The organism is Robertmurraya dakarensis (assembly GCF_900156875.1).
GTDB classification, from domain to species: Bacteria; Bacillota; Bacilli; order Bacillales; family Cytobacillaceae; genus Robertmurraya; species Robertmurraya dakarensis.
The window spans coordinates 376,437-434,107 of the sequence record NZ_LT707409.1; the positions used below are offsets into that span (position 1 = coordinate 376,437).

The 57,671-nt window shown below is 38.4% G+C and carries 50 protein-coding genes and 2 pseudogenes; 43 read left to right on the top strand and 9 right to left on the bottom strand.

Features of this window, described 5'->3' with window-relative positions; translation table 11 throughout:
* Positions 1-721: 721 nt before the first annotated feature.
* Positions 722-1,510 carry a GntR family transcriptional regulator gene (locus CZ487_RS11055; protein ID WP_077212227.1) on the bottom strand — a complete coding sequence of 263 codons (789 nt, stop codon included), beginning with the start codon at positions 1,508-1,510 and terminating at the stop codon, positions 722-724.
* Positions 1,511-1,841: 331 nt separating this feature from the next.
* On the opposite strand from CZ487_RS11055, the gene CZ487_RS11060 reads away from it, so the two are divergent.
* The 10 genes from CZ487_RS11060 to CZ487_RS11105 all read left to right on the top strand — a co-directional run bounded on the left by CZ487_RS11060 (position 1,842) and on the right by CZ487_RS11105 (position 15,026).
* A complete protein-coding gene (locus tag CZ487_RS11060) occupies positions 1,842-3,386 on the top strand; it encodes a class I adenylate-forming enzyme family protein (RefSeq protein WP_077212228.1) in 1,545 nt (514 codons plus the stop codon).
* A gap of 86 nt (positions 3,387-3,472) precedes the next feature.
* Positions 3,473-4,558: a TRAP transporter substrate-binding protein gene (locus CZ487_RS11065; protein ID WP_077212229.1), complete on the top strand. Its 1,086-nt coding sequence runs from the start codon at positions 3,473-3,475 to the stop codon at positions 4,556-4,558.
* 96 nt (positions 4,559-4,654) lie between these two features.
* On the top strand, positions 4,655-5,227 hold the full coding sequence (locus CZ487_RS11070; RefSeq protein WP_077212230.1) for a TRAP transporter small permease subunit: 573 nt from the start codon (positions 4,655-4,657) through the stop codon (positions 5,225-5,227).
* Positions 5,228-6,541 carry a TRAP transporter large permease gene (locus CZ487_RS11075; protein WP_077212231.1) on the top strand — a complete coding sequence of 438 codons (1,314 nt, stop codon included), beginning with the start codon at positions 5,228-5,230 and terminating at the stop codon, positions 6,539-6,541.
* A gap of 57 nt (positions 6,542-6,598) precedes the next feature.
* Positions 6,599-7,096, top strand: coding sequence for a PaaI family thioesterase (locus CZ487_RS11080; RefSeq protein ID WP_077212232.1), 498 nt, complete (start codon positions 6,599-6,601; stop codon positions 7,094-7,096).
* A 144-nt stretch (positions 7,097-7,240) separates the two neighbouring features.
* A complete protein-coding gene (locus tag CZ487_RS11085; RefSeq protein WP_077212233.1) occupies positions 7,241-8,998 on the top strand; it encodes a PucR family transcriptional regulator in 1,758 nt (585 codons plus the stop codon).
* A gap of 340 nt (positions 8,999-9,338) precedes the next feature.
* A complete protein-coding gene (locus tag CZ487_RS11090; RefSeq protein ID WP_077212234.1) occupies positions 9,339-10,898 on the top strand; it encodes an acyl-CoA synthetase in 1,560 nt (519 codons plus the stop codon).
* Positions 10,899-11,021: 123 nt separating this feature from the next.
* On the top strand, positions 11,022-12,110 hold the full coding sequence (locus tag CZ487_RS11095) for a TRAP transporter substrate-binding protein (RefSeq protein ID WP_077212235.1): 1,089 nt from the start codon (positions 11,022-11,024) through the stop codon (positions 12,108-12,110).
* A 289-nt stretch (positions 12,111-12,399) separates the two neighbouring features.
* Positions 12,400-13,392 carry an NAD(P)H-dependent flavin oxidoreductase gene (locus CZ487_RS11100; protein WP_077215278.1) on the top strand — a complete coding sequence of 331 codons (993 nt, stop codon included), beginning with the start codon at positions 12,400-12,402 and terminating at the stop codon, positions 13,390-13,392.
* A 74-nt stretch (positions 13,393-13,466) separates the two neighbouring features.
* A complete protein-coding gene (locus CZ487_RS11105) occupies positions 13,467-15,026 on the top strand; it encodes a class I adenylate-forming enzyme family protein (protein WP_077212236.1) in 1,560 nt (519 codons plus the stop codon).
* Between the two features lie 208 nt (positions 15,027-15,234).
* Here CZ487_RS11105 and CZ487_RS11110 read toward each other — a convergent pair whose 3' ends face one another.
* Positions 15,235-17,049, bottom strand: a complete 1,815-nt coding sequence (locus tag CZ487_RS11110; protein ID WP_237562863.1) for a SulP family inorganic anion transporter — start codon at positions 17,047-17,049, stop codon at positions 15,235-15,237.
* Between the two features lie 407 nt (positions 17,050-17,456).
* Between CZ487_RS11110 and CZ487_RS11115 the strand changes: the two genes are divergently transcribed.
* The 11 genes from CZ487_RS11115 to CZ487_RS11165 all read left to right on the top strand — a co-directional run bounded on the left by CZ487_RS11115 (position 17,457) and on the right by CZ487_RS11165 (position 27,238).
* Complete coding sequence (locus tag CZ487_RS11115) at positions 17,457-18,149, top strand: GntR family transcriptional regulator (protein WP_077212237.1); 693 nt, start codon at positions 17,457-17,459, stop codon at positions 18,147-18,149.
* Positions 18,150-18,156: 7 nt separating this feature from the next.
* Complete coding sequence (locus tag CZ487_RS11120) at positions 18,157-19,029, top strand: acetaldehyde dehydrogenase (acetylating) (RefSeq protein WP_237562955.1); 873 nt, start codon at positions 18,157-18,159, stop codon at positions 19,027-19,029.
* Complete coding sequence (gene dmpG / locus CZ487_RS11125; protein WP_077212239.1) at positions 19,029-20,033, top strand: 4-hydroxy-2-oxovalerate aldolase; 1,005 nt, start codon at positions 19,029-19,031, stop codon at positions 20,031-20,033. Before CZ487_RS11120 ends, dmpG begins: the two co-directional genes overlap by 1 nt.
* 27 nt (positions 20,034-20,060) lie before the next feature.
* Positions 20,061-21,110, top strand: coding sequence for a TRAP transporter substrate-binding protein (locus tag CZ487_RS11130; protein ID WP_077212240.1), 1,050 nt, complete (start codon positions 20,061-20,063; stop codon positions 21,108-21,110).
* Positions 21,111-21,183: 73 nt separating this feature from the next.
* Positions 21,184-21,669, top strand: a complete 486-nt coding sequence (locus CZ487_RS11135) for a TRAP transporter small permease (RefSeq protein ID WP_084783221.1) — start codon at positions 21,184-21,186, stop codon at positions 21,667-21,669.
* The gene (locus tag CZ487_RS11140; RefSeq protein WP_077212241.1) at positions 21,669-22,940 is read left to right on the top strand and encodes a TRAP transporter large permease; all 1,272 of its coding nucleotides are present in this window, start codon (positions 21,669-21,671) and stop codon (positions 22,938-22,940) included. Before CZ487_RS11135 ends, CZ487_RS11140 begins: the two co-directional genes overlap by 1 nt.
* Before the next feature lie 74 nt (positions 22,941-23,014).
* Positions 23,015-24,013, top strand: a complete 999-nt coding sequence (locus CZ487_RS11145; RefSeq protein WP_077212242.1) for a C-terminal binding protein — start codon at positions 23,015-23,017, stop codon at positions 24,011-24,013.
* 25 nt (positions 24,014-24,038) lie between these two features.
* Complete coding sequence (locus CZ487_RS11150; RefSeq protein WP_077212243.1) at positions 24,039-24,950, top strand: dihydrodipicolinate synthase family protein; 912 nt, start codon at positions 24,039-24,041, stop codon at positions 24,948-24,950.
* A 440-nt stretch (positions 24,951-25,390) separates the two neighbouring features.
* Positions 25,391-25,897: an NUDIX hydrolase gene (locus CZ487_RS11155; protein WP_077212244.1), complete on the top strand. Its 507-nt coding sequence runs from the start codon at positions 25,391-25,393 to the stop codon at positions 25,895-25,897.
* Between the two features lie 157 nt (positions 25,898-26,054).
* Positions 26,055-26,801: an SDR family NAD(P)-dependent oxidoreductase gene (locus tag CZ487_RS11160; RefSeq protein ID WP_237562864.1), complete on the top strand. Its 747-nt coding sequence runs from the start codon at positions 26,055-26,057 to the stop codon at positions 26,799-26,801.
* Positions 26,802-26,830: 29 nt separating this feature from the next.
* Positions 26,831-27,238 (top strand): FAS1-like dehydratase domain-containing protein, encoded by a 408-nt coding sequence (locus CZ487_RS11165; RefSeq protein WP_077212245.1) that lies wholly within the window; start codon positions 26,831-26,833, stop codon positions 27,236-27,238.
* Positions 27,239-27,368: 130 nt separating this feature from the next.
* Here CZ487_RS11165 and CZ487_RS11170 read toward each other — a convergent pair whose 3' ends face one another.
* Complete coding sequence (locus tag CZ487_RS11170) at positions 27,369-28,169, bottom strand: AAA family ATPase (protein WP_077212246.1); 801 nt, start codon at positions 28,167-28,169, stop codon at positions 27,369-27,371.
* Positions 28,170-28,329: 160 nt separating this feature from the next.
* On the opposite strand from CZ487_RS11170, the gene CZ487_RS27145 reads away from it, so the two are divergent.
* The 16 genes and pseudogenes from CZ487_RS27145 to CZ487_RS11245 form a co-directional block, all read left to right on the top strand.
* On the top strand, positions 28,330-28,500 hold the full coding sequence (locus CZ487_RS27145; protein ID WP_202617827.1) for a hypothetical protein: 171 nt from the start codon (positions 28,330-28,332) through the stop codon (positions 28,498-28,500).
* Positions 28,501-28,906: 406 nt separating this feature from the next.
* Positions 28,907-29,443, top strand: coding sequence for an MEDS domain-containing protein (locus CZ487_RS11175; protein ID WP_077212247.1), 537 nt, complete (start codon positions 28,907-28,909; stop codon positions 29,441-29,443).
* Between the two features lie 210 nt (positions 29,444-29,653).
* Positions 29,654-30,196: a sigma-70 family RNA polymerase sigma factor gene (locus CZ487_RS11180; protein WP_077212248.1), complete on the top strand. Its 543-nt coding sequence runs from the start codon at positions 29,654-29,656 to the stop codon at positions 30,194-30,196.
* The gene (locus CZ487_RS11185; protein WP_077212249.1) at positions 30,180-31,253 is read left to right on the top strand and encodes a DUF4179 domain-containing protein; all 1,074 of its coding nucleotides are present in this window, start codon (positions 30,180-30,182) and stop codon (positions 31,251-31,253) included. Before CZ487_RS11180 ends, CZ487_RS11185 begins: the two co-directional genes overlap by 17 nt.
* A gap of 372 nt (positions 31,254-31,625) precedes the next feature.
* A complete protein-coding gene (locus tag CZ487_RS11190; RefSeq protein ID WP_077212250.1) occupies positions 31,626-32,210 on the top strand; it encodes a CPBP family intramembrane glutamic endopeptidase in 585 nt (194 codons plus the stop codon).
* A 524-nt stretch (positions 32,211-32,734) separates the two neighbouring features.
* Positions 32,735-33,067: an ArsR/SmtB family transcription factor gene (locus CZ487_RS11195; protein ID WP_077212251.1), complete on the top strand. Its 333-nt coding sequence runs from the start codon at positions 32,735-32,737 to the stop codon at positions 33,065-33,067.
* A gap of 17 nt (positions 33,068-33,084) precedes the next feature.
* Complete coding sequence (locus CZ487_RS11200) at positions 33,085-34,041, top strand: cation diffusion facilitator family transporter (protein ID WP_077212252.1); 957 nt, start codon at positions 33,085-33,087, stop codon at positions 34,039-34,041.
* Between the two features lie 132 nt (positions 34,042-34,173).
* Positions 34,174-34,728, top strand: coding sequence for a GNAT family N-acetyltransferase (locus tag CZ487_RS11205; protein WP_077212253.1), 555 nt, complete (start codon positions 34,174-34,176; stop codon positions 34,726-34,728).
* Positions 34,729-34,842: 114 nt separating this feature from the next.
* A complete protein-coding gene (locus CZ487_RS11210; protein WP_419865716.1) occupies positions 34,843-35,454 on the top strand; it encodes an MOSC domain-containing protein in 612 nt (203 codons plus the stop codon).
* A 216-nt stretch (positions 35,455-35,670) separates the two neighbouring features.
* Positions 35,671-37,116 carry a serine hydrolase domain-containing protein gene (locus CZ487_RS11215; RefSeq protein WP_077212254.1) on the top strand — a complete coding sequence of 482 codons (1,446 nt, stop codon included), beginning with the start codon at positions 35,671-35,673 and terminating at the stop codon, positions 37,114-37,116.
* A gap of 214 nt (positions 37,117-37,330) precedes the next feature.
* Positions 37,331-37,879 (top strand): RNA polymerase sigma factor SigX, encoded by a 549-nt coding sequence (locus tag CZ487_RS11220; RefSeq protein ID WP_237562865.1) that lies wholly within the window; start codon positions 37,331-37,333, stop codon positions 37,877-37,879.
* On the top strand, positions 37,876-39,009 hold the full coding sequence (locus tag CZ487_RS11225) for an anti-sigma factor family protein (protein WP_077212256.1): 1,134 nt from the start codon (positions 37,876-37,878) through the stop codon (positions 39,007-39,009). The genes CZ487_RS11220 and CZ487_RS11225 overlap by 4 nt, the downstream gene beginning before the upstream one ends.
* 61 nt (positions 39,010-39,070) lie before the next feature.
* A complete protein-coding gene (locus CZ487_RS11230; RefSeq protein WP_077212257.1) occupies positions 39,071-40,006 on the top strand; it encodes an ABC transporter ATP-binding protein in 936 nt (311 codons plus the stop codon).
* Complete coding sequence (locus CZ487_RS11235; RefSeq protein WP_077212258.1) at positions 39,993-40,865, top strand: ABC transporter permease subunit; 873 nt, start codon at positions 39,993-39,995, stop codon at positions 40,863-40,865. Before CZ487_RS11230 ends, CZ487_RS11235 begins: the two co-directional genes overlap by 14 nt.
* Positions 40,866-41,102: 237 nt before the next feature.
* Positions 41,103-41,945 (top strand): annotated as a pseudogene (locus tag CZ487_RS11240) (MFS transporter); the annotation flags it as partial.
* A pseudogene (locus CZ487_RS11245) lies at positions 41,941-42,951 on the top strand (amidohydrolase); the annotation flags it as partial. The pseudogenes CZ487_RS11240 and CZ487_RS11245, both read left to right, overlap by 5 nt.
* Positions 42,952-43,019: 68 nt before the next feature.
* On the opposite strand, the gene CZ487_RS11250 reads toward CZ487_RS11245, so the two are convergent.
* The 3 genes from CZ487_RS11250 to norA all read right to left on the bottom strand — a co-directional run bounded on the left by CZ487_RS11250 (position 43,020) and on the right by norA (position 46,604).
* The gene (locus tag CZ487_RS11250; protein WP_077212260.1) at positions 43,020-44,549 is read right to left on the bottom strand and encodes a glycine betaine uptake BCCT transporter; all 1,530 of its coding nucleotides are present in this window, start codon (positions 44,547-44,549) and stop codon (positions 43,020-43,022) included.
* A 289-nt stretch (positions 44,550-44,838) separates the two neighbouring features.
* On the bottom strand, positions 44,839-45,195 hold the full coding sequence (locus CZ487_RS11255; RefSeq protein WP_084783225.1) for a hypothetical protein: 357 nt from the start codon (positions 45,193-45,195) through the stop codon (positions 44,839-44,841).
* 209 nt (positions 45,196-45,404) lie between these two features.
* The gene (gene norA / locus CZ487_RS11260) at positions 45,405-46,604 is read right to left on the bottom strand and encodes a multidrug efflux MFS transporter NorA (RefSeq protein WP_077212262.1); all 1,200 of its coding nucleotides are present in this window, start codon (positions 46,602-46,604) and stop codon (positions 45,405-45,407) included.
* 119 nt (positions 46,605-46,723) lie between these two features.
* Here norA and CZ487_RS11265 point away from each other — a divergent pair, with 119 nt between their 5' ends.
* Positions 46,724-47,551: a MerR family transcriptional regulator gene (locus tag CZ487_RS11265; protein ID WP_077212263.1), complete on the top strand. Its 828-nt coding sequence runs from the start codon at positions 46,724-46,726 to the stop codon at positions 47,549-47,551.
* Between the two features lie 373 nt (positions 47,552-47,924).
* Here CZ487_RS11265 and CZ487_RS11270 read toward each other — a convergent pair whose 3' ends face one another.
* Positions 47,925-48,350, bottom strand: coding sequence for a VOC family protein (locus CZ487_RS11270; RefSeq protein ID WP_077212264.1), 426 nt, complete (start codon positions 48,348-48,350; stop codon positions 47,925-47,927).
* Positions 48,351-48,584: 234 nt separating this feature from the next.
* Here CZ487_RS11270 and CZ487_RS11275 point away from each other — a divergent pair, with 234 nt between their 5' ends.
* A complete protein-coding gene (locus tag CZ487_RS11275) occupies positions 48,585-49,691 on the top strand; it encodes a TDT family transporter (RefSeq protein WP_077212265.1) in 1,107 nt (368 codons plus the stop codon).
* A 148-nt stretch (positions 49,692-49,839) separates the two neighbouring features.
* A complete protein-coding gene (locus CZ487_RS27975) occupies positions 49,840-50,127 on the top strand; it encodes a TIGR04104 family putative zinc finger protein (protein WP_077212266.1) in 288 nt (95 codons plus the stop codon).
* 310 nt (positions 50,128-50,437) lie between these two features.
* On the opposite strand, the gene CZ487_RS11285 is transcribed toward CZ487_RS27975, so the two are convergent.
* Positions 50,438-51,169: an IclR family transcriptional regulator gene (locus tag CZ487_RS11285; RefSeq protein WP_077212267.1), complete on the bottom strand. Its 732-nt coding sequence runs from the start codon at positions 51,167-51,169 to the stop codon at positions 50,438-50,440.
* Between the two features lie 203 nt (positions 51,170-51,372).
* On the opposite strand from CZ487_RS11285, the gene CZ487_RS11290 reads away from it, so the two are divergent.
* The 3 genes from CZ487_RS11290 (at position 51,373) to CZ487_RS11300 (ending at position 55,548) form a co-directional block, all read left to right on the top strand.
* On the top strand, positions 51,373-53,157 hold the full coding sequence (locus CZ487_RS11290) for an acyl-CoA dehydrogenase family protein (RefSeq protein ID WP_077212268.1): 1,785 nt from the start codon (positions 51,373-51,375) through the stop codon (positions 53,155-53,157).
* Positions 53,158-53,197: 40 nt separating this feature from the next.
* Complete coding sequence (locus CZ487_RS11295) at positions 53,198-54,385, top strand: CaiB/BaiF CoA transferase family protein (protein ID WP_077212269.1); 1,188 nt, start codon at positions 53,198-53,200, stop codon at positions 54,383-54,385.
* Between the two features lie 137 nt (positions 54,386-54,522).
* Positions 54,523-55,548 carry a DUF3231 family protein gene (locus CZ487_RS11300; protein WP_077212270.1) on the top strand — a complete coding sequence of 342 codons (1,026 nt, stop codon included), beginning with the start codon at positions 54,523-54,525 and terminating at the stop codon, positions 55,546-55,548.
* A 1,002-nt stretch (positions 55,549-56,550) separates the two neighbouring features.
* On the opposite strand, the gene CZ487_RS11305 is transcribed toward CZ487_RS11300, so the two are convergent.
* The gene (locus CZ487_RS11305; protein WP_077212271.1) at positions 56,551-57,459 is read right to left on the bottom strand and encodes a nuclease-related domain-containing protein; all 909 of its coding nucleotides are present in this window, start codon (positions 57,457-57,459) and stop codon (positions 56,551-56,553) included.
* Between the last annotated feature and the right edge of the window lie 212 nt (positions 57,460-57,671).

Genomic DNA, 57,671 nt, shown 5'->3' on the forward strand with positions numbered 1-57,671 from the left:
TTTTCATAGCTTGAATGAAGACCAAAAGTAACGGTGATTAATCGAGTTTAGGTTTTCATAGCTTGAATGAAGACCAAAAGTAACGGTTGTTAATCGAGTTTAGGTTTTCATAGTTTGAATGAAGACCGAAAGTAACGGTTGTTAATCGAGTTTAGGTTTTCATAGCTTGAATGAAGACCAAAAGTAACGGTGATAGATCGAGTTTAGGCTTTCATAGCCGGAATGAAGAAAATTAAAATGGGTGATTGAGAAGGGGCGGCATTAATCAGGCAGCTGTAGATTCTAACAGCAACCTATCTTATTTGTTGATGAAAACTATCGTAGACTTGAACCAAGTCATAATCAATACTGAAGGCCTAAAAATGAGAATAAAAGTGAGTAGTGCAGGGCTAGCCACCTATTTGTACTGGTTGACCTCTTTATTTACTAGAGCAAAGTCTGCGAATAGGAAATGGTGACACGGTTATAAGATCTGGGACGGTCTAATAAAGAAGCAAATGAACCCTCCCGGCTCTCTGAAAAAACAGTTAAGAATTGGAGAGTACAAAACTAAAAAGACTAGACTCTCATTTTGCTAGGAGAGCCTGGTCTTTTTTTAATCTCGCCGAATGAATTTCAAAAGCTTTTAGCTTCTCGAGATAAAACGTGAAAAATACAAGCGAACAATATTGGGTGTTCACCAAATTATATTCCGGCAAGTTTTGAAACAATTCCAAATAGATTAAGATACAAAAGGTTCGTCTCCATGTTGTCTGCTAGTTTGCTTAAATTGGAAATCTAAATTGTTTTGTTCAAGTTTAAAATAATATTTAAATCTTTCTCCACGCAAAATTCTTTTATGAATAATGGCAGGACTTTCCTCAACATAAAAAACTCGATTGACGGATAATGCTGGTTTACCAATAGAGGTTTCTAAATGCTCCGCTTCGAAGTCATTGATTAAAGTTGGTTCTATCTCTACGATAGAATGAGACAAGTTAAGTTTACATTCATTTTGCAGGACATCGTAAATATTCGTTTTATCTAGTTCTTTTTCAAGAATACCCGGAGCTACTTTTAACGGCAGATATACAGTTTCGATAGCAATAGGCTCTTTATTTACATAAACAACAACACTGTAGATTAATATTTCTGCTGAGGCATTTAATTGTAAAGTATTGAGAATACTTTGTGATACGTGTTTTTCAACTGCTTTATGGATAATCTTAGAACTCGGACGCAGACCCTGTCTTATGGCTTGGCGTACAAAACTCATTTCCCCGATTAGATCCTGAGATAGTTTCGGTTTAGCAACAAAAGTCCCAACCCCTTGTTTTCGAAAAATTAATCCCTCATTCATTAAATCACCTAGCGCTTTTCTTGCAGTTGCTCGGCTGATATTATAGATTTCCATTAAACCTCTTTCAGTAGGTAACTGGTCACCTTCTTTTAACGTTCCATCCCTAATTTGCTCCTTTAGCCGTTCTTTTAATTGATAATATAGTGGAATTATGCTGTTTTCATCTAACATATTTTTCACTCATTTCTTTAGTTATTACATACAAAATAGCCCATTCATATAATCTTATTTTACTGATATTATACTGAAAGTAAATGCTCTTCGGAATATTATGTATTTTCTGAAACATGTTGATATCTATTAAAAATTGAAAAAAGTCTTTTAGATATAGGTAGTTCAAGGAAGATCCTAAGTATACTATATTTAAAAATTTTCAATATTATAAGAATTGTTTGACTCTTCATAAAATTAATATTACACTATTTTTATTGGTACGTACAACAAGATGACCCGACAACAATATGTCCTTAAATACAATAAAAAAAAGGGAGGTTAAAAAAGGATGAGTTACTTTGATGCGGTACCATTGGTGATCACAGACCTGATGTCCCAGCATGCCAAAAATTTTCCTAATAGAGAAGCAGTTATTTTCGAAAGTCAGCGTTATTCGTGGAAGGAACTAAATGAAAGAATAAATGTTGTTGCGAATGCGCTGATAAAAAAAGGGGTGAAAAAAGGGGACAAGGTTTCGGTATTTATGTCGAATATGCCACAAAGCATTGAAATTATGTTTGGGGTAATAAAAGCTGGGGGAGTTCTTGTTCCACTAGCAACAATGATAGAGCCCGATACTTTGTTACATATGATAAAGAATTCAGATTCAAAGATCGTTTTCTTTAGCTCAGACAATATTGAATCTATTAATTATGTAAAAGAGAATCATCAGGTTGAGACCGTAGAAGTTGGCAAGAAAGGTTCGGGAAGCTACGAACAGTTTATCGCAAACGTGTCAGCCGAAGAGCCTAATATAGAATTAAAATTTGAAGATGATTGCATAATTCTATACAGTTCAGGAACAACAGGTGTTCCAAAAGGGATCCTACACACGCACTATTCCCGATACATGTTTGCTACGAGATTGGCAATCAGCAACGGATTTACTCAAGAGGCCATTACACTGCTTACAACTCCTTTATACACGAATAGCACTTGGGCACCGATGCTTCCTACATTAGCTGTTGGGGGAACAATTATTGTTATGAAAAAATTTAGCCCGGGTCGTTTTTTAGAAATCAGTCAAAAAGAAAGACCTACGCATTCGGTTATGGTTCCAACTCAATATTACATGGTTCTTAATCATCCAGATTTCGATCAATTTGATGTCTCGTCATTTAAACAGCTGATTTCGGTAGCTTCTCCTCTGCATAAACAAACAAAATTAGAAATCCTGACGAAATTCAACTGTAAATTTGCGGAGCTATATGGTTTGACAGAAGGGCCTGGGACAATGCTTTTCCCTGATAATGTCCTGGAAAAACCAGATTCTGTAGGAAAGCCGTACTTTGGAACAGATATTCGGATTATTGATGAAGAGGGAAAAGAGCTTCCTAAAGGAGAAGCAGGAGAAATTGTGGGCCGAGGCAGCGTTCTGATGAAAGGCTACTATAAGCTTCCGGAAAAAACACAGGAGGTCATATGGTATGACGAAAATGGCAGGAAATATTTAAGAACAGGGGATATGGGCAAGTTGGATGAAGATGGTTTTTTATATATTTTAGGCAGGAAGAAAGACATGATCATCTCAGGCGGGTTAAACATTTATGCAGCTGACATTGAAAACGTTCTGTCAACTCATTCAGACGTTGCTGACTGTGCTGTCATTGCGGTTCCTCATGAAAAATGGGGCGAGACACCGCTTGCACTTGTGGAACTTAAGGAAAATGCTGCTGTGACAGGACCTGAGTTAAAAAGCTGGGTTAATGAACGAGTAAATAAATTTCAACGGGTAGCTGACGTGGAAATAGTTCAGGCATTCCCTCGCAATCATCTTGGAAAAATCCTCAAAAGAGAGCTGCGGGAGAATAGAAGTCAGATGATCAAGCAATAATTTTTTTCGACTGGTATTTGGTTGTAAGTATTGATAACGTTTGCAAAAGATTTTTAATAATTAACTCAATGATGAGGGGGAGAAAAATGAGAAGTAGTAAAAAACCAATCTTAAAGTCTATGACACTATTATTTTTCATGGTAATGACGCTGCTGGTGCTTGCTGCATGCGGTGGAGGTGGAAGTGCTACAACAGGCGGCAATTCAGAAGGTGAGGAAGTTCAAGAAGAAAAAGTCTACAAATTAAGAATGAATTCGCAAAATGCTCCACCAACCGATAAAGAATCATCTTCATATATTGCTCAAGAAGGATTTAAAAAAATGGTGGAAGAAAGAACGAATGGACGAGTAGAGGTTGAGCTCTACTATGCTAACCAATTGGCTGGCCAATCAGAATCATTAGATGCACTTTCTCGCGGTACCATTGATATGCAAGTAATTACTCCAGTTGCATGGGCTGATAAAATTCCTGAGAGCAATTGGTCATCTATACCATTTGGCTGGAAGACTGAGGAGGATTTGCACTATCTTCTCCGTGAATCTGGGCTTGGAGATTTATACGAGGAAGCACTTAATGAATATGGCATAAAACCATTGTTCTATTATCACAGTTCTTTAGCTGGTTATTTTTCCAATGTGCGCATTGCTGAACCTGCCGATATGAAAGGTGTGGTTATGAATACTCAGGGTACCTTAAAAGGAGATTTCTATAAGAAAATGGGAGCAGGTATCGCTAATATCCCATTCTCAGACTACTATGAAGGTTTATTACGCGGCACGGTCGATGCTGTTAGTTTCCCAACCTATGCAGTAGAAACGTATAAACTTGGAGAAGTAGCAAAATATTTAATCGTTCCAGGTGAAGTTTCTCCTGCTATGGGGTTAATTACGATCAATCAAGAGAAATGGAATCAACTTCCAAGTGATCTTCAAGATATTATCATGGAGGTATCAATGGAGATTGAACAACAATCAATGGTTGCTTCTAAAAAGCTAACGGATAAAGGGATTAACTATGCGAAGGAAAATGGCGTGGAAGTGGTTGAATTATCTGATGAAGCACGTAAGGAATTTGTAGATATCGCCAAGGAAACATATTGGAAAGCGTTTGGAGAAACAAATGATAGAACAAAGAAAATGGTAGAGATTTTAGAGGCTAATTCAGAAAAATAATATTTAGAGGGTAAATACATCCATTAATAAAGGCCCTGCAAAGCAGCGGGGCCAAGCTTTTTTAACGAGTCCTGATAGGTAAGGAGGATTAGTAACATGAAGAGTATTTTCATAGGATTTAATAACATTGTCACCAAAATTAATAAAGCAATGGTATATATTACGGGGATATTTGTTTTATTTATGAGTATTATGCTGACGATTGATGTGCTGCTTAGATATTTTTTAAACTCACCAACAGGCTGGGCTTTTGATTTGGCGACTTGGGGTACGGGGCTAGTAGGACTGGTACTGGGAGGATATGTAATGTCAATAGGCAAGCATGTACGGGTCGATTTCTTTTTTGAGAAGTTTTCCTTGAGAGTACAAAGTATTATTGACATGATTAGTGCATTATTTCTGTTCCTCATCGTTTTCTCCTTTGTGTGGCTAGGATTCGATTATGTCACACATTATTACAACATTGGTGCAGTATCAACTGGAGGTACTCAAATGCCTTTATGGGTACAATGGTTAATTATTCCAATAGGGGGATTATTAATTGGGCTCCAGGGGCTTAGTAAATTTATTGAAGATATCTATATCATTATCACAGGAAAGAAACTCTATGATACTGATGGAGTTACTGTAACCGGTAGCAATTCTGTCGGCAGCGGGGAGGTAGTATAGATGGATATCGCTTTAGTTGGAACTATATTATTTGGATCATTGGTATTGTTTATGGCTTTAGGTATTCCTGTAGGGTTCACGATGGGTGGTATTTCTCTAATTCTTGGTTTTGTTTTTTGGGACGGATTGCCGAGTATTGATGGTTTTGTATTAGGATCTTACTCAAAAACAACACAAGCAGTTTTAACTGCATTGCCATTATATATTTTTATGGCAGCCATCCTTATGTACAGTGATTTAGCTGATGATTTGTATGAGGTGGTCTACCGTTGGTTTGGTGGTGTGCGAGGCGGTTTGGCCGCGGGAACTACTTTTATTTCGGCTGTATTTGCAGCGATGGTTGGGGTTGTATCTGTTTCAACTGCCACACTTGGAATGGTGGCTCGGCCGTCGATGTTAAAGCGGGGCTACGATGATAAACTAACACTCGGTGTTATCATGGCAGGGGGAACTTTAGGGATCCTTATCCCTCCAAGTATCGTTATGATTGTATTTGCGTCAGAAGCAGAGGTTTCCGCAGGTGCCCTATTTATGGGTGGAGTGATTCCTGGGATCGTTGCAGCTACTTTATTCATGATCTATGCCTATATTGTCTGTTTATTAAATCCAGAAAAGGGACCTGCCATTCCAAAAGAAGAACGGTTCACTTGGAAAGAGAAGTTTGTCTCCCTTAAAAGCGTAATCATTCCACTAGCGGTTATTATTGTAGTTCTTGGTAGCATCTATTTAGGAGTAGCCACTCCGACAGAAGCAGGAGCCGTTGGTGCTGTAGGTTCTTTAGTGGCTGCAGGTGTTCGAAGAAAATTAACGCTGCCAAACTTAAAAAATATGTTTTTAATGACGGCAGAACTACTTGGACTCATATTCTGGATTTTAATTGGAGCAGTTGCTTATGCCAGGATTGTTTCTGTAACAGGAGTTGGTCAGGCTTTTGCCGAGTTAATTACGGGTGTCGATTTAAATCGCTGGTGGATATTAATCTTTATGATTATTTTCTTCCTAATCATTGGAATGTTTATTGATACGGTTGCGGCTTTATTAATAACAGCTCCATTTTTCATCCCGGCTCTGCATGCGATGCAGTTTGACTTAGTATGGTTTGGGATTATCTTTGTTATAGCTTGCTGTGTTGGAAACTTGTCACCTCCATTTGGTGTCAGTCTTTTCATCATGAAAGGTGTAGCAGAAGACGTCAGCATAAAGACCATCTATTCAGCTGTTTGGCCATTCGTTGTCCTTCTGCTCCTTTCTATGATTATCGTCATGATCTTCCCGCAATTGGTTACATGGCTGCCAGAGGTTATGAGAAATTAAACCTGGAACGCTACGATAGCGGGTTTTAAAAAAATTATATCTAGGGAGGTGAAATCTATGAATGAGAAACTAACTGAAAAATTTCATCAATTTTTACTTGATGCCACAGAGGAAGAAACCATAATCCTAGAGCATGTACTGGATGGAGTGAAACAGAAGAGAGTTAGCAAACAAAGCACGATTAATGCGTTTCTTCAAATGAAGCGGGAGTTTCATGATAATAGCTGTGAAATCACCATACCTTTAACACAAATCAGCAACAACAATAAAAATATTCTCCACGGTGGAGTGACAGCTGCCATTATGGATGAGACAATGGGGAGTTTGGCACATAGTCTGCTTCCGGAAGGATATTCCGTAGTTACAACACAATTGAACATAAATTACCTTGCACCTGGAGTAGGGGATTACGTTACTTGTCAGTCTAGAATGGAACATAAAGGTGCAAAAACCATGGTATTGTCGGCAGATGTATTTCGTTCAGATGGACAAAAGATTGCCCACGCTACAGGCAGTTTTTTTGTAATAAACTCTAGCACATACATTCAAAATTAAGGTCCTTCGAATTGATATATAGAAGCAGGGGATGCTATATTTTAATAGAGTTATATATATAGTAGAAAAATGCTGTTCCACCTTCTTAGCTGGAACAGCATTTTCATCTGCAGCAAAGAAACCGTCTGGTGGGGAGTTGAATCTATGGATATCCGGAAAACCGAAAAGATTGTTAAAAGACTAGAACACCAGCTCCGTAATACCTCACGCCAATTAGTGAATTTCAAGACGGAAGAAGAAACATTGCAATACTTATCAGATTCTTTTCGTTTAGAGCTTTCTGGTGACTTCGTTGGGATTATTATGAAAGAGAGCGAAAAGTTTTGTTTGAAAGTATGGAGTGGTGAATCTATTTCGTTAACCACTGCTTTTCCGATGGAAATCAATCAATGTTCTCCAAGTTTAATGGAAAAAACGATAACGTTTGCTAGGGCTGATGAAGACTGTGAAATTACTGCTATTTTAAAAAAGGAAAAAGTGCCTACATGGTTTACGTTCCCGTTAAAAAATGAGTTAAACCTTTTTGGATTTTGTATTATTGGCTTTTTTCAGGATGTGACGCTATACCCGGAAATGGGAAAAGTCTTTGATGAATTTGGGAAAGATGTAGCCATTGCGATGCTATATCAGAATGAAAAGAACCATAAGCAGAATCTACATCTTTTATTAAATTATCAGCAGGAGCTTTTGAAGGAAACGGTAGTAGGAAATGGATTGGATGGGATCACCGACAAGTTAGGTGAGCTTTTTTCAAAGTCTGTATTAATACTTGATCGGTTCCTAAGACCGATTTCATTCAAACTCATGAATTTAGACAAAGATCTATTTGATGAACTGGTAGAACTTGCAGCCTATGAAGTTACGGACGTACTGTCAAAAAGTAATGAAACTAAACCTGATCAATTAGTCGATAGAAAAATGGCTGTATGGCCTATCAATGGCGGCGGAGATTTATTAGCGTATCTTGCTGTTGACGTCACGAATGAAAAAATGGATGAATATCATCGTTTGAGTATTGATGTTGCCCGAAATATTTATTCCATCCAATTTATTAAACAAAAGCTTGTTTTAGACACGAAAGAGCAAGTAAAGGATAGCTTTATTAATCAATTATTAGTTGAAAAAATAATCGATGAAGATAAAATCATCCAATATGCAAATTTATTTCATTGGGATATCTATCGTTCCAACTGTGTGGCTGTTGTTTTTATAGTTGTTGGGGATAAAGAGCAATCCATGAATTTACTAGAACAAGAAGCACATAAATCATGGCTTTGGGAGCAGTTGAAATCTCAAATCTTACTTACAGATCCCGAGATTTTAATAGCGAATAAAGAAGGCGAGTACATACTAATCTCACCAGCTCATAAAAGCTCGAAAGCATACTGGTCGAAAGTTTATGAGAATTTTAAAAAAACGGTGGAAACGAACAGTAATAATAGTAAGGTTTTTTTAGCAGCAGGTGGAAAAACGACAAAGCTATCAGAGTATTATGATAGTTATCTGCAGGCTGTTAAAGCTCTAAACGTTGTAATGCATCGTTATAAAGATATAGGATTTGCCCTATTCGACGAGTTGGGTGCCTATACCCTGCTGCAGCAATTAAAAGATGAGCAAATGGCCAAAATTTTTGTGAATAAACATCTGCAGCCATTGCTTCAATACTCTGAAGGGAAAACGATGGATTTGTTTCATACACTTCAAGTTTACCTTTATCACAATGGAAATATTAAGGAAACATCGGAGGAGTTATATATTCATAGAAGTACTCTCCTCTATCGGCTTGAAAAGATTGAAAGCTTAATAGAAGTTGATTTGAACTATTCTGAGCATCGATTTGTCTTGATGATGGCCTATAAATTATACGATTTATTTTATGAAAAGGGTGTTTCTTTTTCCTAATATGCAAAAAGGTATGGCAGTGTGCCATGCTTTTTTGTTTTTTGTACTTTATTTAGGAAAATTTAAAGATTGTTTCCTACATGATGAGGGTACAGCGTATTTAGGCAATGTTTTATAATTGAAAGATGGAATATTTAGAATAATTAATCAATTGATAAAAGATGTATTAGGGCGGTAATCAACTTTGAACTGAATGGTCCCGGCCACCGGGTTGATATCCGCAATTTTCAAGATTTTAGGACCAATAAGAGTAGTACTTTCATCATATGAATCTTTAAAAAAGATTCAAAGGAGAGCACTAATATTTAAAGGTAAGGTTTTTCATTGAAAGGGGATTTATATGGATCAAAAATTAGTATCAATGTCTCAGCAATTACTTATCGGAGAAGCCTTAAAATATGCTGCACATATTGTTCCAGAACGAGAAGCCTTTGTCTACGGGGATCTCAGGTTCACATATAAAGACTTTCTTGATCGAGCTTCGCATTTAGCGGGATGGCTCCAATCACATGGGATTGCAAAAAATGACAAGGTGGGCTGCCTCTTTAAAAACGGAATGCCTTTTGTTGAATTATATTTTGGCACAAGCTTATGCGGAGGTGTTTTTGTTCCTGTAAATTTCCGACTCGTCTCGAAAGAAATTGACTATATTGTTAATCAGTCAGATATTAAAATCCTGTTCGTCGAGGAAGAGTTCATTGATAGATTAACCCCAATAATTAGCAAACTATCAAAAGTAGAAATGATTGTATTAGTGGGATGTTCAGACTTTGACCTTGGAATAGGCTTTGTCACTTATGATTCTATTTACGATACTCCTGTAAACTTTCAACAAAAAGAACTTCAAGATGATGACGCCCATGCCATTATTTACACCTCTGGTACGACAGGTAAACCAAAAGGAGCTGTCTTAACGCATAAAAACTTGTATACAAATGGATTAAATAAACTCTATCATTCAAATTTGAGGAAAGATGTAAGGCAGATTGTTAGTGCTCCATTATTTCATGTAGCGGCACTATCGCAGCTAGTACAAAATTGTTTAGTAAAAGGGACAATACATTTACACCGTGATTTTGAACCAGAAAGAATTTTAACAACCATTCAAAACGAAAGAATCAACTCGGTGGGAATGGTCCCTGCAATGTGGAACTTTCTATTCCAGGTACCAAATTTTCAAGACTACGATGTTAGCTCAATAATGTCATGTTCCATGGGAGGAGCGATTTGTCCGCTAGAATTAAAGAAAAGAATCATGGCAGTCTTTGAAAATGCCGAAATTCTTGAATCGTTTGGACAAACAGAAATGAGCCCAGCTACAACGTACTTAACTGGGGAGGATTCATTGCGGAAGACAGATTCAGTTGGCAAACCGGCTATAAATGTACGGGTTCGCGTTGTTGATGATGTAATGAATGATGTTCCAATAGGAGAAATTGGAGAAATAGTCTATCAAGGACCGACTACCATGAAGGAATACTATAAAAATCCGGAGGCAACGAAGGAGGCTTTTAAAGGGGGCTGGTTTCACAGCGGTGATTTGGTCCGAGTGGACGAGGAAGGCTTCATTTATGTTGTAGATCGTAAAAAAGATATGATTATTAGCGGTGGCGAAAATATCTACCCAAAAGAAATAGAAGAAATTTTATATAGGCACACAGACATTTTGGAGGCTTCGGTAATTGGAGTTCCTGATCCTGACTGGGGTGAGAGTGTCAAAGCGTGTATTGTGATGAAGCCCGACAAGCAACTGACAAAAGAACAAGTGATTGAATACTGTCAAAGGTGGCTTGCTTCCTATAAGAAACCGAAGCTTGTTGATTTTTTGGATTCTTTGCCTCGAAATGGAGCTGGCAAGGTATTAAAGACGGTGTTAAGGAATGAAAACTATCAAAAATAACGGTATACACGACTAAGTCCCGTTCTAACAAAGCGATACTCTATGAGGAATCCGCCTATTTGTAAGTGTTAGTTTTCAATTTTTAAAAATAATATTTTTTTACTTTGAGAGGGAGGTTAAATAATGAATACAAATCGATTCTTAAAATTAAGTCTAGCTTTGGTTTTTATGCTTTCTCTTCTATTGTTGGGTGCTTGCAGCAGCGGCAGCTCTAGAAGTGAATCAACAGGAGGAAGTTCTGATGAGGGGAAAGCCGAGGAAAAAGAAGAAAAAATCTATAAATTAAGGATGAATTCCATGAACGCACCACCGACAGATTCAAATACATCATCATATTTGGCTCAAGAGGGATTTAAGGAATTAGTAAAAGAAAAAACTAATGGAAGGGTAGAAATTGAGATATTCTATGCCAATCAGTTGGCTGGTCAGTCAGAGTCATTAGACGCACTCTCCCGCGGAACCATTGATATGCAAGTCATTTCACCTGTTTCATGGACTGATAAAATTCCTGAGGGAAACTGGAACTCGTTACCATTTGGATGGAAGAACGAAGAAGAGCTAGTCTATTTGATCAACGAGTCCGGACTTGGTGACTTATATGCAGAAGCATTAAATGAATATGGAGTGAAACCTTTATTTTACTATCAGAGTTCTGCAATGGCGTTTCTCAGCAATGTTCGAATTTCAGGACCAGAAGATATGAAAGGTGCCATTGTGAATACTCAAGGTACTTTAAAAGGAGATTTTTACAAGGCAATGGGTGCCGGTATTGCCAATCTGCCATATGCGGAGTACTATGAAGGTTTATTACGAGGTACGATCGATGCCGTTAGTTTTCCTGCCTATACATTGGATACTTATAAACTGGGTGAGGTTGTCAAATATGTGACAGTCCCTGGGGAGCTTTCCCCTGGTGCCGCTATGATAGCTATCAGTCAATCAGCGTGGGACGAACTTCCAAGCGATCTCCAAGATCTTGTTATGGAGGCAGCAAAAGAAATTGAGCAGCAAACTATTGCTGCGTCGAAAGCCTATACAGAGCACGGTATTGAGTTCGCAAAAGAAAACGGGTTGGAAGTAGTAGAGTTGTCGGAAGAAGCTCATAAAGAATTTGTAGAGATTGCTAAAGAAACGTATTGGCGGGGATTTGCAGAAACGAATGAAAGAACGAAGAAAATGATCGAAATAATTGAAGAAACGCAAAATAATTAATCTTACTGTTCAATAGTAGATATCTAAAATAATTAGTGTGGCCCTGCAATATGGCGGGGTCATACTTGTGCTTATCAACTTATTAATTTATATATATCTTCTATTTTGGGTCATTTACTGTGAGCATCTTGTGCTTTTAATACATAATGTTGAAAAAACGAATAAAGTTTCCTACATGGTGATGGTACAGAATATTCAGCGAATCTTTTATACTCTAAATATAGTAAATAGTAAAACTACTTTTTATGCAGCAAAATCGAATGGAAATTATCGAATGGGGGAAAAGAACATGTCAAATATTCCATCAATACTTCAAGGGTTACGGATTCCCGTAATCGCCTCACCACTTTTCATCATAAGTAATCCTAAACTAGTTATTGAACAATGTAAGGCAGGAATAGTTGGATCCATGCCAGCACTTAATGCAAGACCTGCTTCTCTGCTTGATGAATGGCTGGCAGAAATTACAGAGGAGCTTGACGCCTACAATGCAAAAAATCCAGAACGTCCGGCAGCACCATTTGCGATTAACCAGATTGTACACAAATCCAATGAACGGTTAGAACAAGACATGGAATTGTGTGTAAAGTATAAGGTACCGCTGATTATTTCTTCTTTAGGAGCACGTAAGGAAATATTTGATGCAGCTCACAGCTATGGGGGAGTCGTTTTACATGACGTTATTGATAATAATTTTGCACACAAAGCGATTGACAAAGGCGCAGATGGTTTAATTGCTGTTGCTGCAGGAGCGGGCGGCCATGCTGGCGAGAAGAGCCCGTTTGCTTTAATTCAAGAAATCCGTGAGTGGTTTGATGGACCACTTGCTTTGTCAGGATCGATTGCAAACGGCAGTTCCATTTTAGCAGCTCAAGCGATGGGCGCTGATTTTGCTTATATCGGCTCTCCGTTTATTGCTACTCATGAAGCAAATGCATCAGACCAATATAAGCAAACCATCGTTGACAGCACGTCTGAAGATATCGTTTACAGCAGTCTCTTCACAGGGGTGCGTGGAAATTATTTGAAACCATCTATCCGGAACGCAGGATTGGATCCTGATAATCTGCCAGAAAGTGATCCATCTAAGATGAATTTTGGTTCAAATGCGGTGAAGCCATGGAAAGATATATGGGGCAGTGGTCAGGGAATTGGTGCGATCACGAAAGTCACAAGCACAGCGGCCTACGTAGACAAGCTTTATCAAGAGTACTGCGATGCAAGGAAGAGCTTGTTAACCAGGTCTGCTGATTACTCTTTACAATCCCTGCAATCCTTATAATCCGTATACATCTAAAAATAGGGGGGCGGCCAAAGTGCCCCTTTTTTTACAACAAAAAGAAGAGGGAGATTCAAATGGGTCAAGAATTAGTAAAGATGTCTCAACAATTACTTATTGGGGAAGCTTTAAAATATGCTGCACACAATGTACCAGATCGAGAAGCATTTGTAGATGGCGATACGAGATTAACTTATCGTGAAATTCTTAATCGAGCTAAACATCTAGCAGGCTGGCTCCAATCACAAGGAATTGCAAAAGATGACAAGGTTGGTTGTATCTTGAAAAATGGAATGCCTTTTGCCGAATTATATTTTGGTACTAGTCTAAGCGGGGGTGTTTTCGTTCCTGTAAACTTCCGTCTAGTCTCTAAAGAGATCGAATACATTATTAATCAGTCAGATATAAAAATTTTATTAGTTGAGGAAGAGTTTATTGATAGAATCACCCCAATTATTAATCATCTTCCAAAAGTAACAATGATTGTTACGGTTGGAGCTCCAGACCTTAACCTCGGTAAAGATACTATCACTTATGAATCGATCTACCATGCTGCTGCAAACCTTCAAAACGTAGATCTTAATGATGATGATGCACACGCCATTATTTACACTTCTGGTACGACAGGTAAACCCAAGGGAGCTGTTTTAACGCATAAAAATTTGTACGTAAATGGATTGAATCGGCTTTATCATGCTAATCCAAGGAGAGGGATTAAGCAGATTGTTAATGCTCCATTGTTTCATGTTGCGGCATTGGCGACACTTGTACAAAATTGTTTATTAGAAGGAACCATTCATTTACAGCGTGAATTTGATCCTAAAGTTGTTTTGGAAACGATTCAAAATGAAAGAATTAACTCAATGTTCATGGTCCCGGCGATGTGGAACTTTCTGTTTCAGGTGCCTAATTTTGAGGAATATGATGTTCGTTCAATGGTTACATGTGCAACGGGAGGAGCCATCTGCCCTTTAGAGATCAAGAAAAGAATCATGGAAGTCTTTGAAAATGCTGAAATTCTTGAAGCGTTCGGACAGACGGAAATGAGCCCGGCTGCAACTTATTTAACCGGGGACGACTCACTAAGAAAGACCGACTCCGTAGGAAAACCTTCTATTAATGTAAGAGTTCGCGTTGTCGATGATGAAATGAATGATGTGCCTGTTGGAGAAATAGGGGAAATTGTCTATCAAGGACCAACTACCATGAAGGAATACTATAAAAATCCAGAAGCAACGAAGGATGCTTTTAAAGGGGGATGGTTCCACAGCGGCGATTTGGTCCGCATGGATGAGGAAGGCTTTATTTATGTCGTAGATCGTAAGAAAGATATGATAATAAGCGGAGGTGAAAATATTTACCCAAAAGAATTAGAGGAAGTTTTATATGGTCACCCAGATATTCTCGAAGCCGCGGTAATTGGAGTTCCTGACCCTGATTGGGGTGAGAGTGTCAAAGCATATATTGTCATGAAGCCTGGAAAGCAGTTGACAAAGGAGGAAGTGATTGGATACTGTCAAAGTTGGGTAGCTTCCTATAAAAAACCAAAGCAAGTTGAATTTTTGGACGCTTTGCCTCGAAATGGGGCTGGAAAGGTCCTAAAGACTGTGTTGAGGACTGAAGTATATCAAAAATAAGGATATATCCTATAAAGAAAGGGCCTGTTCCCGGCAGAGTAAAGAGTTACTGCAGCGGGAATAGGCTCTTATCAATTAGGCGCCAGACCGTAAAATGTCTTTCATTCTTGAGTATACAAACAAGCTTTGAATTTTGGATGCAATTAAAGGCCCAACTAACTTTCAAGATAGTTGGGCTTTTCCAAAATCTCTGAGGTTTTTCCTCAAATCAAATCTGATAATCAAACACATCCATGTATGACTTTTGTGGCTTTTTATAGTTGAAGCCTTTTTCTTTTAGTAACTTTTCTAAATTTAAGTTAATCGATTCTTTGTAGTTGGTCCGCCACACTGCCTTATTGACTTTATCACGAATCGATCCTTTCATATTTGCAAATAGGCAAGTGATTTTTTCTTCATCCTGGTAATACTCAATTAGTTCACCGAGCGTTTCAACGGAGATCGTGTCGATGTCATTTACGGCGATCATGTCCATGATCAAATAGCGAGTTTCTGGTTTTTGACGAAGAAATCCTCTGATTTTTTCATCTAAAACAGAGCTATTGGCAAAGTGAAGGGATGAATCGATTCGAATCAATAATACGTCATCTAACGTATTGGCTTCTGGATAGCGACTAACATTTCGAAAAGCTTTCTTTGCTTCTACATATCCTAACTCAACCACATTGAGTCGTGTACTATTCATTAAAATCAGCATTAGTGTAAAAATAGAGCCCAAGAGAATACCCCACTGAATTCCTACCAATAACGTAATCGTGAAAGTCGCGACCCACGTCCAGCCTTCAAAAGGATTTACTTTAAACAAATGTCTCATTTCACTTATATCAACTAATTTATAAACCGATACGACGATAATGGCAGCGAGTACTGCACTTGGTAAATAATAGAAGAATGAAGTAAAGAAAAGAATCGTAATCAGGACAAAAATGCCAGTAATGACAGATGTTAGCTGGCTCACTCCACCAGCTTCCTTATTGACAGCTGTCCTTGAAAAACTGCCGCTTATCGGGTAGGAGTGGAAACAAGCTCCAATGATATTTGCAATCCCTAATGCCTTCAATTCCTGGTTAGGATAGATCTTATATTTTGCCTTTCGTGCCACTGCTTTAGCGATGGCAAGCGACTCCATAAAACTTAGGATCGCAATGGTTAAGGCCATAGGCCATAGCATTCTGAAGGTGTCGAGAGAAAGGGCGGGCAGGGATAATGTTGGAAGGCCGTTCGGAACACTCCCAACAATTCGCACCCCTTTATCATGTAAGTGAAAAAAGGATACAAGGATAATGGATAAAATAACCAGAAGAAAAGGACCAGGTATCCCTTTTATTTTTTTTAATCCAAGAAGCATCGCAATACTTCCTGCTGCGATCATAACCGTGTATGGATTTATTTCCTGGACATGATTAATGAGTTCGAACAATAGAAGGTGGACTTGTAAACGATCAGAAATCTCTACACCAAGCAGATGCTTAAACTGACTTGCTCCAATGACGATCGCAGCAGCTGATGTATACCCGCTTAATACAGAATGAGGGATGAATTTTACAATAAAGCCTACTTTTAAAAGTCCAAATAAAAGTTGTATGGCCCCTACCATGATGGTTAGAGCTAAAACAAGTGAGATATAATTCGTTGATTGTGGTTCGGCATACACTGAAACTCCTGTAAAAACAAGTAAAGAAGTGGTTGCAACAGGACCAATCGATAAATGCCTTGAAGAAGCAAACAAAGCATAGATAAATAACGGGATCGTCGAAGCATATAATCCCATGACAGGTGGAAGGCCGGCCAGCATGGAATAAGCCATCCCTTGGGGGACGAGCATGATAAAAATGGTTAAACCGGCTATCATATCATGTTGGATATTCCTTCGATTAAGTTGTGGTAGCTGGCTTGGCAAATGTATCGATTTGTTGTTCATTGTGAATCCTTTCCAAAGATTGTATTCTAGGTATCTATTATCATTTCGTTCGGTGGCTGGATAAAAAATGATGATTAATACCATGTTCTGAGATAACCTCATCTATTATCCACAAGCTTGCACTATCTACATAATAGCATGTCTTATTAGACTAGTTAATAGGTTGTGGTTTTAAATTGTTTGAAATGTGTCTATACCCAGTGCAGACAATGAAACGTTCTGTATGAGTTTTGCCACCTTCAAAAAAGGGCCCCCCCGGTAGAGTAAAGCGTTACTGCCCAGGGGAACGGGCTTTTTTTGTCTTATTCGGTATTTAAAAGTCACCTAAACACAACAATTTTTACAAAAAACGACATTTTTCAATAAACATAATTGTGAAATATTTCACTAAGGAGTAAAAAATCTTAAAATCTATTAAATTTAGAAAAATTTAAAAATACTATTGACGTATAAAGCGCTTTCAATGTATATTATAAACAGTTAACTGTTAACACTTTGGAGTTGGGACTATGTATAACACGAAAATTGTCGATAAACAGAAGATGGGTGATCAAGTTCTTAATATTTTAAGAAGAAGGATCATGCTAGGAGAAATTAAGGCAGGAACTCATTTGAAGGAAACTGTTTTATCAAAGGAATTTGGAATCAGCCGAGGGCCGATTCGGGAGGCAATGGTTCAACTTGAAAATGAGGGACTTGTTTCGACACCGCCAAACGGCAGAACGACTGTTGAGGGTTTTTCAGAGAAGGATATTGAGAATTTGTATAATCTCAGAATTAACATTGAAAAATATGCCATCTCGCAGTTAACTCCTGAAGCGATTGAAAAGGGAGAGGCCGAACTGATGCAATATGTGGATGTGATGTCTGCGGCATTGGAACGAGGGGAACGCGAAGTCGAGGGAGATTTAAGCTTTCACTTTCTATTAGTAAAGTTGACTGAAAATAAAAGCTTAATTCAAGCATGGAAAGCCTTGAGCGGTCTAATCAAAACGCTGATTCAAGTAACAACAGATTTCACAATGGCCAAACAAATTGTCGTCATTGAGGAACATACGAGTATGGTTCAGTGGCTCAAATCCCAAGAAATTGAAAAAGCTCAAAAGGAATTAGAACAACATTTGCTTGCTGCTAGAGAATTTTATAAAAGCGCAGTAATTCAATTAAGAGAGGATGACATAACAAGTGACGAAAAAAATTAATGTCGCAATGATTGGTTCTGGAAACATTGGAACAGATTTAATGAAGAAACTATTAAGAAGTGAAGTGCTTAACCCTGCTGTCATGATTGGGGTAGATCCACAATCACAAGGTTTGGCTTTAGCGAGAGAAAATGGAATCAAGACTTTTGATTATGGAATTAAAGGACTTGAAGAAAATCCAGAGCTTGCGGATATCGTCTTTGATGCAACTTCTGCAAAAGCACATCTTGTACATGCAGAAATCCTTAAAAAGCTTGGTAAAAAAGTGATTGACTTAACACCAGCTGCTGTTGGACCGTACTGTGTTCCAGCTGTAAGTCTTGACGAAGAAATGATCAATTCACATGATAATGTAAACATGGTTACATGTGGTGGGCAAGCTACTGTGCCAATTATGAAAGCGATTTCTGATGTAGTGCCAGTTGAGTATGGTGAAATTGTTGCTTCGATTTCAAGTAAAAGTGCAGGTCCTGGAACAAGACAGAACATTGACGAATTCACAGAAACAACGGCAAATGCACTAGAAAAAATCGGCGGAGCAAAGAAAGCGAAAGCACTAATCGTGTTAAATCCTGCTGATCCTCCAATTTTAATGAGAAATACAGTGTTTGCTAAATTAGAAGGAAACTATGAAGGTAAAGAACAAGAAATTAACGATTCTATCTTGAAAATGGTAGAGGTCGTAAAAGAGTATGTACCAGGCTATCATTTAATGTCAGATCCAGTCATCAAAGATGGAGTTGTAAAAGTATTTGTGGAAGTTGAAGGTCTTGGAGATTATCTTCCAAAATATTCTGGAAACCTTGATATTATTACATCTGCAGCTGTTCGTACCGCAGAAGTAATCGCAGCATCAATGCTTGTAAAGGAGAATGCATAATGACTAAAAAAATTACTATTAATGACGTAACACTTCGCGACGGAATGCATGCAATTTCTCACCAGTATACAAAAGAACAAATTGCTGAGCTTACTAGATTAATAGATGAAGCTGGGGCAGATATTATCGAAGCGACACATGGTGATGGACTTGGCGGAAGCTCTCTTCAGTTCGGTTTTTCAAAAGAAACGGAGTCCGATATTATTTCAACAGCAGTAGCTAACGCAAAGAATGCAAAAGTGGCGGTCCTTCTTTTACCAGGAGTTGGAACCATTGATGATTTGAAAAATGCTCGTGATTTAGGAGCTTCCGTTGTACGTGTGGCAACACACTGTACAGAAGCTGATGTTTCTGAGCAGCATATTAAAGCAGGACTTTCTCTAGGAATGGACACTGTCGGATTCCTAATGATGTCACACAGAACAACTCCAGAAAACCTTTTAGAAGAAGCAAAGAAAATGGAGTCTTATGGAGCACAAACAGTATATGTTGTTGACTCTGCAGGGGCTTTAACAATGGATGGCGTTCGTCGAAGAGTATCACTTTTCAAAGAGAATTTAAATGTAGAAATTGGATTCCACGCTCATAACAATCTATCACTTGGAATTGCCAACTCAATCGTAGCGATTGAAGAAGGTGCAACAAGAATTGATGGAAGTCTTGCAGGAATGGGAGCTGGAGCTGGGAATGCTGCGCTCGAGCAATTAGTAGCAGTAATGAATAAATTAAACATTCCACATAATATGGATCTTTATAAAACAATGGATGCTGCAGAAAACGTCATGAAACCGATGATGGTTAGACCAGTACAAATCGATCGACTAAGCTTAACTCTTGGCTATACGGGAGTATATTCTTCCTTCTTATTATTCGCAGAACGCGCTGGTAAAGAATATGGGGTAGACCCACGAGACATCTTAACAAAAATTGCAGAGATGGGCGCTGTTGGCGGACAAGAAGACTGGATTATCCCAGTTGCACAAGAATTAGCTAAGAGTAAATAAATATAAACAAAAAGGGGAGTGTCAATTATGAAAAAAAGAAATCTTTTTCTAGCGGTTTTACTCGTATTATCCGTATTATTGGCAGCATGTTCTAAGCCGCCTTCAAGTTCAGAAGGTGCGAGCAGCAATGGGGGTTCAGAAGGTGAAGCAGAGGCTGAGTCTTATGTAATTAAAATGGGTCACGCGGCGTCGCAAGATCACTTTGCACAGGATTCTGCTGAAAAGTTCAAAGAGTTAGTTGAAACAAACAGCGATGGCAAAATCACAGTTGAAATCTATCCGAATGGTCAGCTTGGCGGGGAAAGAGAAATGGTTGAAGCAATTCAGCTAGGCAACTTAACAATGGCATTTCCTTCTTCAGCTGTATTGGTAGCGTTCTCACCTAGCATGGCAGTTTGGGATTTACCGTACCTATTTAAAGATCATGAAACAGCACACAGAGTATTAGATGGAGAAGTTGGACAAGAAATTCTTGACTCTCTTTCTGATAAAGGCATCAAAGGTCTAGTTTACTGGGAAAATGGTTTCCGTCACTTAACAAATAATAAGGGACCCATTGCAAATGTTGACGATATGAAGGGTCTTAAAATTCGTACATTAGAAAGTCCAATGCAAATTAAATTCTGGTCTGCTACTGGAGCTAACGCAACTCCAATCGCATTTACAGAACTTTATGCAGCATTACAGCAAGGAACAGTTGATGCACAAGAAACACCACTTTCATTAATGTATTCTATGAAATTCTATGAAGTTCAAAAGCATCTTTCACTTACTGGTCACCTATATTCACCATGGCCAGTACTAATCAACCAGAACTTCTATGACAGCCTTCCAGAAGATCTTCAAAAGGTTGTTATGGATGCTGCAGTTGAAACAAGAGATTATAACAGACAATTGTCTCAAGAAGATGAAGCTGCATCACTTGATCTGTTAACAGGCGAAGGAATGGAATATACAGAATTAACAGATGAGCAAAAGAAAGGCTTCCAAGAAGCAATGAGCACTGTTTATGAAGATGTTAAAGCAGAAGTTGGAGCAGACATTTTTGATAGATTGATGGAAGATGTAGGATTGTAATGACAAGATTTAAAGGAGGAGCATTGAAAAATGCTCCTTTTTTAGAAAAAATGTAGAGTTTGGGGGGAATGGGATGGCCATCATTAGAAATATCGATCGTTACTCCGAAAAGTTAATCATTGCTCTTTTTATGATCACAATGACCGTGCTAATTTTCTTACAGGTCGTTTCAAGATACGTTTTTGGAGATTCCATTACGTGGACAGAAGAACTATCACGTTATTTATTTATTTGGCTTATCTTTTTGACAATAGGGGTAGGTTTTAAGGAAAACAAACATATAAGCATTGATATTGTACTAGATCTGTTACCAAAAATTTTACAAAAGTTGATCAGACAGATTACTTATTTATTAGTGTTTGTCGTCGCGGCTCTATTCGTTTGGGAAGGATATGTTCTTGTAATGCAAATGCAAATGTTTGGACAAACATCTGCTAACCTAAGATTGCCTATGTGGTGGGTATATTTATCCTTGCCGGTGGGGTTTTTCTTGTCCACGATTAGACTAATTCAAGCTTCCATCAATTTATGGATGCACAACAGTGAGGAGGGAAGCTGATGTCGCCAGCGATCTTTTTATTCGCCAGTTTAATAATTTTCTTGTTGTTATCTGTACCAGTTGGATTTTCTCTTATTCTAGCAAGTGTGCTTACGATCCTCATGACAGATATTAATTTACCTTTCAATTTAATTACCCAAGTACTGATTACTGCGAACGATTCATTTCCTTTAATGGCCATCCCGTTCTTTATTTTAGCTGGAGACATCATGGGGAAAGGTGGAATTTCGCAAAGACTGTTTAAAGTAGCCAATTCATTTGTAGGGCATTATACTGGTGGATTTGCGATTGCTGCCATCCTAACTGCGATGTTTTTCGCTGCCATCTCCGGATCTGGTCCGGCAACAGTAGCTGCGATTGGTTCAATTATGATACCAGAAATGGTAAAAAGAGGGTATGACAAAGCATTTGCCACTGCCGTTGTAGCAGCAGCAGGTACGATCGGAATTGTTATTCCTCCGAGTATTCCAATGGTTATTTATGGTGTATCTGCAAACGTTTCAATTGGAGATATGTTCTTATCCGGAATCATGCCAGGTGTCCTGATGGGACTTGGATTAATAACTTGGGCAGTTTTATATGCAAAGAAAAACAAGTTTGAGAAAAGTGCAAAAGCAAATATGAAAGAACGCCTGCAAGCGATTAATGAAGGTAAATGGGCGTTATTAATGCCGGTTATTATTTTAGGTGGGATTTACGGCGGGATTTTCACGCCAACGGAAGCTGCTGTCGTCGCGGTTATCTATGGTTTCATTTTAAGTATGTTCGTATACCGTGAATTGAAATGGAAAGATCTTATCAAAGTAACAATGGATTCTTCCATTACAACAGGTACAATTATGATTATTGTTGCTGCAGCAGCTATTTTTGGAAGAATACTAGCATTAGAGCAAATTCCAAATCAAATTGCGCAAGCGGTAACGTCGATATCAGACAACCCTATTATCTTTTTACTAATCGTGAACTTGCTGTTAATTGTTGTAGGTTCATTTATGGAAACCATTGCTGCGGTGATCATTTTAACACCGATTCTTCTTCCGTTAGCAACTGGTTTAGGGGTAGATCCAGTTCATTTTGGAATTATCATGATTGTGAACTTGAGCCTTGGTTTTATCACACCGCCGCTAGGGTTAAACTTATTTGTCGCTTCTGGTATCTCGGGTCTAAAAATAGAGCAGATCGTCAAAAAAATCATGCCGGGCTTTTTAGCGCTAATCCTAGTTTTATTGATTATTACCTACGTCCCTGGAATATCATTAATTTTTCTATGATAACTAGAAAGGCAATTAGTGTTTCCTAATTGCCTATCTATCGTATATCTAATCGTTTTTTAGGAGGAATTCAAATGGAAAAGACTTTTAAAATTACGCTAGTTGACCATGAGTGGGATGATTTAAGTATTGAGGAGCATTGGATTAACCAACGATCCATCGAGGGAAAACCAATTGAATTTCAAGTTTTACAAACAAAAGATAAGGAAACGATTATCGAAAACGTCAAGGATTCAGATGCAATCCTTGTGTTGTATGCGGACATTGATGAGGATGTCCTAAAAGCAGCAGAGAATGCAAAAGTCATTTCCCGATATGGAATTGGCGTGAATATGATTGATGTAGAGGCAGCGACTAAGCTTGGCAAAATGGTAGGAAACGTCAATGATTATTGTATCGACGAAGTTTCTGACCACGCACTAGCGTTTATTTTATCAAGTGCCCGCAGATTGTTTGATTATGATAGACAAACGAAGCAAGGCGGCTGGGATTTCAAAAAGGTCCAGATTCCCTTAAGAGCTTCTGATGCAATTGTTGGTCTAGTTGGCTTTGGAAAAATTCCGGTAAGATTAGCTGAAAAACTGAAAGCCATTGGTTATCAAGTGATGGCGTATGATCCGTTTGTTGATCGTGAAGCAATGGCACAAAAAGGTGTGGTAAAAGCTGAGCTGCATGAATTAGCAGCCAGCAGTGATTTCATTTCCGTGCATGTTCCATTGATTGAACAAACGCGGCATTTAATTTCCACAAAAGAATTTGCGATGATGAAAAACACGGCCTATATCATTAATACGGCAAGAGGGCCAATTATTGATGAAGAAGCTATGATTTCCGCATTACAAGAAGGCAGGATTGCTGGTTGTGGGTTAGATGTGACTGAAACAGAACCACTTCCACAAGATCATATTCTACGTGAGATGGATCAAGTGATTTTGAGTCCGCATGCCGCTTGGTATTCGGAAAAAGCTTTCATTGAAATCAGAGAAGGTGCAATCGGCAATATTTTGGATGTGTATGAAGGGAAAGAGCCGAAGTATTTGGTTAATAAAAGTGTATTAAGCCAAAAATGTTGATTTTTCTAAAATGAGGAGGGGTTTTATGGCGACTAGTGAGGTTTTATTCAAGGGGGTTATCCCACCGGTATCCACGATTTTTAATAGCTCGGGGGAATTTGACCGCGAGGGAATGGGAAAGTTAATCGATTTCCTTATTGAGTCAAAAGTGGACGGGCTGTTTTTCCTAGGTACTGGCGGCGAATTTAGTCAAATGACCCTTGCAGAGAGGAAAGAGATCACCGAATTTTGCGTGAATTATGTGGATGGGCGGCTGCCTGTGTTAATTGGAACAGGAAGTCCGAGCACGCGTGAGGTGATTGACTTAAGTTTACATAGTAAAGAGGTTGGGGCAGATGGAGTGGTAGTCATTAACCCATACTACTTGCAGCTTTCGGAAGAGTTTCTTTTCGAACACTACAGTGAGATTGCCAGCTCTGTAGATTTACCGATTGTATTATATAACTTCCCGCAGCTAACGGGGCAGGATCTGTCGCCTGATTTAGTACTGCGCCTAGTTGACGCTCATTCCAATATTGTGGGCATTAAAGAGACAATCGATCTAGCGGGGCATATACGTGAGATGATTCTAAAGGTAAAGTCTAAGCATCCGCATTTTTCTGTGTTGGCAGGCTTTGATGATCACTTATTGAATACCTTGTCTCTTGGAGGAGACGGAGTGATCCCAGCAACGGCCAATTTTGCTCCGCAATTAACCGTCGGCCTATATGCGGCGTTTAGAAACAACGATTTCGAAAAAGTGATGGAACTGCAGAAAAAGGTAGCTCATTTACCATTGCTGTACAAAATCGCTACACCATTTGTCGGCGTTGCGAAAGAAGCTATGAAAATGGCAGGACTCGATGTATCTACAAAAGTACTGCCGCCTGTCCGCGACCTGAACAAAGAACAACTCGGTGAAATACAAGCCATCCTAAAAAAACTAGACATCATCTAAAATCAGGTACCAGGTACCACCCGTGGACAAATTGCGTAATTTGTCTTTCTGGTGTACCTGGTACCTTTTTTTGTAAACACTCACATAAAAACACAGTCGAATGTTAAAATGTTGATATAATGGGTAATGGAAATAAGCTTTTAATGGTAACTTTAATAGGTATGAGAATTCATAGGGGGAGAATTTCCCTTTAATGCACTGAGAGTAGGCTAAAGGAGCAGATTTAAGTGGAGAAATTCCCGTTAACTTCTCTAAAAAAGACCAAATCCAAGGATTTGGATCATATAACTGGAAAAACTCCCTCTATTTTTAGGGAAATATGAGTATTTCCTAATTTAAAGGGAATTTTTCCGTCTATTTTCAAACACAATAAAATCACTATTCAGTTTTAACAGAGTAATAACTTTGTCAGAGAATTTGATTCATTAAGAGGGGAAAAAATGCTGCCTTACACACTTTGTTTAATAAAATATCGCAATAACATACTTCTTTTAAATAGAAATAAAGCACCAAACATGGGGCTGTGGAATGGTGTTGGAGGGAAAATTGAACAGAATGAATCTCCATTCGAGGGAGTCATAAGAGAAGCTTATGAGGAAACGGGAATTTTGCTTGAAAAAGTAATATACTCCGGAAACGTCATCTGGCAAAGCAATAGAGGGGATTCCGGAATGTATGTATTTATGGCTGAATTACCATCTGTACCAAGTATGAATACTCCTTGTCAGGTAGAAGAAGGAATACTTGCTTGGAAAGATATCGATTGGATTTTAGAACCTAATAATAAAGGTGTCGTCAGCAATATGAAACACTATCTGCCCAAGATCCTAGCTGGCCATCATGAGTTAGAGCACAGATTTATTTATGAAAATGGGGAAATGGTCCACTATGAAGCCGCAAATCTCGAAGTGAGTATAAGAGAAAGCAAGATGTCTAGTAAGCTATGAAAAAGAGTGATCATTCACTCTTTTTTTATGGGGATTCAAAAAAGGGCATATTGATATTCTTTATTTTCTAAATAGTTTGACAAATGTTAAAGTAACTGCTAAAGTAATTTAAGCACTTTTTTTAGTAAAAGAAAAATAACCGGAAATGGGAGGGTGAATGGAGATGGATTTAAACGGGAAGGTTGCGCTTGTGACAGGATCTGCTACAGGAATTGGCCGTGCAGTCGCACTTGATTTAGCTAGATTAGGAGCTTCTATTACGATTAATTATTCTAGGTCAGAAGAGGATGCAAGAAAAACTGCTGACGAGGTTAGGGAATTGGGTGTGGAGGCACTTGTTTACAAAGCTGATGTGAAAGATGATCAGCAAGTTCGCAGTATGGTTGAAGAAACAATCAATAAATTTGGCAGACTTGACTATCTCGTTAATAGTGCGGGAACCACTACTTTTATTCCTCATCAGAACCTAGATGAACTAAAAGAAGAACATTGGGATCAAGTGATGGATGTGAATGTAAAAGGAATCTTTTTTACTTGTCGTGCAGCAGCCGATGAACTAAGAAAAAACAAAGGCTGTATCATTAATATCACCTCGGTAGCAGGATTAGTTGGCGGTGGAAGTTCGATCGCATATGGGGCTTCAAAAGCTGCTGCTATCAGTCTAACAAAATCACTTTCCCGCGTATTAGCACCAGAAGTGCGGGTCAATAGCGTAGCACCAGGGGTTGTGTTAACAAGGTGGATGGATGGGAAAGAGGAATTTGCAAAAAAACTTTCTAAGGGAACCCCTCTAGGCAGAGCTGCCTATGCAGAAGATGTATCAGAAGTGGTTGTGTCTTTAATAACGGGCGCAAACTTTGTAACAGGCCAGAATATTGTCGTGGATGGCGGGCATTACATATAAAACTATTAACGCTTAAGGAGTGAACAGAGTTGGCTGTATCATTACAAAATTTAATTGGAAAGAAATTAGATGAGTACACCTTTAAGTTGGAAGCTGTAAAAGTAAGAGAGCTTGCCCAAGCAATTGGCGATGTAAAAGAGGAATATCTAACGGGTGAAAAGTTATTGCCAACATTCCCTACGATTATCGAGTATTGGGGAGGGGGCTTTGAAGGCTGGTTTGAGCTGGGGATTAATGCGAAAAAGGTCCTTCATGGTGAGCAGGAATATGAATATATCGGAACGATTAAAGCGGGTGATACTCTTACTGTTCGTTCAATAGTGGAAGATGCTTACACAAAGTCCGCTATGAACTTTATTATTCTTAAGAAAGAGTATATCAATGAAAAAGGCGAACTTGTGTTGAGGTCGCGTTCAACCATTATTGAAAGACATTAGGAGGCTCAAGGAAGGTTGAGCGAACAACGCCAACGGCTTCTTAGTGTTTATGAGCTTAATAGTTTCATCTAAAAATAGTAAAGGAACCGACCATTTTCGTTGGTTCCTATTTTTTCGTTTGCCAAAACGCCTATATTTCAAATTCATTCTTCCGTTCTTTGAAAAAATCATAGAAAAATCTTACATTATCAAGTTCAGTCCATTTATCTGTTCTCAAAAGGGGAGCATCCAGATTATAAATCTTTGCATGCAGTGTTCCCAGCATAAATGGAGAATGGGTCGCGATAATAAACTGACAGTTAAAGAATCTTGCCAGTTCATTGATTTCTTTTGATAAGATAATTTGGTTTGCAGGGGAAAGAGATGTTTCAGGTTCATCCAGCAAGTATAAGCCATCTGGCGCAAGATATTCATCAAAAAGTTGCATGGATGTCTCTCCGTTAGAATACTTCTCATTGGCAAACTTCATAATTTCAATTTGTTTGTACATCTGGTAAGAGTGTTTCAACTCTTCCAGCTGTTCTTTCGTATAGCCCAGCTTAGCGTGCTGATACAAGTAACCTTCCTTAAGAACGGCTTCCTGCTGAACCTTCTTAATCTCATATAATATGTCTTCGCTTTTGATGTACATACTATTACGCGGTATTTGATTGCACTCCCCCTCACTATTCGATTGACCTAGCTGGTATGTACAATCTTGCAGGAAATCCTGAGGGTAATCGTTAGTAAGGCTCTCAGCTCCTTTAATATCCAGCTTGTTGGCAATAAAATTTAGCAGCGTCGACTTGCCGGAACCGTTGTTCCCATACAAAACGGTAATGTTATGAAACACAAATACCTCTCCCGTTACATTTTTGAACACATTGTATGGATAGGCATTTGGGTTTTTCACTGTATGAGGGGAAAGTTTGAAGCTTTTTAAATAAATCATCAGGTTAAACCTTCCTTTGAAAAAAATGAATAGATACCTCATTTTACCATGGTTGCAGAAATAAGCTAATGAAGCATATCATGATAGGAGAAGTTTAAGGAGACTCATCATATAAAAGGGCGCTCACTCGAATGTAAGAGTTTAAAAAGGAGGAATTCACTTGAGATGCGGCAGCAAATGCTTTCTTGTTGAGATGGAGGTATTGGGAGAAAAAAGGACTCAGCCAGTGATCGCCAGAACACCCGCAGAGGCTAGAAAGAAGATTCGCCTTCAATACGATGCAGAAGTGCAGGTTTTATCTGTTAGAGAAGAGAAAAATAAATCTAGATAATGACAATTTTAAAAGGAGCATCGGGTGGATGCCCCATTTTTTAAATGAGTTTGGGAACGCAGCATTCAAGATTACTATAATTGGAAATCCGTTCGTTATACGTAAGAAGTGAGATCGAGAGGCGTGAAGCGATACCGTTCGTCGCACCACGTATTATCTAATTATCTATTTTAACATATCATAAATATTATAAAAATTTAATCATTGTAAATACTAAGCTAATCGTTTATATTTAAGATGGGTGAAGGTTAATTGCCTGAATCTGACAATTTTTTAAAAAAGTATAAAGTGAAGGTTAATGGACTCTAGATAGATGAAGCTAGATTTTAAGGCCAGTATAAGGATAGGGGAGTTTCTCCTATTTTTATGCTGGCTTTTTTATTATTTTATAATAGAGGGGAAAAATATGAATGTTTCGTTGATGTCGGTTGTAAACAAATGGAAAAAAGAAGAAGGTCTCCATATTTGTTACTTATTTAATAGAAAGAAATACATTGAATCTGTTGTTTCGTATATTATTTCCGGAATAAGAAATGAAGAAATGGTAGTGTTGGTTGAAAATGATAGAAATATTCTTCATATAAAAAATGAATTAGATAAGCAAATAAGTCAAGCACAGCTTGTTCATTTTCATTATATCAATAATTATGACTTTTACTGGTCGACGGGAGATTTTCATACACAAACCATACTACATTATTTTTCTCAAATTATTAATCCATTACTAGAAACTAGGAAGCCCATACGTACATGGGCCCATGTTGAGTGGGGGGATGAAAAGGAAGTGAACGATAAGATAGAGGATTATGAGAAGATAGCTCATACTTTAATTAAAGAAAAAGAGATCCTTTCAGTCTGCGCTTATGACATCAGCAAAGCTCCCAGTCACTGGCAGCCCATTCTAGCAAATTGTCATAGCGAAATGATCATTGAAGATGATTAATAGAATAGGGTGACTGCGACGGAAACCCATAGAGAAGACCGGTTCCCCCAGGAAACCGGCCTTCTTTCTTTATATAGGGAAAAGAAAGAGAAGAGGACAGGGGATTTTCATCTTTTTAAAATTTTAATAGAATCAAAAAAGCTGAAAAAGGTTGAAACTTTTCGTATGCCTCGTTGCCTCTAATTAGTGAGAGGAGGGAGTAATGACAAAATGAAACATGATCTTCATACTGTGAAAAAAGCGATCAAGGGGGACGCTGAAGCTTTTGAAGAATTGCTTTTTAAAGAAGAAAAGATGCTCTATTATAAGGCGCTTTCTTACGTTGGTAAAAAAGAAGATGCCTTGGATGCTATTCAGGAAACGGCGTACCATGCATTCATGGCAATCGGGAAGTTGCGAAATCCGGAGTATTTTTCAACTTGGCTGTTTCGAATTTTAATCCGTGAATGTTATCGGCTGTTAAGAGAACGAGATCAATTGATTCCTTATGAGGAAAGCGAGTTGCTGAAGAGATTAGACCACAAAGCGGACGAAGAAATTGATTCTTTTCACTTGAAAGAGGCGCTATCAAGGCTAAATTCATCCTATCAAACAGCGATCATCTTATTTTACTATCATGATCTTTCGATTAACGATATTTCCGAAGTAATGGAGAAGCCGGTTAGTACCGTGAAGACAAATTTACGCCGGGCGAGGAAAAAATTGAAAAGTGAGTTAGAAAGGAGTTATCCATTAAATGAAAAAGCCACATGATCCTTATGGAGAGTTTCCACAAGACCAAGTTCGTTCAGCTATTTCTTCGGGAATCGTTAAAGCGAAGGAGCAATTAGAACCGCCTCGTTATACTAAAACCACTAGAAAAAGAAAAATGGTCTATGCTTTGTGCAGTGTGGCAGCCTTATTTGCCATCGTGATCTGTTCTTCCTATTATTCACCAGCTGTGGCTAGCAGTTTGTCCCGGATACCAATTATCGGTTCTGTTTTCGGGAATTCTGATCTGATCAGCCTGCAAAAAGCTCAAAAAAGCGGGTTAACGAGTCAGATAGGAGAGACACAGACAGTAAATGGGATCTCCGTTACACTCGATGAAATCCTATACGATCAAAATAATATTACCATCGGTCTGTTCATTGAATCGGATAAGGAACTTGATCAGTTTTATTTTGGTGCTGGCATGGATTTTACGATTAATGGGAAGACTCCTGCTGGATCGACAGGGACCTATGGGGAAGAGATCCTTTCGGCTAATACTCGGACTGCCATTCAAGAAATCAATGTGACCGAAGAGCTGCCAGAGGAGTTTCAACTGGGATTAACGCTGCATGGTGAAAAGGGGGAAACATGGCATTTCTCAACTCCAGTTGAAAAAATCTCCGAGATTCATAAAATTCCTGTTCAACATTCACAGGATGTAGATGGTGTGCACATAACTGTAACAGAAATGTCCATTAGTGAAACAGGATTAGGCATAGCTTATGAGAGTTATGAAGAAGAAACAGATTTTGAGATAAGCCGCGGCGGAAACATCGAGTTTTTGGTGGTGGATCAAGATGGAAATGAAATTACAGGCCGCTCGGGTGGAGTTGCTGGTGAAAGAGTCAAAGATATCATCGTGTACAAGAGTAATAAGCAGTTTGACCCTATTGATGATCATGTTACAGAGTTGACGATCACTCCTTATGTAGTCATTCCTTCGGCTGGGGGAAGAGTAGAAATCGACGAAAATGGCAAAGAAACAGAGTTAGAATACAAAGGAAATACCATAAAACCGATCGAGTTTGAGTCTTTTAAAGTGAAACTACCACAATGAATTCAGGGGCGATTGTTCAATAAGAACGGTCGCCTTTGCTAAAATTTATTTTCTTTCAAACTAGCGCTATTTGAATGCTAACTTCCAATATAAAGAAACTTTCCTGGTCATTTATGTTAAAATTAATAAGTATTTCAAAAGATTCTAAAAATAATAAGTGTGATGGAATATGGTTAGCGTGGAAAGGGGAATTTATTTCTGTTAATTGTTATTGCGGCTTTATTTTTTGCGGGGATTACTTCTACTTCCTATCAACAATGGATTTTTTCCTTTATTGTATTACTGGGATTCGTTATTTTGTTGTTAATACATAAAAAGAAACGATTTATTATATCGTTACTGTTGTCGTTTCTCATGGGTTTTATATTATTTATGTTTTCTAATAATTTAGTTGAAACGTTAACCATTTCGAAAGAATTAAAGATTATTTTAAATCGTCTTTTTCTAGTTTGGATCATAGCAGGAGTTCTTATGAACTTTCTTTTCTTTAAAAAGAAGGTTTCCTGGTACAATAGTAAACCTGATTGGAAAAATCCTATCGTCTTACCATTTCATAGAGTTAATACATTTTGGTTTTGGATGATTGGTATAGTCGTTAATGTAATGGTTTACTTGTTTTTTATTGTTCAAAAAGATATAGAGTATATCCTATCGCTTATATTGTTTGGTTTATGTTTTTCCTTACTTAATGCTGTTTTTGAGGAAATTATTTGGAGAGGTATTATGCTTTCCGCTCTTAAGGAATTCACATCTACAGGATATGCTATTATTGTGACAAGTATTGGTTTCGGACTTCTCCATCTTTCAATTGGTTTTTCAATTTCTCTTAGTTTGTTGATTTCGGTCACAGGGGTCATTTATGCAGTAATTACACTTAAAACAAACAGCATCTATCCGGGGATTGTTTTTCATGTTGTCATTAATATGGGAATGGTACTAAGCGGGTTTATTATTTAATAAGAGATGACCTATTTATGTTGTATTGAGTGGCACTAACGGCGAATTCCATTTCAACTATCGGGTTCTTTTAAGGTGCAAAACAATAAATCGCGTTATTGTAAAATGTTGATTTCTGCAGTGTTTGAAAATAAGTGGAAAAATTCCTTTTAAATTGGGAAATACCCATATTTCCTAAACATTAAAGGGAGTTTTTCCCGTTATATGATCGGAATCCTTGGATTTTGCCTTTATTAGAGTGGATAAGCGGAAATTCTCCGCTTATTTTCTGCTTGTTAAGCCTACCCGATATACATTAGCGGGAAATTCTCCGCCTATGAATTCTTACCTATTTCTTTACCCATTACTATGCCGTTTTTTCACATTTTTCCTTCCGTAAAGATGCCCTTTTCCAAATTAATTCCTCTTTTGTTCAATATGGGCATTTGCTGATTGACATTCGGGGCAGAGTATCATAATCTAAATATGACAATATGAGTATACATTCATATATGCATGTATTATATATTATAGAGGGTGAAACGATGAGTGAAGAGCAGAAACATGAAGAGACGTTTCATAAAGGGCAGCATTTAGATGAAGAGACGTTATTTGTTGTCTCACAAACGTTTAAAGCGTTGAGTGATCCAACTAGAATTCGCATATTGAACTTTTTATGTACAGGGGAGCATTCTGTCAATGAAATTGCAGAGACGTTAAATTTAGGACAATCAACCGTCTCCCACCAATTGCGTTTTTTGAAAAATTTAAGATTGGTCAAATATAGAAGAGCGGGGACAACTCTGTATTATTCGGAAGATGACGAGCACATCATGAATCTTCTGAAGCAGGCGATTGATCATGCTGCACATCATTAATTGAGGGGGAACTAACAATGGGACACGATCATGGGCATGATCATACACATGGTGCAAATAAAAAGACGTTAATGATTAGTTTTATTATCATTACTGGCTATATGATTATTGAAGCAATTGGAGGATTCTTGACCAATAGCCTTGCGTTATTATCTGATGCAGGACATATGTTAAGTGACGCGATATCACTTGGAATTGCCTTATTGGCTTTTACACTTGGGGAAAAAGCGGCTAATTATAGTAAAACATATGGATATAAACGATTTGAGATTTTAGCAGCGGTCCTTAACGGGATTACGCTTGTATTAATTGCCATTTATATTTTTTATGAAGCTATCCAGCGTTTTCAAAATCCACCTGAGGTGGCTTCAACAGGCATGTTAATGATCGCTTCCATTGGTTTGCTCGTAAATATTTTTGTTGCATGGATTATGATGCGGGGCGGGGATGTAGAAGAGAACTTGAATATGCGAGGGGCATACTTGCATGTGATTAGCGATATGCTTGGTTCCATTGGTGCTATTATTGCTGCACTGCTCATCATATTCTTCGGCTGGGGCTGGGCTGATCCACTCGCTAGTGTCATTGTTGCGGCACTTGTATTACGCAGCGGCTACTTCGTTACGAAATCTGGGCTTCATGTACTAATGGAAGGGACACCGCAAAATGTAAATGTGGATGATGTGGTAGAAACAATCCAAAATACAAAAGGCATTCTGGGCGTTCACGATTTGCACGTTTGGTCAATTACAAGCGGGTTAAATGCACTATCCTGCCATGCGGTTGTTTCTGATTCCATGTCGGTTGCAGAAAGTGAAGTGATGCTGCGTCAAATCGAACATGATCTTGAACACCAAAACATTCATCATATGACGATCCAGTTAGAAACGTCTGCCCATCTGCATGACAACTCCATTTTGTGTAATGCGAAAGCTGAATCATCTGGACACCACCATCACCATCATCACCATTGATGCGTACTGTCATTCCGTTGAACTCCAAGTGCAGTCCTTGGTTAAGCAGGGATTGCACTTGTGTTTTTTGAGGAACGTTAGTGGAAGGATTAATAATCTTATGTTAAAAATAAACCATTTGGAGAGGTAAGAATGTTTTTACATAAAATAAATGATGACTTATCATTAAAATTAATAGAATTAAGTGATGGCGAGAGGGTATTCCAACTAACAGATCATTCAAGAAGTTATTTAAGAGAATGGCTGCCTTGGCTGGATTTCACCATGAAACTCGAAGATACTTTAGAGTTCATCAAAATCTGTTTAACAGGATATGCTGAAAAAAAGAGCTTAAATGCCGTTATTTTATTTAAAGGAGAAATTGTCGGAGTTGCAGGCTACAATAACATTAATCTGTCAAATAAAACGGCATATATCGGTTATTGGCTCGGTGAGGAATATCAAGGAAATGGAATCATGACTGAGGTGGCTAAAGCTTTGACTCATTATGCTTTTAATGAGTTGAACCTTAATAAAGTTGAGATTAGAGCGGCTGCTGGAAATAAGAAAAGCAGGAGTATTCCTGAAAGATTGAACTTTGTGAATGAAGGATGTATTAGACAAGCAGAATGGCTATATGACCATTATGTGGATCATGTGGTATATGGAATGCTGGCAGAAGAATGGTATGAAAAAAATCTACTTTGAAGTAGGTACCGACCTATTTTCAAGTCTAAACAACAAATGGAAGTGAGTACATATATGATGAGCAATGATAACCTTATAGAATTAAAAAATTTCTCAATAGGATTACCCCAAAGTATGAAGTATGGAAATGATAAAGAAATTGTTACAGGAATATGCAAGCAACCAACTGAAGAATCTTTTTTAACAAAAGAAGGATTTCGGGGGGATGGAGTTGGGGACTTGCGGTACCATGGAGGCCCAGATCGTGCTGTATGCGTATATCCTTATGAGCATTATTCACTTTGGGGAACAGAATTTAATCACACATTTTCACCTTCAACATTTGGAGAGAATTTAACTGTAACAAATATGCTGGAAAAAGACGTGAACATTGGGGATGTTTTTCAAGTCGGAGATGCTGTTATCCAAATAACGCAAGGCAGAATTCCATGCAGCACGATAACAAAGAGAACGAATACTCCTTCACTTTTAAAAAGAATGGTACAAACAGGCTTTACTGGTTATTTGTGCCGAGTGTTAGAAGAAGGGTATGTTCGAACTAATTCTAAAATTTCATTATTAGAGCCGCATCCAAAACAGGTAACCATTCTTTATGCCAATGAGATTTACTTCCATGACCAAAAGAATGTGGAAGGGATAAAAAAAGTGCTGGATGTCCAAGAATTGGCAGTAGAATGGCGAGAACCACTGGTAAATCGATTAAAAAAACTTGGTAGTCTTTCTTAAGATTCGTCTATATTAATATATTAAACTCCAACATTAGAGCGCAACTCGAAATAATTGCGTTCTTTTTTTGTAAACGGGTTTCCAAAAAACTGCTGAATATAAATCTACATCTAAAGCCGTATGGAAAATTCATCCTTTAAATGTATGTAAGGATTTCCATTAAATTGTTATATTTAAATTAGGCAGTAAAAATCACGAAAGAAAGTGGCTATTAAAATGGAAAATCTAAAAGGTACTAAGATAATGGCACTATTATGCTTTTTATTCGTCTTGTTTGTACCCACGGCTCAAGTTTCAGCAGAACAGCCTATTGAGGAAAAGCTCAACAACTATATAGAAAACTATTTAAAAGAATACCGTGTTCCTGGTGCATCAGTCGCCATTGTTCAAAATGGGAAGATTTTTTATACAAAATCTTGGGGTGTTACGGGAGAATCCGAGCAACCCGTAAACTCTGAAACTCCTTTTACGATAGGCTCCATCAGTAAATCATTAACCGGGTTAGGTATCATGAAACTAATAAATGAAAATGTGATAGAACTAGATGATCCTGTCCAAAAGTATATTCCTTGGTTTACTTTAGAAGATCAACAGGCATCGGCACAAATTACGATTAAACATTTACTGACTCATACAAGTGGGATTAGTACTTATGCCGGGTTAGCAATATCAGATAAAGAGTCTAATGATACTGACGCTATAAAGAATAATGTAAAAAGCTTATCAAATGTTAAGCTTACTGCACCAATTGGAGTAAAGCATCAATATAGTAATGCGAACTTTCTCATTCTTGGTGCTCTCATTGAAGAAGTGACAGATCAAAGTTTTGCTGAGTTTATGGAACAAAATGTGTTTGTTCCATTAGAGATGAAGAATGCAGGGGCTGATCGAGATTCTGCCTACAGCAAGGGATATTTAAGCGGCTATCAGTCATGGTTTGGGTACCCTCGAAAAAGTTCGGTTGCTTATGATAATAGTGGTGCTCCTTATGGATACATAACGGCAAGTGTAGAAGATATGATTCAATATATTAAATTTATAAGTAAACAAGATTTTAACCATTATTTAAATGAAGAAAACATGAATTTGTATGGTACTCCACATATTCAAACGGGAGAAGATCGATATTATGGTCTAGGAATAAGGATTTCAAATCCAGACTCTAAAGACGAAATGCTCTGGCATTCAGGTTCAACACCCGATTCGCATGCAGAACTGTTTTATCTTCCTGAAACGGACCTGGGTGGAGTAATTCTTACAAATAAAAATAATGTGCTGGAAGAAGAAGGACTGTACTATCTGAAATTTGGTATGATTAATATTTTAAACGGAAAGGAACCTGTAGACATTCCAGAAAATACTCCAACCATTCAATTAGTGACGATCTTATTTATCTGCTTACTTTTTGGATTGTTCATTTATTTAATGATGTCAGCCAAGTCAAATAAAATCTATATCTATAAGAAAGGCTTATTGCGTGTAGCAGGAGTTACTCTTTTTGGTTTTTCTATTGGCCTCATTCCACTGCTTATTTATAGCGTCAGGTCTCCATGGCATACAATCAGCGTGTTCTCACCTGATTTATCACTCCTAACCATCATAACAGCAGTGATTTTAGCGTTAAATGGTTTATTATCGATCAAAATATCATTTGAAAAATAGAAGAAAGATTGGTGATTACTGTACAAATGGTAAAGTTCTAGCATTTCTTTGTCATGAGAGATGCTATTTATTTTGCCGAAAATGGAATCTATGACAATAAAAATAATAATCAAGAACCCTTTAAGAAAAAAATAAAAAAGTTTTTTATAATAACTGTCACAAAACTCATTTATCTGGTGTCTTTATAGTGAAAGCTCTTAGAAGGGGGGAAGTGATGATGGAGGTGAGGGCGAAGTTGTCGGAAAACATCAGCAATCTGTCAGAAGAAGAAAGATTTCAGGATTTGTTTAAACAACATTATGCTCATGTTGTTCGAAAAGTACTGATCATTGTGAAAGAGCAATCCATCGCAGAAGATATTGCGCAAGAAGTATTTATTAAGTTATATCACACGGATCGGAACATAATTGACAATTTAACAGGCTGGCTGACAAAGGTTGCTGTTAATACTGCCTATAACCATATTCGAACTGAAAAACGCCATCATGCCCGCAAGGAAAAACAAGAAATCTATGAAACTGATTCTGTGGGATCAGTTGAAGATCGTTACATGAAACTTGAAGATATCCATGAAATACAGGAAACATTAATGAAATTATCTGAGAGAGATCGTGATATTCTGATCATGAAATTTTCTGGGTACAGTTACGAGGAAATTGCGGACAGCAAAGGGATAGAAAAAACGTCTATTGGAACGTTATTAGCCCGCGCGAAAAAACGTTTTAAAAGTTTTTACATAAAGGAAAGGAGAGAAGATACATGACTTGTCATGATATGGGTGTGCTGCAGGCTTATTTAGATGGAGAAGTAAGCCGTGAGGAGAAAAAGCAAATCATGAAGCACATAGAAAGTTGTCAAACTTGTCGTGATCACATCGATGAACTACAGAGCCTTCACTCTTTTTGCGAACAAACGTTAGAGGTGAAAGATGTAAAGATTGACACGGATCAGGCATGGGAGAGATTTGAAAAACGCCTTCAACAAACCGGAAATGTGAAAACGATCGAAACAAGAGAGGTAAAACCAGGAAAGGGATGGAGTACGTTGAAAACAAAAACAAAACGTTACCTAATATCAGGAGTTGCAGCAGCAGCGATTTTCAGCTCATTTGCGATTCCTCAAGTTCAAGTAGGAGCAAGCCAATTTTTATCATTATTCCGTGTCGATCAATTTGAAATGGTAAAGTTGACACAAAATGATATCCAGGAAATCGAGAGTTGGATGAGCGAAAATAAAGAAGGAGCTCTAGACCTAAAGGGTATCGGAAAAATGGAAATGTCAAAGACAACAGGTGAGCCAAAGTACTTTGACCAATATGAATCAGCAAAAGAAGCGGGTTACGAAGCACCTGAATTAGAAGGGTACGAGGTTGAGGAGGTAAGAGTAACTCCAGCGTCAACGATCACATTTACTCTAAATGTAGAAAAAACAAATCAATTATTAACTCAATTAGGTTCAGAACATCAATTCCAGGCATCATTAAATGAAAAACCATTTTCTGTAACCACCTATGAAGGCCTTAACGCAGATTACAAGCTGGATGACCAGCATATCTCCTATATGCGTACGAAATCTCCTGAAATCAACGTTCCAGAAGGAGTGTCTGTTGGGGAGTTAAGAGCAACAATGCTTTCTCTTCCATTTTTACCTGAAAATGTAAAGACACAGCTTGCAGGCATTGAAAATTTTGAAACAACATTGCCAATTCCTTATGTAGAAACAGAAGGATCTAAGGTGAGTGAAGTTCGTGTCGGCGATGCTCAAGGATTTACAGTAGAAGGCGAACAGGGATCCGTTATTGTTTGGCAGAAAAATGGCGATATTCATATGATTGCTTCTCAAAGTGGAATGGATCTAGATGAATTGACCCAATTAAGTTCTCAAATTAAGTAATATGAGAGGTTCAGGGCGATCTCATAGCGCTCTGAATTTTTCATTGTAAATATGGGGGAAGATGATGAACGTTATTCAGACGAATTCTTTAACAAAAACATACAACGGAAAAGGCGGCATTTCAGATGTGACGTTATCCGTTGGTGAGGGAATTGTATATGGCTTTTTAGGGCCGAATGGTTCTGGAAAAAGCACATTCGTTCGTACACTTCTTGGATTATTGCAGCCGACGAGCGGTGAAGGCTATATTCTCGGAGAACCAATTGGAACGACAAAATCACGGGAAAAAGTAGGCTATTTACCAGAGTTGTTTCGCTACCCGGATTGGCTGACAGGGAAGCAATTGTTAGAAGCTCATGCTGAGTTATGTAAAATACCAGTCAGGCAGCGGAAAAAACGGATTGAAGAAGTAGTAGAGCTGGTAGGCATGACGGGAAGAGAAAAAGGACGGATTAGCGGTTTTTCCAAGGGGATGTCGCAGAGGATTGGTCTTGCATGTGCGATTTTAAATGATCCGAAGGTCGTTTTTCTTGACGAGCCCACGTCTGCATTGGATCCTATTGGGCGCAAAGATGTGAGGGATCTTATGCTTTATCTTCGAGATCAAGGAAAAACCGTTTTTTTAAATAGCCATTTGTTGTATGAAGTAGAATCTGTTTGTGATCATGTGTCCATTGTTCATCAAGGGGATATGATTGTTCAAGGACCGTGGCGGGAATTGATGATGATTGAAGCACAGATTGAGATTGTAACAGATCAACCAATAAGTGTGCCGATGCCAACATTTGTCACACATGTTGAAAAAATAAAAGAGGAAGAAGCACGAACGAGGTGGGGGATCCAGCTTGAAAACGAAGATGATATTCCGAAAATCATTCAGTATTTATCTTCAAATGGGATTGCTCTCTATGAAGTAAAACCGATCACACCTCACTTAGAGGATGTTTTCATGCATTGGGTGAATCAGAAAAAGGAGAGCGCTTATGTGGACCATTAGTAAATTAACTTTTAAAGAAATCATCTCGAAGCGGATTTTTCTAATCACGATCATCATGACGCTTGTTTTTCTAGCATTATATGGAACGGCGATTTATTTTGCTGGAAAGGAAGGTACACAGGTTGGGCCAAATGGTGTTCAAGGAACTGAAACCATTTTAGTTCAGCAGTTTATCTCTTCACAACTTCTTGGAGTGGGCCTTTACTTTTCGTCTTTTATTACAGCTTTGCTTGCGATATTGTCTAGTGTTAGTGCGATTTCAGGGGAAGTGTCGAGTCATCAAATCGATACCTGGCTGATGCGCCCGATTTCCAGAGCCCAATTTGTATGGGGGAAGTTTGTCGGCTTAGCTCTGATCATGATCGCCTATGCCGTTGTCCTGTTTTTTAGTATTATCCTTCTTCATCAAGGGATTGGGAAGGAATGGATGGAATTGGACATCCAACCCATGCAGATGATCAAAGCTGTAAGTGTTTTTGTGATTCAGCCATTCGTTTTAATCGCGTTCGGATTATTATTAAGCACAAGAATGACTACTTTAAATGCAGGGATTGTTTCAATCGTCCTGTATGGCGCGGCGTTTATTGGGGGCTTTATTGAACAATTCGGAGCACTGATCGAGAAAGCGGCGCTAGTCAATATCGGGGTGATCACGAGTCTTATTTTTCCAATTGATTCAATGTATCGAAAAATGACCATGATCTTATTTGATTCTATCGATAATCCGCTTTCACTCGCACAAGGCGGGATGTTCACGAGTGTCTCTAACCCTAGTAATGTAATGGTTTGGTATGCGGTGGTCTATGGAATCGTTGTCGTGTTTCTTTCTATTTATAGTTTTAAGAAGCGTGATGTATAATTTCTTGGATATAGCTTCTGGTGATTTTTAAGTTAGGCAGGGTACTACCAACAATAGTAAAATAAAATATTCAGAAACCGGGCGCTCTTCTTAAGTAGAAGGGCGTCTTCTTCTTTGTTTTACAACGATCTGGAGTAATTATGGATTTATTTACTACCTTATTGGAGATTAACTATGAAGTAATCCGCAAACATTAAAACTAACCACATTTGGATTATTCATGAAGGAGGATTGATGATGGAAACAACGAGCTATAAAGGCACAGATAAAATGATTACAGGGATTGTCTTCGGAGTTATTTCATTTTGGTTATTCGCTCAATCAGTGGTGAATGTGGTTCCTGCTGTTCAAGAAGATTTAGGTATTTCACTTGGTACACTAAACATTGCGATCGGATTAAGTGCATTATTCTCAGGATTATTCATTGTTGCTGCCGGGGGATTAGCAGACAAAATTGGTCGAAAAAAAATGACATATGTCGGGCTGATTTTAAGCGTCGCAGGTTCCCTATGCCTAGTGTTAGCACAAGGATCTGTATTGCTAATTATCGGCCGTGTTCTTCAAGGATTATCAGCAGCATGTATTATGCCTGCAACGATTGCATTAATGAAAGCTTATTTTGAAGGTGCAGAACGTCAACGTGCCCTAAGTTTTTGGTCGATCGGATCTTGGGGCGGATCAGGGGCTGCTTCCTTCGCAGGTGGTGCAATCGCAACCTACTTGGGCTGGAGGTGGATATTCATTTTTTGTATTATATTCTCCTTACTTGGTATGTGGCTGATTAAAGATACACCGGAAAGTAAAGGGGAATCAAGTGGTGCATTTAAGTTTGACTACACTGGTTTACTTGTTTTTATAATTACCATGGTTGCATTGAATATCTTTATAACTTACGGGGCCGATTTAGGCTGTACAAGTCCGATATCCATCATCCTTGCTATTGTGACTATTATTGGAGCGATTCTCTTCTTCAAAATTGAGACAAAAAAAGAGATTGTGTTAATTGATTTTGCGCTATTTAAAAATAAACCCTATTCCGGGGCAACGATCTCTAATTTCTTGTTAAATGCGATAGCTGGTTGTAACCATTAAAGGTTCGAAACCAGGTAAAACCATTGCCATCCGTGCTGATTTTGACGCATTGCCAATCAAGGAAGAAACGGGTCTGCCTTTTGCATCAAAAAACGAGGGTGTTATGCATGCTTGCGGTCATGATGGTCATACGGCCTACATGTTGGTATTAGCGCAGGTCTTAGCTGAGGTGAAAGATCAATTAAAAGGCACGATTAAAGTCATTCATCAACCAGCAGAAGAGACCCCTCCGGGTGGTGCAATCGGCATGATTAAAGCTGGAGTCCTTGATGGAGTAGATGCCATCATTGGAATCCATGTAATGAGTAATATGAAAACAGGTCATATTTATTACAGAAGCGGGAATACCCAAACAGGAAGGTCATACTTTAAATTAGTTGTTCAAGGTAAGGGTGGTCATGGCTCCTCACCTCATTTAGCAAACGATGCGATTGTGGCAGCAAGTTCATTTGTGATGAATTTACAAACGATTGTTAGCCGCCGTATCAACCCATTTGATGCAGCTTCGGTTACTATTGGTAATTTTGATGGCAAAGGCAGCTTCAATGTCATTAAAGATGCCGTGACCGTTGAAGGAGATGTACGAACCATGTCTCCCGAGACGCGGGAAATCGTAGAAAATGGGGTGCGGGCCTTTGCGGAAGGATTGGAAACATCGTATGGAGTAACATCTAAACTTGAGTATAAGAATGACTATCCTGTTCTATATAATGATCCGGAAGTAACGGAACAGGTACGGCAAGCTTTGGAAGCGGCATCGATTCCAGAAGTAGAAGAAGTTTTGGAAACAGCGCCGCAGCCTCCTTCAGAAGATTTTGCTTATTATCTTGAAAAAGTACCAGGGTGTTTTTTCTATGTCGGGGCTAGCCCCGAGTCAGGTGAAGCATACCCACATCATCACCCTAAATTTGACATCAATGAAAAAAGTCTGATCATTAGTGCTAAAGCGATGGCTACTGTTGTAGCTTCATTCTGTGATGGCAGTGAAACTTAAATTGGTTTCCAATTTAAAAAATTCCAGGTGCCTGGCACCCGGAATTTTTTTGAGTATTATTTAACTTATTATGAACTCTGTTTATATTTTTCTTTCTCAATATCTTTTCTTTTTGCTTTTTTTTCTATATCATGTCTCGCTGCCTTGTAGAAGGATGCACCCATCAACAGCATGACAACGGAAAACGGCAGTGCAGCAATAATTAACATATTCTGAAGTCCTTGTGTACCTCCGAAATAAACAATAATCGCTGCCATGGCCGACATAGCGAGGCCCCATAAAATTTTCACAGAATTAGCAGGGTTGATAGATCCGCCTGTACTTAGCATTCCTAGTACAAAGGTTGCTGAGTCTGCTGAAGTAATGAAAAAAATGGCAATGACGACTATGGTTAGAAGAGACATGAATTCTCCTAATGGATAATTTTGCAGGACTCCAAACGTGGTTGTTTCAAGGGAGTAGTTTGAAATTAAAGCAATTCCGTTTTGCTCGAGATTCAATGCGGAAACCCCAAAAACAGCAAAAAAGATAAAGCATACTAAAGCTGGGACAAAAAGTACACCTAACAGAAATTCCTTTATGGTACGTCCTTTGGAAATTCTGGCAATGAAAATTCCCACAAAAGGCGCCCACGAAATCCACCATGCCCAGTAAAAGATGGTCCAATTGTCAATCCATGTACGGCCTTGTTCGTTTAGTGGAGACATGCGAAAACTCATATCAAAAAAGTTAGCGATGTAACTTCCAAGTGTGTTTGTAAACATGTTTAAGATGTATAAAGTAGGTCCTACAATAAAAAGGATGATTAATAGAAGAAATCCAAGACCCATATTGGCATTACTTAAATATTTGATTCCTTTTCCTATACCAGACCAAGCAGAGGCTATGAATAGAACAGTGGAAATAGCTAAAATTAATAATTGCATTCCAAAGTTTTGCGGTGTATCGAAAAGATAAGCTAACCCGCCGTTGATTTGTGCAGATCCAAAGCCAAGTGTTGACGCCACACCTACCACTGTTGCAAAGACTGCCAATGTATCGATTAATTTCCCTGGCATCCCACGCATACTTTTTTCTCCAAAAATTGGGATTAGGGTAGCACTGATTAATCCAGGAAGATCTTTACGGAATTTAAAGTACGCTAATGCAAGCGCTACCACTCCATATACGGCCCAAGCATGAATTCCCCAATGGAAAAAAGAATACTGAAGGGACTCTTTAAGTGCCTCGTTCGAACCTGCTTCAGCACCTGGGGGACTTTTAAATGCATGGGAAATCGGTTCTGCCGTCGTCCAAAAAACCAATCCCATCCCCATTCCTGCACTAAACAACATAGCAAACCATGATGGTAAACTAAATTCCGGATGGTCACTTTCTTTACCTAGTTTAATTCTTCCAAAGCGTGAAAAAATTAAGTAGATACAGAAAGCCAAGAGTATCATAATAATCAACAAGTAGTACCATCCAAATGCTTCGGAGATATATTTCGTTACATTGGAAGTTATAGCTTGCAGTTGTGTTGGGGCTATTACACCCCAAATGACCAGTACTGCACAAATGGAAAGTGAGTACCAAAATACTGAACTTACATTCTTCACATTTTCACCTCAAATAAAATTTTTTACTAAGCCATTATCTCTTAATCTAGCTTAGGTTTCAATCATGCCCATAGGAAATACGAAGACTGAATCAACAGGGAGTTGAAAATAAAGATTTATAGAGTAATATTTTGGTGAAAATCTGTCGACATTTCTTGATCATTTAAAATTTAAGCCATCTTCGATATTATAATACCCATTGAGCTAAGTTTCGAAACGATAGTTTTTTTCCTTATTAGATAAAGGGATAGCTAAAGAAAGAGATGTCATAAGGTTCATCTCTTTTGAGTTAAAATTCCCGTTCTTCTTCAATTTTCATCATTTCTTCATCTATGACATCCACTAATTCTTGAGTACTATACATATATAGAACAACCTCTTTGTCCACATCCTCAATATGAATTTCAGCTTGAATTCGAATTTTTGTCGGCTGTCCTTTAAACACAACACTATAGGTACCCATATCTTTTTCTTCGTGGTCTTCTTTCATTGTGTTTATTTCAGACTGAATAGTATGGATTTCATTTTGACTAAGACCTGAATCCAAAATGGAGGATGATAAACGTTTTAAAAAAGGTTCTACCTCTTCAAGATCAAAATTCATTCCAGCTGCAAATGGTGCTTCCTCATAATCGTTCTTAACCATAAAAAGAGCTCCTTCAATAATTATTTTATTTATAGGATTTACATTTTTTTTAGATATTATTTTAGGTTGTTTTAAACAGAAGTTATTTATTGTATATTTTTCCTATTTTATATAAAAAAAGACATCCACTCTGGAAAAACGAAGAGTGAACGTCTCAATACAAGATGGTGCTATAGCTTTTTCTAAGAATCAAAGGAATCGATCGCGCTTTATGATAGATCAGCCACACTAGCCTTTACTTCAGTTGAGGAAGTGCTGGTTTGTTTCTTCCAAAACAATGTGATCACGATTCCTAAAAATAGTACCACAGTCGCAAAGTAGTAAGGATAGTTAATATCAATATCAAATAAAATTCCGCCGATAATCGGACCGCTGATGTTCGCTAGACTAGTAAACATAGAGTTCATGCCGCCCACGAAACCTTGTTCGTTTCCGGCGTTATTGGAAAGGTAGGAAGTGACGGCTGGGCGGAATAAATCGAATCCGATAAACACAATAAAGGTAACGAGTAAAATAGAAAAATAGGAATGAACGACAGTCATTAAAAAGACAAGAAATGCTGAGACGATTAAGCTATAGCGGATCAGTTTTATTTCACCCCAAATTCGGGTGAAACGGTCAAACAAAATGACCTGTGCAACAGCACCAACAATGGCACCGCCGGTAATAGCAATGGCGATATCAGATGGAGTAAATTGGAATTTATGATCCACAAATAAACTAAAGAACGATTCGAAAGCTGCTAAACCAAATGAAGCGATAAAAATTAAAATAAACGCGAAGAAATATTTTGGCTCCAAAATACGTCTGAAACCATTTTTAGCTCCAGGTGTTTGCTCACTTATTTCCGTAGTACGTTCTGGCTCAGATATAAACAGAACGGTCAGAATCGCAGCGATTGTACCAAGTGCACCGGCAAAGAAGAATGGGATACGAGTTCCGAATTCTGCTAAAAATCCACCAATACCTGGGCCGATAATAAACCCTGTACTAATGGCAGCAGACATATACCCAAGTGCTTTGGGGCGGGTTTCCAAGGTTGTAATATCTGCAATGTATGCCGTAACACCAGGCATAATGAATGCGGCACTGATTCCACCTAAAATTCGAGAAATAAATAATATCTCGATTTCTTTACCAAGCCCAAATAGTAACTCGGATAGGCCGAAAATAAATAATCCAAGTACGATCATTATTTTTCTTCCCCATTTATCTACAGCTTTCCCAGCATATGGCGAAACAACCAATTGCGCTAATGCGAAAGCAGCTGTAAGATAACCAGCGGTTTTTCCGTTTATCCCCATTTCATTCATTAGTGTAGGTAAAACTGGTATGATAAGCCCAATTCCTAAAAACGCTATAAATAAGTTCAGTAATAATAAACCTAAAGTAATTTTATAACTCTTCATATTATATAATCTCCTTACAAAACGAATGTCCAAAAACCAAAGGGATGTATTTTGATTTATTTACAGATTATATCGTAGTGTATATAGTAACTATATAGTCAAGAGCGGCGGTGTAAAAAATGAATAAAAAGAATATTAAATATTTAACAACAGGTGAGTTTGCAAAACTCTGCAAAGTGAACAAACAAACCCTTTTTTACTACGATCAAATTGGTCTTCTGTCACCAGCTCTTAAAAATGAAAAAGGCTATCGTTTTTATTCCATCAACCAAATCGAGTTATTCTTTGTGATTGATTTATTAAAAGATCTAGATATGTCACTAAATGATATTCAACAATACACGCAAAATAAATCGCCTGAAAATTTTTTAACATTAATGTATCAAAAGAAAGAAGAGATTGTGAAAAAGCGGCAGGAAATGCAAATGAAGGAGAAACTGATTGAAACAAAAATAGCTTTAATGGAAGAGGCCACACAACTAGATTTTCATCAGATCACGCTTGAACATTTGCCAGAAGCGACGCTTTATTTAAGCCGAAATATAGAAAATATTACGGGTGAGAAATTTGTAGAGGTGATCACAGAATTTATTAGCGAATTGAATCAATTACAGCTTGATACCGGATATCCGATCGGTGCTATTACAAAACGGGAGCAAGTGTTAAATGGGGAGTACACTAAATATAGCTATTTATATATTGAGCAGCCACAGCCGAAAGAGGGGTATCCATATTTCCAGGCCGTAAAGGGTGATTTTCTTATTGGCTATCATATTGGAGACGACAAAACCATTCATCATACCTATAAGAAACTTTTATCCGAGATGGAACGTTTAGATTTAACTTTAGGAGAGCATGTTTTTGAAGAATATATTTATGACACCGTTGTAATGAACCAAAAGGAAGATTATGTGACGAAAATTATGATGCAGGTTATTAAAAAATGATCATGCTTAAAATTTGTTAACTATCAGCTTGGGGAAATTTACTCATCTAAGTTTGCTGGACACCATTCGGACAGGATCCAGTGAAAAGAGGGGGAAGTAGTCAGAATCCCGATCTTATTCGGACAGGATCCAGTGGAGAGAAGGGAAAGTAGTCGGAATCCCGAACTTTCGGACAAGATTCAGTGGAGAAACCGCAATGTAGTTCGAATACAAAAAACAAGCGAGTCTCTATCGCTTGTTTTTACTGTGCTTATTTTAGTTCCAGCCATCTAAAAAACTTCCAATCACTTCAACAGAACATCATAAGGACGCATCTTTCTTCGTATCCAAGATAAAAATGAAGCAATAGTCCATCCTTATGATTAGTTTCCTATTACGCCATGTCACCATTATCATGGCTCAGCTGCCAATGGATCCCAAATTTATCCGTGACTTGGCCATAGAGTTTGCTCCAGAAGGTTTCTTGCAGTTCCATTCCAACGGAACCGCCATCTTTTAATTGTTCATACCAGGATTTGATATCCTCCATATTTTTGCTAATTAAAGCAAGTGTAACGTTGTTTCCTACCACAAAGGGTTGGCCAGGATAGGTATCTGAGAACATGACATTGCTTCCATCGATGTTCAGTCGTGCGTGCATGACTAAATTTTTTACTTCCTCTGGAGGCGTGTATTCTGGGTTTGGCGGTGCTTCACCAAATGTCATGATCTGAGGTGATTCGGTTTGGAACACCTTAGCGTAAAACTCAACGGCTTCTCGGCAATTTCCATTAAAAACGAGATAAACATCAACAGACATTTTCTTCACTCCCTTATATTGGTACTATGTCTATTTTAACCGGTTATTTTTTTCATAGACAAATTATAAAAACATATTTCGATGGTGGATGCCCATAAAAGTATGCTGAATTGAGAAGAAAGGGGAATTCCTATTTTTTGGTTAGGGCAGACATTTATCCCCAATTCAATATATAATAAACAATATAAGAATAGTGAAAAGATTAATTACTATAACAATTAGGACTGAATTATTATGATTTTCATTTTGCTCATCATCATTCTCTTAATGGCTATTTTCGTAAATTATTATGTCCACCGTTTGAAAATTTCCACGGTGGCAGGGGCTCCGATCATGGCAATCGGAATCGTGATCAAAGGGATCTTCACAGAAAGTATGGCTGGCCCCGTTATTAGCGATCTATTGTTTTACTGCATGATGCTGCTAACCTATTGGATTATTATTCATTACACTTTTGATCTCTATCAAGCTACATTTTATTCATCACATCTTGAACATCCCATTTTAAGTTTTTCGATCGGAACATGGGTAGCCGCCTTGTCCGTTATGTCAGTCGTGCTCTCCGATAAGGACTTTCCATTCCTTGCTCGGACGGTTTTTACCATTAACGTATTCATTTGGCTACTATATTTTGGGTGGATGATCCGTAACTATGCAGCCATTTTTAGAAAAATAAAAAACTATATCCATCAAATACAAGGAGGGTTACTCCTCACCTGTGTTGCTACCCAATCTATTGTGATTGCAGGTTCCGTTGCTTATCGACAAGGTCTTTCGGCAAGCTTTTTCAAAACTCTTTTCCTAATCGGTTCCTTGCTGTATCTCTTAAATGTGGGGCTTATTGTATACCGTTATATCACAACTAGGAACAAGGATTTAACGGAGAGTTGGACAAATACCAATTGCATTATTCATGGAGCCTTATCCATCACAGGTGTGTCTTTCACCTTTGCCTTTTCCGGTATGAAAAATGCTGCTCTGATCATTTGGATCATTTCATTATTACTGTTCGTTCTTGTAGAATTAATCGAAATACTCAGAGGTATTCAGCGTATTAAGAAATTAGGGTGGATAAAAGCGATCTTCACCTATTCCCCAACACAATGGGCAAGAGTTTTCACATTTGGCATGTTTCTTTTTTTCACTGAAAGGATATACAGTGGAAAGGATTCTCTGATTGATTATCTGCAAAGCGGTGTCATTGTCTCTTTGCCTACTATGATTATTGCTTTGATTTTAATGGAGGCCGTTTTGCTTATAATCCATCTCTATAAAACGATGAAGGACAATCGACGTCGTTATGTCCATGTTCCTACGCATAAGAATAGCCGGAATTTATAATAACTGCCTTTGGAATAACAAAAGATTAGGTCAAGTTTATTTTAACTGAATGTCTATTACACTATCGTTCTGGTCATTCTTACATACTAAGATGGAATGAACGAGGCTATTAAGCATTTAGATTAGGGAAATTGTAAGGAGGGTTAATTTGCAAAAATGTGAAAACTGCAATACACAATTTAGCTGGAGTAAAATCTTTAAATCGTTCTGGTGGACATATAAACCAATTCAATGCGATAACTGTGGGGTTATACATACGATAACCACATTGGGTAGAAGTACAGTTACAGCTCTCACTATTGTACCAATGTTGGTATTTGGTTATTTTCTTTCACCATTCAATAATATCTTTGTAACCATTAGTATAGGAATTCTAATATCCATTGTGGGTTTTATGATTGCGCCTTTTGTTGTCCGATACAAAAAGCAATTATGAGAAGATAATAGGGGTAGGATGTGTTTTATTTTTAAATAAAGTGGGTGTTATGTAAAAGGCATCAAGCCATTAAAGACTCGATGTAAAGGATAATAAGATCAATGGCTTACCAACCAGTTCTTATTGATGACAGTATACCAATTAATCATATGGAAAACAAATGGTAAATGTCGGTATATGTCGAATTGTGTAGAAAAATAAATTCACTAAGTAACATTTATCTTCTCATGGATTGATTAAAATAGGGGCTTGCCAACAATCTTTATGTCGGCAAGCCCCTTATTCTATCTACCTTCCATTACTTCTCCTTTTAATACAACTTCTCCGAAATGCCCCGAGCAGTTTCCAATAAAAAAGGGATATGTGGCTGCATACTTTCTTTGTTCCAGCGAAAGAGGGGGCCGGAAACGGAGATTGCCGCAATCACTTTTCCTTTTGCACCAAAAACAGGAACAGAAAGGGCGCCTACATTGTCTGTAAGTTCTTCTTCGTTGATAGAGTACCCAGTGTCTCTCACTTCTTCAAGTTTGGGTAAAAGCTTGTTCCGTTCTTCCTCTGACACGTATTTCAAGACTTGTTCCTGCAAGTCTTTATTAAGATAAGCTAGTATCACTCGTCCGCTGGAACCGAGATGAAGGGGAATTTTGTTGCCAACCCCGGCTTTTCGGCTTATTTCTTGTTTGCTGACATGTTCAATCACACATATCCGGTACATACTTGTCAACATATAAAATCCAAGGGTTTCTTGTGTCGCGTCTCTTAGTTGAATTAACGGCGGATCAATAATGGACGCAATCGGTAAATCGGAAATGAACTTATTGGCATATTCAAGAAAAGCAGTCCCTAACGAATATTTTTTTGATTCAGCATCTTGGAAGACAAGGCCTTCCATTTTCAGCGTCGTCAGCAGGCGATGAGTGATAGGGGGAGAGATGTTGAGATTATCACTGATTTCTTTGACCCCCTGTAACCCAGGCGACTCGTTTAAGTAGTTGATGATTTGAATAGCACGTTGAACGGTAGATGAAGTTTTTGTGCTCATTAAGTAATCCTCCGTATAAGACAATATTTAATAACTATCTTACCAAGAAAATGAAACAAATGTAGATGTTTTTACTAAGTTGATATAATTATGAAAATTTATTGATTTTTCAGATATAATATGTTTTATTAAAAATATAGGAATTTAAAATCCGTTATTATGAATTTAATAGGATAAATAAAGATTTGAACGGAGGATGATTTATGAGTTCAAAGGTTTTGAATGACAATAATAAAGCTCAATATGGTGCGATGCCAGATACGGAAGGGTTAAATTTTTTTGAAGAAGATCAAAATCTTGCTTTCCATCTAAAACACTATCTTTCTAGTGAAGATTACGGGCGGGCACTTCCTCATTTAACAGAATTAGGTGAAATTGCGGGCAAGGAGCTTGATCAGCTCTCGAGGACTGCGGATAAACATGATCCTGTGTTAATTAACTACAATGCCAAAGGAGAACGAATTGACGAGGTTGAATATCATCCGGCTTTTAAAGAAATGCAGCAGTTAGGATTCGGCAAATTTGCACTTGTTGCGATGTCTCACAAACCGGTTCTCGGCTTCCCGACAAAACTTCCAAACGTCTTAAAATATGCTTTCTGGTATTTGTTTGTTCAGTCGGAGTTTGGGTTAGCCTGCCCGATGAGCATGACGGATGCCGGTGCACGAGTATTAGAGGACTTCGGCGATGAGGAAATGAAGAAAACCTATCTTCCTCATATGACGAGTACGGACCTCAATGAGCTCTGGACGTGTGCGCAATTTATGACGGAAAAACAAGGCGGGTCCGATGTTGGAGCCAATACGACAATTGCAAAGAAAGCGGGTGATCACTGGGAGCTTTGGGGCGATAAGTGGTTCTGTTCCAATGTGACGTCAGACTTAGCGTTAGTTTTGGCTCGGCCGGAAGGGGCTCCGGAGGGCTCTAAAGGGCTTGGCATGTTCTTAATGCCAAGAAGATTGCCAGATGGTTCCCTAAATAAATACAAAATCAATCGGATTAAAGATAAATTCGGAACGCGCGATTTTGCATCTGGAGAGGTGACCTTTGAAGGGGCGGCTGCCTATGTCGTGGGGGACCTTTCAAGAGGGTTTAAGCAAATGATGTCGATGGTCAATCGTTCGCGCTTATCAAATGCCGTTCGATCAACAGCATTAATGAGAAGAAGTTTTCTTGAATCGCTAGTGTCTGCACGCGGCCGGGAAGCATTTGGTTCTTCTCTGGCTGAAAAACCTTTGATGCAGGAGACAATTTTTGAATTGTTACTAGATGCGGAAGCAGCTGCGGCGATGACCATGTATACAGCCCATATTTACGATAAATCGGATTCTGGAGATAAAACGGGTGAGAAATTGCTGCGCATTTTAACACCGTTATTAAAAGGATATGTTTGTAAACGCGCGCGTAACTCAACCTCTGAAGGAATGGAAGCAAGAGGTGGAAATGGCTATATTGAAGATTGGGTGGATCCAAAGCTCGTGCGTGATGCTCATGTCGGCTCAATTTGGGAAGGAACAACGAATATTGTGGCCCTCGATGTGGTAAGAGCTTTGATGAAAGAGCAAGTGGGAGAAGACTTTTTCGGTAATATATACAATCATATTAACGGAGTATCGGATTCACTCGCTCAACAAGTTGGAAATAAACTTTTACAGATTGCGAAAAAAATAGAATGCCAAGCGGAAAACATCATTGGCTTGCCAGGTCCGCAAAGAGAACTTCGTGCGAAACAATTAATGAACCGGATGTATCATGTTTTTGCGGCATCACTGCTGTTAAAAGAGGCAGATTTGCAAATCAATGAAAACGGAAACTATCGAAAACTTTATTTGACATTACAATATCTTCACCGTTATTTCATTGCAAATGGCTTAGATGACTACAGCTATCCTGACCAAACTTTATTACAGTGGTTTGAAGAAATCGTGGACTACCGTGTTGTCCCGGCTGAGGCTGTTAAGGAGTTTATACAGAATTTCGAAGGATAATTTTTTAAAAAGCTCGTCGGACGAAGGTGGGAGAATGTATATGAAAGCATTGCAAGGAATTAAAATTCTAGATTTAAGTCGTGTCGTAGCTGGCCCTGTCTGTACGAGTATGCTTGGGGATTTGGGCGCCGATATTATTAAAGTCGAAGGACCGGATGTGGTCGATGAAACGAGGACTTGGTTTACCTCTGGTCAAGAGGAAATCAGTCTATATTATATGGCGGTCAATCGCAATAAGAGAGCCATGACGGTGAATTTAAAGACAGAACAAGGCATTGAAATCATTAAAAAGCTTGTGAAGGAATCGGATGTGGTCGTTGAAAATTTTAAGACCGGAACAATGGAAAAGTTAGGTCTTGGTTATGAGGAATTAAAGAAAATTAATCCTCGGATCATTCATTGCTCAATTACCGGATTTGGTCATACGGGACCTTACAAACAACTGCCTGGCTATGACTTTCTCGCACAAGCGATGAGCGGGTTTATGAGTATCAATGGTTCGCCAGATGGTGAACCGGTCAAGGCAGGGATTGCGATGGCTGATTTGTTCACCGGTCTGAACGCAGTGATCAGTATACTAGCTGCACTGCAGGCACGGCAGCATACCGGAGCTGGGCAGCACTGTGATATTTCTCTGCTAGATTCGATGGTCGCTTCTCTGCTCAATATCGGGACGGGATTCCTGAATACTGGAAATCTCCCGAAGCGGTATGGCAACCAGCACCCGACCTTGGTTCCTTATCAGAACTTTAAAACGAAAGATTATGAAATGATTATTGCTGTAGGAAATGATCAGCAATTTCGCCGTCTTTGCTCTATTTTAGAAATGGAGGAATTGGCCGATGATGAGCGGTTTGCTACGGCTAAAGGACGCAGTTTGAATCGAGAAGATTTGGTTCCACTAATACAGAACGGCATTCTTTTAACAAAAACAGCCGATGAATGGATGACCATTTTTCAAAACCATAATATTCCATGTGGGCCAATCAATACGCTGGATCGAGTCTTTGAAACGAAGCAAGTATTAGAGAGGCAAATGGTTCAAAACGTGGAGCATCCGACTGCGGGGCTGGTCAAGCTGCTAGGTTCCCCACTCAAGCTTTCAGAAACACCGCCTGCGATCGAAAGGCATCCGCCTTTACTAGGGGAACACACAAGGGAAATCCTGTTGGAGTTGGGGTATCGGAAGGAAGAAATCGACTCGTATTTGGAGACTGGGATTGTTTAGGTAAAAATAATGTATTCCCCGTTAAAGAGCATCTGCCCCTGAGGATGCTCTTTTTTGGATAAAGGCAAGTATATGGGCATGGAGATGGGGGAATATAAAAAACAATGTACTTTCATCTAGAATGGGGGGATTCTTAAATGGACAATAGCAAGCAAATAAGGTTAACATCTTCAGAAATATCACAGCTTTGGGCACAGTATTTGAACGATAGCGGCAGTATTTGTATGCTGACTTATTTTCTTGAAAAGGCTGAGGATGAAGAGATCAAGTCGGTCATTGAATTTGCTTTAGGCCTTTCTAAAAAACATATCGAAAAATTAACTGCTATTTTTAATGAGGAAAAGTTTGCCATTCCTCACGGTTTTAAGATAGAGGAGGATGTTGATTTGAATGCTCCTAGATTGTATTCTGACACCTATGTGTTAAACTTTTTACACCAAATGTCCATGATTGGTCTTACAACTTACTCCGCGAGTCTATCAGCTTCGACCAGGACGGATATTACTGAGCATTATATGGGATGTTTGAATGAAACAATGCAGCTATTTAACAAAGCGAAAGACTTGCTTTTGTCTAAAGGTCTGTACATAAGATCCCCGTATCTGCCGAATTTAGAGAAGGTGGACTTTGTAGACAAGCAGCGATTTGTGTGGGATGTTTTCGGTGAAAAAAGACCATTGGTAGCAGCCGAAATATCCAATTTATTCTCTAATATTCAGAGAAATGCTTTGGGAGCCGCCACTCTAGTGGGATTTTGTCAGGTTGCACAAGATAAGGAAGTAAAGAAATTCCTGACCAGGGGGATCGAAATCGCAAAAAAGCACGTTATCCTCTTTGGGAAAAAGCTCGAAGACAGTTATCTTTCCGTCCCTACCACTTGGGCATCAGAAATTACAAATAGCACTGCGTATACATTTTCTGATAAACTCATGATGTTTTTTACTAGTGGTTTAATTGGATTAAGCATTGGATATTACGGAACCGGCATAGCCCAAAGTCCAAGGGTGGACATAGGTGTCATGTATAACCGTTTAATGGTGGAAATACAGCTGTATTCGGAAGATGGTTCCAACATCATGATTAAGAATAAATGGTTAGAACAACCCCCAATCGCATCTGATAGAGATGAGTTAGCGAAAGCGAATTTGCATAATAAAAAGTAATGAACGGTGCATGGCTGATGGGCTTTTCATTGCTCTATAAATAACAAAAAATTTAAGAACGGTTGTTTCCTTCCGGTCATCATGAAGGCGATGAGAACCGAAACAGGTTCAGCGAGAGCAGTAATCGGTCATCATGAAGGCGATGAGAACCGAAATAAGTTCAGCGAGAGCAGTAAACGGTCATCATGAAGGCGATGAGAACCGAAATAAGTTCAGCGAGAGCAGTAAACGGTCATCATGAAGGCGATGAGAACCGAAACAAGTTCAGCGAGAGCAAGAGTCGGTCTTCATAATGAATATGAGAACCGAAACAAGTTCAAGGAGAGCGGAAAGCGGTCTTCATAGGAAAGATGAAGACCGAAATAAGTTCAGCGAGAGCAAGAATCGGTCTTCATAGGGAAGATGAGAACCGAAACAAGTTCAAGGAGAGCGGAAAGCGGTCTTCATAGGAAAGATGAAGACCGAAACAAATCCAGCGAGAGCAGTATGCGGTCATCATGAAGGCAATGAGAACCGAAACAAGTTTAAGGAGAGCGGAAAGCGGTCTTCATAGGAAAGATGAAGACCGAAACATATCCAGCGGGAACAGGAAGCAGTCTTCATGAAGAAGATGAGAACCGTAATAAGTTCAGAGAGAGCAAGAAACGGTCATCATAGGGAAGATGAGAACCGAAACCAGTTCAACCAGAGCAGAAAGCGGTCTTCATAAGAAAGATGAAGACCGAAACAAATCCAGCGAGAGCAGTAAACGGTCATCATGAAGGCGATGAGAACCGAAACAAGTTCAGCGAGAGCAGTAAACGGTCATCATGAACGCGATGAGAACCGAAACAAATCCAGCGAGAGCAAGAATCGGTCTTCATAATGAATATGAGAACCGAAACCAGTTCAAGGAGAGCGTAAAGCGGTCTTCATAAGTAAGATGAAGACCATAATTTACCCTACGAGCCTAATCAAGGGTCTTTATAGCAGTAATGACCACCAAGCTGTTCATCCATTACTTTATTCATAATACGTCCATTGATGAACGCCTGTTTTTTTATAATTTTTCTCAAGGATCCTTCTTATTCTTCTCTTGGAAACGATGGCTTTGCACCACTCATGGATGGCCTTTGTAGTAATTTGCCGATCTGGAAAAAGATGCTTAAACTCCCGCACACTTTGTATTACCGTGTTCTCAATTAATTCCTTATGACCGCATGCTTTGCAAATACCTAGTCTTCCTTCAACCTCAATGGAGAACGCTTTACACCCTGAACAATAAATTCCTTTTTGAAGCTGATCATAATGATATTCAGGTAACACCGTGTAACGATTTTTCGTTTGATGCAAGCTAATTAATTTCTGAGCTAGTTTTTGGTGTCCGTTGTTCAATGTGGATGGAGTTTTATTTAATTCTTCCAAGAAACGATTAACTTGGGTTGGGAGGATAAATGGAAGGTCCATGGGGGCTTGATATAAGGTGAATTCAGGGTGGTTAAAAATAACAGAAGCGTCAACAAGGTAATTTTGCTTAAGATTTTGGAGAAGTTGACGGAATAGAGTCTCACTTCTTTTTAACTGGATAACAGGATTCTTATATTCGCGGCCAGTTGTCACAGAAAAAAGTTTATCTGATTTTAGATAATAATCACCTTTAAAATATTTGATATCCAAAAGGTGAATAACTCCCTGAGATAGTATCAATGTATCTATTTGAAACTGGGAGTTGTTTACTTCAAGCAGCAGGTCATTTATAATGTACCGATCTTCTTGAAGGTCCTTTAATAGCAGGTCAAATTTCACTTCACCTTCATAGCCTTTTTCAAGATTTATATATTGAAACTTTTCCTTTTCAGTTAGCTCCATTCGCGGATTCAGGTAACGCATAGCCAGTAACTCATCCGATTCAAATCGTTCTTTAAGTAACATAATCCACTCCCTTTCTACTGATATAACCTTATTTTATATAAAAAAAGTGAGAGATTACATCGTAAGTTTGAACATTCTGTTAAATTATTTCAATCTACCTATATATTAAAAAAGGGACTATTTTGCGGTTCGTTTTTATGTAGATACCCTATTTCTATTTTTAACACGGGAGCCTGGACTATCTTTTTATTTATGAAACATCGTTTTATATT

Coding starts and splice junctions, on each gene's coding strand:
- CZ487_RS11140 (WP_077212241.1), top strand. CDS start 21,669: ATGTCGCCAGCGATCTTTTTATTCGCCAGTTTAATAATTTTCTTGTTG.
- CZ487_RS11080 (WP_077212232.1), top strand. CDS start 6,599: ATGAATGAGAAACTAACTGAAAAATTTCATCAATTTTTACTTGATGCC.
- CZ487_RS11135 (WP_084783221.1), top strand. CDS start 21,184: ATGGCCATCATTAGAAATATCGATCGTTACTCCGAAAAGTTAATCATT.
- CZ487_RS11185 (WP_077212249.1), top strand. CDS start 30,180: ATGAAAAAGCCACATGATCCTTATGGAGAGTTTCCACAAGACCAAGTT.
- CZ487_RS11190 (WP_077212250.1), top strand. CDS start 31,626: ATGTTTTCTAATAATTTAGTTGAAACGTTAACCATTTCGAAAGAATTA.
- CZ487_RS11275 (WP_077212265.1), top strand. CDS start 48,585: ATGATTTTCATTTTGCTCATCATCATTCTCTTAATGGCTATTTTCGTA.
- CZ487_RS11070 (WP_077212230.1), top strand. CDS start 4,655: ATGAAGAGTATTTTCATAGGATTTAATAACATTGTCACCAAAATTAAT.
- CZ487_RS11300 (WP_077212270.1), top strand. CDS start 54,523: ATGGACAATAGCAAGCAAATAAGGTTAACATCTTCAGAAATATCACAG.
- CZ487_RS11220 (WP_237562865.1), top strand. CDS start 37,331: ATGATGGAGGTGAGGGCGAAGTTGTCGGAAAACATCAGCAATCTGTCA.
- CZ487_RS11100 (WP_077215278.1), top strand. CDS start 12,400: ATGTCAAATATTCCATCAATACTTCAAGGGTTACGGATTCCCGTAATC.
- CZ487_RS11200 (WP_077212252.1), top strand. CDS start 33,085: ATGGGACACGATCATGGGCATGATCATACACATGGTGCAAATAAAAAG.
- dmpG (WP_077212239.1), top strand. CDS start 19,029: ATGACTAAAAAAATTACTATTAATGACGTAACACTTCGCGACGGAATG.
- CZ487_RS11160 (WP_237562864.1), top strand. CDS start 26,055: ATGGAGATGGATTTAAACGGGAAGGTTGCGCTTGTGACAGGATCTGCT.
- CZ487_RS11105 (WP_077212236.1), top strand. CDS start 13,467: ATGGGTCAAGAATTAGTAAAGATGTCTCAACAATTACTTATTGGGGAA.
- CZ487_RS11295 (WP_077212269.1), top strand. CDS start 53,198: ATGAAAGCATTGCAAGGAATTAAAATTCTAGATTTAAGTCGTGTCGTA.
- CZ487_RS11150 (WP_077212243.1), top strand. CDS start 24,039: ATGGCGACTAGTGAGGTTTTATTCAAGGGGGTTATCCCACCGGTATCC.
- CZ487_RS11095 (WP_077212235.1), top strand. CDS start 11,022: ATGAATACAAATCGATTCTTAAAATTAAGTCTAGCTTTGGTTTTTATG.
- CZ487_RS11235 (WP_077212258.1), top strand. CDS start 39,993: ATGTGGACCATTAGTAAATTAACTTTTAAAGAAATCATCTCGAAGCGG.
- norA (WP_077212262.1), bottom strand. CDS start 46,604: ATGAAGAGTTATAAAATTACTTTAGGTTTATTATTACTGAACTTATTT.
- CZ487_RS11285 (WP_077212267.1), bottom strand. CDS start 51,169: ATGAGCACAAAAACTTCATCTACCGTTCAACGTGCTATTCAAATCATC.
- CZ487_RS11090 (WP_077212234.1), top strand. CDS start 9,339: ATGGATCAAAAATTAGTATCAATGTCTCAGCAATTACTTATCGGAGAA.
- CZ487_RS11065 (WP_077212229.1), top strand. CDS start 3,473: ATGAGAAGTAGTAAAAAACCAATCTTAAAGTCTATGACACTATTATTT.
- CZ487_RS11225 (WP_077212256.1), top strand. CDS start 37,876: ATGACTTGTCATGATATGGGTGTGCTGCAGGCTTATTTAGATGGAGAA.
- CZ487_RS11210 (WP_419865716.1), top strand. CDS start 34,843: ATGAAGTATGGAAATGATAAAGAAATTGTTACAGGAATATGCAAGCAA.
- CZ487_RS11115 (WP_077212237.1), top strand. CDS start 17,457: ATGTATAACACGAAAATTGTCGATAAACAGAAGATGGGTGATCAAGTT.
- CZ487_RS11255 (WP_084783225.1), bottom strand. CDS start 45,195: ATGGTTAAGAACGATTATGAGGAAGCACCATTTGCAGCTGGAATGAAT.
- CZ487_RS11170 (WP_077212246.1), bottom strand. CDS start 28,169: ATGATTTATTTAAAAAGCTTCAAACTTTCCCCTCATACAGTGAAAAAC.
- CZ487_RS11055 (WP_077212227.1), bottom strand. CDS start 1,510: ATGTTAGATGAAAACAGCATAATTCCACTATATTATCAATTAAAAGAA.
- CZ487_RS11195 (WP_077212251.1), top strand. CDS start 32,735: ATGAGTGAAGAGCAGAAACATGAAGAGACGTTTCATAAAGGGCAGCAT.
- CZ487_RS11130 (WP_077212240.1), top strand. CDS start 20,061: ATGAAAAAAAGAAATCTTTTTCTAGCGGTTTTACTCGTATTATCCGTA.
- CZ487_RS11270 (WP_077212264.1), bottom strand. CDS start 48,350: ATGTCTGTTGATGTTTATCTCGTTTTTAATGGAAATTGCCGAGAAGCC.
- CZ487_RS11175 (WP_077212247.1), top strand. CDS start 28,907: ATGAATGTTTCGTTGATGTCGGTTGTAAACAAATGGAAAAAAGAAGAA.
- CZ487_RS11305 (WP_077212271.1), bottom strand. CDS start 57,459: ATGTTACTTAAAGAACGATTTGAATCGGATGAGTTACTGGCTATGCGT.
- CZ487_RS11265 (WP_077212263.1), top strand. CDS start 46,724: ATGAATAAAAAGAATATTAAATATTTAACAACAGGTGAGTTTGCAAAA.
- CZ487_RS11205 (WP_077212253.1), top strand. CDS start 34,174: ATGTTTTTACATAAAATAAATGATGACTTATCATTAAAATTAATAGAA.
- CZ487_RS11290 (WP_077212268.1), top strand. CDS start 51,373: ATGAGTTCAAAGGTTTTGAATGACAATAATAAAGCTCAATATGGTGCG.
- CZ487_RS11120 (WP_237562955.1), top strand. CDS start 18,157: ATGATTGGTTCTGGAAACATTGGAACAGATTTAATGAAGAAACTATTA.
- CZ487_RS11085 (WP_077212233.1), top strand. CDS start 7,241: ATGGATATCCGGAAAACCGAAAAGATTGTTAAAAGACTAGAACACCAG.
- CZ487_RS11110 (WP_237562863.1), bottom strand. CDS start 17,049: ATGAGGTTATCTCAGAACATGGTATTAATCATCATTTTTTATCCAGCC.
- CZ487_RS11075 (WP_077212231.1), top strand. CDS start 5,228: ATGGATATCGCTTTAGTTGGAACTATATTATTTGGATCATTGGTATTG.
- CZ487_RS11180 (WP_077212248.1), top strand. CDS start 29,654: ATGAAACATGATCTTCATACTGTGAAAAAAGCGATCAAGGGGGACGCT.
- CZ487_RS11230 (WP_077212257.1), top strand. CDS start 39,071: ATGATGAACGTTATTCAGACGAATTCTTTAACAAAAACATACAACGGA.
- CZ487_RS11060 (WP_077212228.1), top strand. CDS start 1,842: ATGAGTTACTTTGATGCGGTACCATTGGTGATCACAGACCTGATGTCC.
- CZ487_RS11215 (WP_077212254.1), top strand. CDS start 35,671: ATGGAAAATCTAAAAGGTACTAAGATAATGGCACTATTATGCTTTTTA.
- CZ487_RS11145 (WP_077212242.1), top strand. CDS start 23,015: ATGGAAAAGACTTTTAAAATTACGCTAGTTGACCATGAGTGGGATGAT.
- CZ487_RS11155 (WP_077212244.1), top strand. CDS start 25,391: ATGCTGCCTTACACACTTTGTTTAATAAAATATCGCAATAACATACTT.